The 53,705-nt window shown below is 69.7% G+C and carries 61 protein-coding genes (2 of these 61 cut by a window edge); 23 read left to right on the forward strand and 38 right to left on the reverse strand.

The window, feature by feature from the left end; genetic code table 11:
* A protein-coding gene (locus tag ACFYW8_RS29165; protein WP_389082925.1) for a BTAD domain-containing putative transcriptional regulator crosses the window boundary here: on the reverse strand, nt 1-28 show its 5' portion. 3,071 nt of this gene lie to the left of the window's left edge; the window shows 28 of its 3,099 coding nt (coding positions 1-28); its start codon is at nt 26-28; its stop codon lies off the left edge, out of view.
* A 423-nt stretch (nt 29-451) separates the two neighbouring features.
* On the opposite strand from ACFYW8_RS29165, the gene ACFYW8_RS29170 reads away from it, so the two are divergent.
* Nucleotides 452-943: a SitI3 family protein gene (locus tag ACFYW8_RS29170; protein ID WP_389082930.1), complete on the forward strand. Its 492-nt coding sequence runs from the start codon at nt 452-454 to the stop codon at nt 941-943.
* A gap of 4 nt (nt 944-947) precedes the next feature.
* Here ACFYW8_RS29170 and ACFYW8_RS29175 read toward each other — a convergent pair whose 3' ends face one another.
* Nucleotides 948-1,352 (reverse strand): ATP-binding protein, encoded by a 405-nt coding sequence (locus tag ACFYW8_RS29175; protein WP_389082935.1) that lies wholly within the window; start codon nt 1,350-1,352, stop codon nt 948-950.
* 231 nt (nt 1,353-1,583) lie between these two features.
* On the opposite strand from ACFYW8_RS29175, the gene ACFYW8_RS29180 reads away from it, so the two are divergent.
* The 7 genes from ACFYW8_RS29180 to ACFYW8_RS29210 all read left to right on the forward strand — a co-directional run bounded on the left by ACFYW8_RS29180 (nt 1,584) and on the right by ACFYW8_RS29210 (nt 5,771).
* Nucleotides 1,584-2,435 (forward strand): helix-turn-helix domain-containing protein, encoded by an 852-nt coding sequence (locus ACFYW8_RS29180; RefSeq protein WP_389082940.1) that lies wholly within the window; start codon nt 1,584-1,586, stop codon nt 2,433-2,435.
* Between the two features lie 9 nt (nt 2,436-2,444).
* Nucleotides 2,445-2,648 (forward strand): DUF397 domain-containing protein, encoded by a 204-nt coding sequence (locus tag ACFYW8_RS29185; protein WP_389082944.1) that lies wholly within the window; start codon nt 2,445-2,447, stop codon nt 2,646-2,648.
* A gap of 137 nt (nt 2,649-2,785) precedes the next feature.
* Nucleotides 2,786-3,145, forward strand: a complete 360-nt coding sequence (locus ACFYW8_RS29190; RefSeq protein ID WP_389082948.1) for a toxin-antitoxin system YwqK family antitoxin — start codon at nt 2,786-2,788, stop codon at nt 3,143-3,145.
* Between the two features lie 77 nt (nt 3,146-3,222).
* Nucleotides 3,223-3,921: a hypothetical protein gene (locus ACFYW8_RS29195; RefSeq protein ID WP_389082953.1), complete on the forward strand. Its 699-nt coding sequence runs from the start codon at nt 3,223-3,225 to the stop codon at nt 3,919-3,921.
* Between the two features lie 159 nt (nt 3,922-4,080).
* Nucleotides 4,081-4,422, forward strand: a complete 342-nt coding sequence (locus tag ACFYW8_RS29200; protein WP_365878114.1) for a hypothetical protein — start codon at nt 4,081-4,083, stop codon at nt 4,420-4,422.
* 54 nt (nt 4,423-4,476) lie between these two features.
* Nucleotides 4,477-4,893 carry a DUF4279 domain-containing protein gene (locus ACFYW8_RS29205; protein ID WP_389082960.1) on the forward strand — a complete coding sequence of 139 codons (417 nt, stop codon included), beginning with the start codon at nt 4,477-4,479 and terminating at the stop codon, nt 4,891-4,893.
* Nucleotides 4,894-5,375: 482 nt separating this feature from the next.
* Nucleotides 5,376-5,771 carry a hypothetical protein gene (locus tag ACFYW8_RS29210; RefSeq protein ID WP_365878120.1) on the forward strand — a complete coding sequence of 132 codons (396 nt, stop codon included), beginning with the start codon at nt 5,376-5,378 and terminating at the stop codon, nt 5,769-5,771.
* 162 nt (nt 5,772-5,933) lie between these two features.
* Here the strand turns inward: ACFYW8_RS29210 and ACFYW8_RS29215 are convergent, their stop codons facing one another.
* The 11 genes from ACFYW8_RS29215 to ACFYW8_RS29265 form a co-directional block, all read right to left on the reverse strand.
* Nucleotides 5,934-6,395, reverse strand: coding sequence for a TadE/TadG family type IV pilus assembly protein (locus tag ACFYW8_RS29215; RefSeq protein WP_389083389.1), 462 nt, complete (start codon nt 6,393-6,395; stop codon nt 5,934-5,936).
* Between the two features lie 2 nt (nt 6,396-6,397).
* Nucleotides 6,398-6,841, reverse strand: a complete 444-nt coding sequence (locus ACFYW8_RS29220; RefSeq protein WP_389082968.1) for a TadE/TadG family type IV pilus assembly protein — start codon at nt 6,839-6,841, stop codon at nt 6,398-6,400.
* Complete coding sequence (locus ACFYW8_RS29225) at nt 6,841-7,218, reverse strand: TadE family protein (protein WP_365878124.1); 378 nt, start codon at nt 7,216-7,218, stop codon at nt 6,841-6,843. Before ACFYW8_RS29225 ends, ACFYW8_RS29220 begins: the two co-directional genes overlap by 1 nt.
* A 93-nt stretch (nt 7,219-7,311) precedes the next feature.
* Nucleotides 7,312-7,563, reverse strand: a complete 252-nt coding sequence (locus ACFYW8_RS29230) for a hypothetical protein (protein WP_365878126.1) — start codon at nt 7,561-7,563, stop codon at nt 7,312-7,314.
* 63 nt (nt 7,564-7,626) lie between these two features.
* Nucleotides 7,627-8,550 carry a type II secretion system F family protein gene (locus ACFYW8_RS29235; protein WP_365878128.1) on the reverse strand — a complete coding sequence of 308 codons (924 nt, stop codon included), beginning with the start codon at nt 8,548-8,550 and terminating at the stop codon, nt 7,627-7,629.
* Nucleotides 8,547-9,476, reverse strand: a complete 930-nt coding sequence (locus ACFYW8_RS29240) for a type II secretion system F family protein (protein ID WP_365878265.1) — start codon at nt 9,474-9,476, stop codon at nt 8,547-8,549. Before ACFYW8_RS29240 ends, ACFYW8_RS29235 begins: the two co-directional genes overlap by 4 nt.
* Nucleotides 9,477-9,613: 137 nt before the next feature.
* Entirely contained in the window at nt 9,614-10,924 is a 1,311-nt protein-coding gene (locus tag ACFYW8_RS29245) for a CpaF family protein (RefSeq protein WP_389082979.1), read from the reverse strand.
* On the reverse strand, nt 10,921-11,781 hold the full coding sequence (locus ACFYW8_RS29250) for a hypothetical protein (protein WP_389082984.1): 861 nt from the start codon (nt 11,779-11,781) through the stop codon (nt 10,921-10,923). The genes ACFYW8_RS29245 and ACFYW8_RS29250 overlap by 4 nt, the downstream gene beginning before the upstream one ends.
* A gap of 20 nt (nt 11,782-11,801) precedes the next feature.
* Nucleotides 11,802-12,533: a hypothetical protein gene (locus ACFYW8_RS29255; protein WP_389082989.1), complete on the reverse strand. Its 732-nt coding sequence runs from the start codon at nt 12,531-12,533 to the stop codon at nt 11,802-11,804.
* Nucleotides 12,534-13,058: 525 nt separating this feature from the next.
* Nucleotides 13,059-13,799 carry a hypothetical protein gene (locus ACFYW8_RS29260; RefSeq protein ID WP_389082994.1) on the reverse strand — a complete coding sequence of 247 codons (741 nt, stop codon included), beginning with the start codon at nt 13,797-13,799 and terminating at the stop codon, nt 13,059-13,061.
* A gap of 64 nt (nt 13,800-13,863) precedes the next feature.
* On the reverse strand, nt 13,864-14,514 hold the full coding sequence (locus ACFYW8_RS29265; RefSeq protein ID WP_389082998.1) for a hypothetical protein: 651 nt from the start codon (nt 14,512-14,514) through the stop codon (nt 13,864-13,866).
* Between the two features lie 418 nt (nt 14,515-14,932).
* On the opposite strand from ACFYW8_RS29265, the gene ACFYW8_RS29270 reads away from it, so the two are divergent.
* The 3 genes from ACFYW8_RS29270 (at nt 14,933) to ACFYW8_RS29280 (ending at nt 17,715) form a co-directional block, all read left to right on the forward strand.
* A complete protein-coding gene (locus ACFYW8_RS29270; protein ID WP_389083003.1) occupies nt 14,933-15,583 on the forward strand; it encodes a hypothetical protein in 651 nt (216 codons plus the stop codon).
* A gap of 209 nt (nt 15,584-15,792) precedes the next feature.
* A complete protein-coding gene (locus ACFYW8_RS29275) occupies nt 15,793-16,614 on the forward strand; it encodes a hypothetical protein (protein ID WP_389083007.1) in 822 nt (273 codons plus the stop codon).
* A 204-nt stretch (nt 16,615-16,818) separates the two neighbouring features.
* A complete protein-coding gene (locus ACFYW8_RS29280) occupies nt 16,819-17,715 on the forward strand; it encodes a hypothetical protein (protein WP_389083012.1) in 897 nt (298 codons plus the stop codon).
* Between the two features lie 48 nt (nt 17,716-17,763).
* Here ACFYW8_RS29280 and ACFYW8_RS29285 read toward each other — a convergent pair whose 3' ends face one another.
* The 10 genes from ACFYW8_RS29285 to ACFYW8_RS29330 all read right to left on the reverse strand — a co-directional run bounded on the left by ACFYW8_RS29285 (nt 17,764) and on the right by ACFYW8_RS29330 (nt 25,334).
* Nucleotides 17,764-18,363: a hypothetical protein gene (locus tag ACFYW8_RS29285; RefSeq protein WP_389083017.1), complete on the reverse strand. Its 600-nt coding sequence runs from the start codon at nt 18,361-18,363 to the stop codon at nt 17,764-17,766.
* Nucleotides 18,363-19,043: a hypothetical protein gene (locus ACFYW8_RS29290; protein ID WP_389083021.1), complete on the reverse strand. Its 681-nt coding sequence runs from the start codon at nt 19,041-19,043 to the stop codon at nt 18,363-18,365. Before ACFYW8_RS29290 ends, ACFYW8_RS29285 begins: the two co-directional genes overlap by 1 nt.
* 5 nt (nt 19,044-19,048) lie before the next feature.
* The gene (locus tag ACFYW8_RS29295; RefSeq protein ID WP_389083026.1) at nt 19,049-19,867 is read right to left on the reverse strand and encodes a hypothetical protein; all 819 of its coding nucleotides are present in this window, start codon (nt 19,865-19,867) and stop codon (nt 19,049-19,051) included.
* A 69-nt stretch (nt 19,868-19,936) separates the two neighbouring features.
* Complete coding sequence (locus tag ACFYW8_RS29300) at nt 19,937-21,340, reverse strand: hypothetical protein (RefSeq protein WP_389083030.1); 1,404 nt, start codon at nt 21,338-21,340, stop codon at nt 19,937-19,939.
* Complete coding sequence (locus tag ACFYW8_RS29305; RefSeq protein ID WP_365878155.1) at nt 21,337-21,648, reverse strand: hypothetical protein; 312 nt, start codon at nt 21,646-21,648, stop codon at nt 21,337-21,339. Before ACFYW8_RS29305 ends, ACFYW8_RS29300 begins: the two co-directional genes overlap by 4 nt.
* Before the next feature lie 217 nt (nt 21,649-21,865).
* Nucleotides 21,866-22,429 (reverse strand): hypothetical protein, encoded by a 564-nt coding sequence (locus tag ACFYW8_RS29310; RefSeq protein WP_389083037.1) that lies wholly within the window; start codon nt 22,427-22,429, stop codon nt 21,866-21,868.
* On the reverse strand, nt 22,426-23,094 hold the full coding sequence (locus ACFYW8_RS29315; RefSeq protein WP_389083041.1) for a hypothetical protein: 669 nt from the start codon (nt 23,092-23,094) through the stop codon (nt 22,426-22,428). Before ACFYW8_RS29315 ends, ACFYW8_RS29310 begins: the two co-directional genes overlap by 4 nt.
* The gene (locus tag ACFYW8_RS29320; RefSeq protein ID WP_389083046.1) at nt 23,091-23,669 is read right to left on the reverse strand and encodes a hypothetical protein; all 579 of its coding nucleotides are present in this window, start codon (nt 23,667-23,669) and stop codon (nt 23,091-23,093) included. Before ACFYW8_RS29320 ends, ACFYW8_RS29315 begins: the two co-directional genes overlap by 4 nt.
* Before the next feature lie 79 nt (nt 23,670-23,748).
* A complete protein-coding gene (locus ACFYW8_RS29325) occupies nt 23,749-25,032 on the reverse strand; it encodes a putative T7SS-secreted protein (protein WP_389083051.1) in 1,284 nt (427 codons plus the stop codon).
* Nucleotides 25,029-25,334: a WXG100 family type VII secretion target gene (locus tag ACFYW8_RS29330; protein ID WP_389083056.1), complete on the reverse strand. Its 306-nt coding sequence runs from the start codon at nt 25,332-25,334 to the stop codon at nt 25,029-25,031. The genes ACFYW8_RS29325 and ACFYW8_RS29330 overlap by 4 nt, the downstream gene beginning before the upstream one ends.
* A 206-nt stretch (nt 25,335-25,540) precedes the next feature.
* On the opposite strand from ACFYW8_RS29330, the gene ACFYW8_RS29335 reads away from it, so the two are divergent.
* Entirely contained in the window at nt 25,541-26,104 is a 564-nt protein-coding gene (locus ACFYW8_RS29335) for a hypothetical protein (protein ID WP_389083061.1), read from the forward strand.
* A gap of 68 nt (nt 26,105-26,172) precedes the next feature.
* Here the strand turns inward: ACFYW8_RS29335 and ACFYW8_RS29340 are convergent, their stop codons facing one another.
* Entirely contained in the window at nt 26,173-26,478 is a 306-nt protein-coding gene (locus ACFYW8_RS29340; protein WP_365878159.1) for a WXG100 family type VII secretion target, read from the reverse strand.
* A 277-nt stretch (nt 26,479-26,755) separates the two neighbouring features.
* Between ACFYW8_RS29340 and ACFYW8_RS29345 the strand changes: the two genes are divergently transcribed.
* The 4 genes from ACFYW8_RS29345 (at nt 26,756) to ACFYW8_RS29360 (ending at nt 33,911) form a co-directional block, all read left to right on the forward strand.
* Complete coding sequence (locus ACFYW8_RS29345) at nt 26,756-31,354, forward strand: FtsK/SpoIIIE domain-containing protein (RefSeq protein WP_389083068.1); 4,599 nt, start codon at nt 26,756-26,758, stop codon at nt 31,352-31,354.
* Between the two features lie 64 nt (nt 31,355-31,418).
* Entirely contained in the window at nt 31,419-32,018 is a 600-nt protein-coding gene (locus tag ACFYW8_RS29350; protein WP_389083074.1) for a hypothetical protein, read from the forward strand.
* Nucleotides 32,019-32,118: 100 nt separating this feature from the next.
* Nucleotides 32,119-32,817: an RNA polymerase sigma factor gene (locus tag ACFYW8_RS29355; RefSeq protein ID WP_389083079.1), complete on the forward strand. Its 699-nt coding sequence runs from the start codon at nt 32,119-32,121 to the stop codon at nt 32,815-32,817.
* Nucleotides 32,814-33,911 carry a CU044_5270 family protein gene (locus ACFYW8_RS29360; protein WP_389083085.1) on the forward strand — a complete coding sequence of 366 codons (1,098 nt, stop codon included), beginning with the start codon at nt 32,814-32,816 and terminating at the stop codon, nt 33,909-33,911. The genes ACFYW8_RS29355 and ACFYW8_RS29360 overlap by 4 nt, the downstream gene beginning before the upstream one ends.
* Nucleotides 33,912-34,022: 111 nt before the next feature.
* On the opposite strand, the gene ACFYW8_RS29365 is transcribed toward ACFYW8_RS29360, so the two are convergent.
* Both ACFYW8_RS29365 and ACFYW8_RS29370 read right to left on the reverse strand, forming a co-directional pair.
* Entirely contained in the window at nt 34,023-35,969 is a 1,947-nt protein-coding gene (locus ACFYW8_RS29365; protein WP_389083395.1) for a protein kinase, read from the reverse strand.
* 128 nt (nt 35,970-36,097) lie between these two features.
* A complete protein-coding gene (locus tag ACFYW8_RS29370) occupies nt 36,098-36,946 on the reverse strand; it encodes a menaquinone biosynthesis protein (RefSeq protein WP_365878169.1) in 849 nt (282 codons plus the stop codon).
* Between the two features lie 343 nt (nt 36,947-37,289).
* Here ACFYW8_RS29370 and ACFYW8_RS29375 point away from each other — a divergent pair, with 343 nt between their 5' ends.
* Nucleotides 37,290-37,493: a cold-shock protein gene (locus ACFYW8_RS29375; protein WP_037627265.1), complete on the forward strand. Its 204-nt coding sequence runs from the start codon at nt 37,290-37,292 to the stop codon at nt 37,491-37,493.
* A gap of 150 nt (nt 37,494-37,643) precedes the next feature.
* Here ACFYW8_RS29375 and ACFYW8_RS29380 read toward each other — a convergent pair whose 3' ends face one another.
* Complete coding sequence (locus ACFYW8_RS29380; protein ID WP_389083091.1) at nt 37,644-38,222, reverse strand: helix-turn-helix domain-containing protein; 579 nt, start codon at nt 38,220-38,222, stop codon at nt 37,644-37,646.
* Nucleotides 38,223-38,290: 68 nt separating this feature from the next.
* On the opposite strand from ACFYW8_RS29380, the gene ACFYW8_RS29385 reads away from it, so the two are divergent.
* Both ACFYW8_RS29385 and ACFYW8_RS29390 read left to right on the forward strand, forming a co-directional pair.
* Entirely contained in the window at nt 38,291-39,007 is a 717-nt protein-coding gene (locus ACFYW8_RS29385; RefSeq protein ID WP_365878173.1) for an AzlC family ABC transporter permease, read from the forward strand.
* Nucleotides 39,004-39,327: an AzlD domain-containing protein gene (locus tag ACFYW8_RS29390; RefSeq protein WP_365878175.1), complete on the forward strand. Its 324-nt coding sequence runs from the start codon at nt 39,004-39,006 to the stop codon at nt 39,325-39,327. Before ACFYW8_RS29385 ends, ACFYW8_RS29390 begins: the two co-directional genes overlap by 4 nt.
* A gap of 100 nt (nt 39,328-39,427) precedes the next feature.
* Here ACFYW8_RS29390 and ACFYW8_RS29395 read toward each other — a convergent pair whose 3' ends face one another.
* Nucleotides 39,428-41,332, reverse strand: a complete 1,905-nt coding sequence (locus ACFYW8_RS29395; protein WP_365878177.1) for a long-chain fatty acid--CoA ligase — start codon at nt 41,330-41,332, stop codon at nt 39,428-39,430.
* Between the two features lie 542 nt (nt 41,333-41,874).
* On the opposite strand from ACFYW8_RS29395, the gene ACFYW8_RS29400 reads away from it, so the two are divergent.
* On the forward strand, nt 41,875-42,852 hold the full coding sequence (locus ACFYW8_RS29400) for a MaoC family dehydratase (RefSeq protein WP_389083103.1): 978 nt from the start codon (nt 41,875-41,877) through the stop codon (nt 42,850-42,852).
* Between the two features lie 212 nt (nt 42,853-43,064).
* Here ACFYW8_RS29400 and ACFYW8_RS29405 read toward each other — a convergent pair whose 3' ends face one another.
* The 8 genes from ACFYW8_RS29405 to ACFYW8_RS29440 all read right to left on the reverse strand — a co-directional run bounded on the left by ACFYW8_RS29405 (nt 43,065) and on the right by ACFYW8_RS29440 (nt 49,713).
* A complete protein-coding gene (locus ACFYW8_RS29405; protein ID WP_389083106.1) occupies nt 43,065-43,739 on the reverse strand; it encodes a TetR/AcrR family transcriptional regulator in 675 nt (224 codons plus the stop codon).
* Nucleotides 43,740-43,786: 47 nt separating this feature from the next.
* Nucleotides 43,787-44,092, reverse strand: coding sequence for a DUF4229 domain-containing protein (locus tag ACFYW8_RS29410; RefSeq protein WP_389083109.1), 306 nt, complete (start codon nt 44,090-44,092; stop codon nt 43,787-43,789).
* A gap of 157 nt (nt 44,093-44,249) precedes the next feature.
* Entirely contained in the window at nt 44,250-44,783 is a 534-nt protein-coding gene (locus tag ACFYW8_RS29415; protein ID WP_389083115.1) for a GNAT family N-acetyltransferase, read from the reverse strand.
* A gap of 1 nt (nt 44,784) precedes the next feature.
* Nucleotides 44,785-45,948, reverse strand: coding sequence for an aminofutalosine synthase MqnE (gene mqnE / locus ACFYW8_RS29420; protein ID WP_389083118.1), 1,164 nt, complete (start codon nt 45,946-45,948; stop codon nt 44,785-44,787).
* Nucleotides 45,949-46,042: 94 nt separating this feature from the next.
* Nucleotides 46,043-46,498, reverse strand: a complete 456-nt coding sequence (locus ACFYW8_RS29425) for an Lrp/AsnC family transcriptional regulator (protein WP_266761447.1) — start codon at nt 46,496-46,498, stop codon at nt 46,043-46,045.
* A gap of 143 nt (nt 46,499-46,641) precedes the next feature.
* Nucleotides 46,642-47,331, reverse strand: coding sequence for a UbiX family flavin prenyltransferase (locus ACFYW8_RS29430; RefSeq protein WP_389083125.1), 690 nt, complete (start codon nt 47,329-47,331; stop codon nt 46,642-46,644).
* 31 nt (nt 47,332-47,362) lie between these two features.
* A complete protein-coding gene (gene mqnP / locus ACFYW8_RS29435) occupies nt 47,363-48,265 on the reverse strand; it encodes a menaquinone biosynthesis prenyltransferase MqnP (RefSeq protein ID WP_365878189.1) in 903 nt (300 codons plus the stop codon).
* Nucleotides 48,262-49,713: a menaquinone biosynthesis decarboxylase gene (locus ACFYW8_RS29440; protein WP_389083133.1), complete on the reverse strand. Its 1,452-nt coding sequence runs from the start codon at nt 49,711-49,713 to the stop codon at nt 48,262-48,264. The genes mqnP and ACFYW8_RS29440 overlap by 4 nt, the downstream gene beginning before the upstream one ends.
* An 89-nt stretch (nt 49,714-49,802) precedes the next feature.
* Here ACFYW8_RS29440 and ACFYW8_RS29445 point away from each other — a divergent pair, with 89 nt between their 5' ends.
* Entirely contained in the window at nt 49,803-50,201 is a 399-nt protein-coding gene (locus tag ACFYW8_RS29445) for a PLD nuclease N-terminal domain-containing protein (RefSeq protein ID WP_389083138.1), read from the forward strand.
* Nucleotides 50,202-50,211: 10 nt separating this feature from the next.
* Nucleotides 50,212-51,117, forward strand: a complete 906-nt coding sequence (locus tag ACFYW8_RS29450; RefSeq protein ID WP_389083142.1) for a LysR family transcriptional regulator — start codon at nt 50,212-50,214, stop codon at nt 51,115-51,117.
* Here the strand turns inward: ACFYW8_RS29450 and ACFYW8_RS29455 are convergent.
* Complete coding sequence (locus ACFYW8_RS29455) at nt 51,002-52,051, reverse strand: DMT family transporter (protein WP_389083146.1); 1,050 nt, start codon at nt 52,049-52,051, stop codon at nt 51,002-51,004. The genes ACFYW8_RS29450 and ACFYW8_RS29455 overlap by 116 nt on opposite strands.
* Nucleotides 52,052-52,151: 100 nt before the next feature.
* On the reverse strand, nt 52,152-52,796 hold the full coding sequence (locus tag ACFYW8_RS29460) for a TetR/AcrR family transcriptional regulator (RefSeq protein ID WP_389083400.1): 645 nt from the start codon (nt 52,794-52,796) through the stop codon (nt 52,152-52,154).
* Nucleotides 52,797-52,993: 197 nt separating this feature from the next.
* Between ACFYW8_RS29460 and ACFYW8_RS29465 the strand changes: the two genes are divergently transcribed.
* Nucleotides 52,994-53,705, forward strand: partial view of an MFS transporter gene (locus ACFYW8_RS29465; protein WP_365878199.1) — the beginning only. Its footprint extends 746 nt past the window's final position; 712 of the gene's 1,458 nt are visible here — the first part of the coding sequence; it begins with the start codon at nt 52,994-52,996; its stop codon lies off the right edge, out of view.

A 53,705-nucleotide genomic window follows, 5' to 3' on the forward strand; every position in this document is an offset into this window, starting at 1 on the left:
TCGAACTGGAAGTGGTGCGTCGCGCCATGGCGGATGTCCTGGGGTCGTGGGTCGATTGGGGAGAGCGTGAGTTCGGGGGTGGACCGAGCCTACTGAGAGTTTAAGGAGGGTGTCGAAGGACGGGCAGGGGGCAAGGCCCACACTCCGCCCGTTTCATCACCATCCGCCCGGCACACCCGAGTTGCAGCCGCGCTTCGAGGCCCTCTCACCCCCGTTCGGGCCCTCACCCCTTCACGACACCCACAAGACGCCCCCTACGGACCCCGCGTCATCGGCCTGTTGACGGCGTGACGGCCTCCGACAGGCGACTGCCGCCTTTTACCCACCGTTGAATTCGGCTGTACGCAGACCGAACCGGGCTCCCATAGAGTCGAAAGACTGGCATGGACACGGAGCGGCGCAGGGGCGGAGACGCCCGTCGAACCACGGGGCATCAAGGGATTCCTTCCGCATGGCAATCGAATACGACCTCGACATCGCGACGCGGTCGCCCGCATCCGAGGTCGCGTCCCGGCTCGCCGAGATCGGCAGGGACTCCGGCGTGTTCGACGAATCGATCACGGGTGCGCCGCTGACGGAGAAGGGCGTGTTCGCGTACACCCGTCGAGGGACCTGCGTCACCGTGATCCAGCAGCGACAGCCCCGGCCGTGGGACCCCATCGTCACGAAATTCGGGTTCACTCCCACGGTCGGCGTCGGGTTCCGCATGGGCAGGGGAACGGACACTTCGAACCAGCAGGACGACATGATCCGCTTGATGACGCCCCTGCTGGATCGTGTCGAGGGCGACGCCGTGCTGCACTACCAGTTCGAGGTCATCTGGCTGCTCCGGAAGAACGGCGACCTGAGCCTCGACGAGCGGGACGATCTCTGGCGGCCGGAACGGCTGGCCCTCGTGACCCGGCCCTGTCGCCGGGAGACCCACACCATGGATACGGATTGAGTCCTCACGCCACGGCCAGGTCGCACCAGACGTACTTGCCGATGTCGCCGCCCCGCCGCAGCGGATGCCGGCCCCAGTCGTCGGCACAGGCCCGGACCAGGAAGAGACCCCGGCCCGCCTCCTCCGTGTCGGGAACCACCTCCGAGACGTACGACGGCGGCAGCGGGCTCGCGCCCCAGGCGCCGATCCGCAGCACCCCGTCCCGCCGGTTCAGGCGCATGGCCGCGGGCCCCTTCGCATGCCGTACGGCATTGGAGACCAGCTCCGCCGCCAGCAGCTCGGCGACGTCCGCGAGACGGATCAGGCCGTGCAGGGTGAGGATCAGGCGGACGGTCCGACGACAGACGGTGACCGCCCGGGTGTCCTGCGGGATGTGCAGGGTGCAGTTCCAGGGCTCGGTTTCAGGCATGCGTGAACTCCGTTCATGGCATGAGGAGTTGATCGAGTCCGACGAAACCGGGCGGTGGCATTGTCACAGCCGTCACGGCAGGACGGAGTGGTGCGCTTCCGGGGCCCCGGCATGTCACATAGTGACGTTCGCGTCACCGACGGTAGACCTATTTATTTAGATTTCACAAGACGGTCGCGTAATCTGCCCCCGAACGAGTCACGTTCACGGGCACGCCGAGAGGGGAAGCCGATGGCATTGAGGCGTGACGCAACGGCACGTCAGATGCGCCTGGCGGCCGAGCTGCGCCGACTCCGCGAAGCGGCCGGGCTCGCATCGCGCGAAGCGGCCACACTGCTCGGAGTAAGTCCCGCGCAGATCAGCCAGATCGAAGCCGGCCTCGCGGGCGTGAGCGAGAAACGGCTACGCCGACTTGCGGCACAGTACGTCTGCACGAACGAAGCGTTCGTGGAAGCCTTGGTCGCCATGGCCACCGACCGGACACGTGGGTGGTGGGAGCCGTACCGCGGCTTGCTGCCCACACCGTTTCTCGACCTCGCCGAACTGGAGCACCACGCGGCATTCCTGCGGGACGTTCAGTTCCTCTACATCCCCGGCCTTCTCCAGACGGAACAGTACGCCCGCGCGGTCTTCTCGTATCGCGTGCCTGAACTCCCCCCAGAAGAGGTCCAGTTGCGTGTGGGGCACCGCATGCAGCGCAAAGCGCTGCTCGAAGGCCCCACGCCCAAGAAGTACGACGGCGTCGTCCACGAGGCGGCACTGCGCATCATGGTCGGCGACCGTGCCACCTCGAAGGCCCAACTCGCTCACGTGCTGGGCCTCTCCGAAGCCGAGCACATCACCGTGCGCGTCATCCCCTTCGACCTGGAAGGGTTCGGTGGCGCCACGAGCGCCATGACCTACGCGGGAGGACCGGTGCCCAAGCTGGACACCGTCGTGCGCGACGCCCCCCAGGGCGCCGCATTCATCGACTCCGAAGCCCAGCTCAACGCCTACCGCACGCTCTTCCATAAGGTCGAGGAAGTGTCGCTGGACGCCGACCGGTCTCGCGACTTCATCCACAGGTTGACGAAGGAGCTGTGAGAGGTACCCATGAGCACCCCTGACAACTGGCAGAAGTCGTCCTACTCGGGGCCGGGCGACGGCGACTCCTGCGTCGAGCTCGCCTCCACCCCCGCCACCCTCCACCTCCGCGAATCCGACGCTCCCGGAACCGTCCTCACCACCACCCCCGCCCCCGTCAGTCACCTGCTCCGAGCCATACGCACCGGAACGGTCACCGCGCCTCGCGCGTAACAACCCTTCTACGCAGCCCGGTTCGGTGTCCACGGCCAGGACCGCGCTCTCGGGTCCAGCGGCGTGGACAACGCCGCGGGCAGGTTTCCCGGCCGGGCGCCGGGCGACGAAGTTCCCACACCTGGAGTCACCCACTGATGCGCGTCGACGTCGACGACCCCGAACTGGACATGGGAATCGACCGGTCGCTGACCTATCGGGGCCAGCTGTTCACCGGAGAGACCATCGAGAGGGATCCCCGGACGGGACAGGTGGTCGCCATGACCACCTGTGCCGAAGGCCTGGAGGACGGCCCCGTCCGCGAGTGGTACGCGGACGGAGCGGACAGATCGGAAGGTCAGTGCCGACGAGGAATTCCGTACGGCCGCTGGCGGAACTGGCACCAGAACGGTCGGCCGGCCCTCGAAAAGGAATATGGCCCACGCGGAACGGTGAGATCGATCAAGAAGTGGTCGGAGAGCGGCGAACTCACCGACGACCGGACCTTCGACGCCTGAGGCCGACCACGGCTTCGACTCCTCCCCTCCTCCTCCCCTCCTCGCTTCCCGCCGAGCCGGCCACCGTCAGGAGACCCATGGACGACATCAATCACTGCCGGATCTGCGGTGATCCGGCTCCTCCGATCGAGGGCTTCTGTGAAGAGATCATCGGATACCGACTGGTCCGGGACCTGTGGGCCGCCTCACCGTCCTTCCTCGACGCCAATCTCCACTTCTCGTGCCTTGAGCAATCGGACGAACGTGGCCGGTTCCACGCGGAGTTCGTGCACCTCGTTCAGGCCGGACACGAAGAGATCCCCGGACTGGAGGCATCGCACCCGCCGTTGACGAGGATGGGCCTGAGCATGCGCCCTGTCTTCTCGGGAGACGAGTGCGACATTTTCCAGAGCCGGATGTCCGATCGCTGGATGCTCGTGAAGAAGACCGGTCCATGGATCGGCTTCGGTCTCCCCCAGCTCCAGGCCATCCGCTCGGGCTCCGATCCGGTCTCGTCCTCCGACGTGACCCGTTATCGGCTTCCCGTCGATCTCGGGGACGAGGTCGGCGCGTACAACCTTTCCGAGCTGCTGGAGTCCCTCGGAGTCGCGCACAGGTACGGCGACGCGACCGAGCCGGCCCGAGTGGAATACCGCTTCGTCGACTACTACCCGCCGAAAAGGATCCTCGATTACGTGGCCGTGACGCGCCTTCCCCTGCCCGCGGAAGCCGTCGCTTTCCTCGCCGCCCACGCGAAGACGTACAAGCCCGTCACCTTCGACGAAGAGGACGTGTGATACGCCCCGGTCCCGGGAACCACCGACCAGGTCGTTCTCGTCTCCGGAGCCGGCCCGGTGCCTTACCAGGCCGAGGCATTCCATGACATCTTCGACGCGGTGAACGGCACGTTCCGGGTCGTCCGACCGGGACTTCAGGACTCAAGGAGGGGGAACGGCATGGGTGGTGGCGGCAAGAGCGACCTCGCGCTCCCGCTGAGCGAACTCGAGGACTACGGCGGGCGGCTGCGGGACATCAAGACCCGGCTGAACCACACCAAGAAGCTCTTCGAGTCGTACAAGGACGACCTCGGCGACCACACCGTCTACGACGCACTGGACGACTTCGAGTCCGGCTGGGAGGACGGCCGTGAGGACATCGGTCAGGCCCTCGACGCCCTCGCGGAGATGTCCGACGCCGTCGTCCGCGAGTTCAGGAAGCTCGATGACCAGCTGGCCCAGCAGGTGCGGGACGGAGTGAAACAGGAGGACGGCAACGGGAGCCAGGGCGGGCCGAAGTAGCCGGCCCACGCGAAGGCGTACGTTCCCCGTCAACATCGACGACGAGGATGAATGATGGAGTACACCCATAGTGAAGGCCCTTGGGCCGAGACCGCCGTGAGGCTGGTCGTCCGCAAGCCGGACCTGGACGCGGATTTCGTCTCCCGGGCGATCCCCCTGCCTCCGACGTCGGTTCGGCATCCGGGAAGCGACCACCGGAATCCGCCGACGTCTGAAGACGGCCTCTGGGTACTCCAGGTTCACGACCGGATGCCGGGAGGGATCAGCGATCAGCTCCGAACCCTCCTGGAGACGCTGGAACCCCACTCGTCCGCACTGACCCGGCTGGCCGACCAGGGATACGACGTCCACGTCGCCCTCTCCGGCTTCGTGGGCCGTGGTGCCACGTTCGTTCTGCCCCCCGAGCTCGTCCGAAGGGCGGCGGCGCTCGGCGTTCCCGTCACTGTCACAACCAGCGTCAGCGACCGGTGAGGACCCACTGTGGAACTGTCGAATTCGTGGGGCGCCCCCCGAGCGACCCTGCTCATCACCGGACGGAACCTGAACCCGCGGGAGGTCACGGATGAGCTGGGCGTCGTTCCCACCTTCTCCAGGGAGGCGACGGCCGTTTCGTCGTTTCGCCCCGGCGAGGGATGCTGGGCGGTCCAGGTGACCGGTGAACCTCACCGGGGCTTCGACGCACCGATCGACGAACTCGTCTCCCCTGTCCTGAAAGAGGTTCAGGACCTCCGCCGCCGGGGACACGCCGTTCGGCTGGACCTGAGCGGCCGTGTACGCAGTGGGTCCCGAACGGTCCTCTCCCCTCACGCACTCGCACGTGCCGCCCAGCTGGAGCTGCCCGTGTCCCTCACGACGGACGCCGATCCCCCCACGCGGTCCGAGGACGTCCTGGACTGGCTGCCGGCCGCGGACGGATCACACCGAGCCACCTCTGACACTCCCGAGGAGCTCGGATGATCCGAACCGTAGGGTTCTTCTCCGAACTCGACCCCGGGTGGGGCCTGCCCCTTCATGGATTCATGCGGGATTCCGTGAATCCGACCGGAGAACCGGACGAGGCGAAGATCATCGCCTATCTCGGGAACGGCGCGGCGATCTGGAGTGAAATGAGCGCGGGGCCCGACGTCCTGGACCCGGAAGCACCCGTCCGGACCGGCATCGGCTCGCTCTACACGGACGGAACCTGGCTGTGGCGCCAGGATCTCTCCCACTATCTCGGCAAGTACCACGTTTCCCTGCCTCAGGATTTCGTCTCGCACGTCCGGAGCGCCCGTCATCAGGTTCCGGAAGTGTCGGAAAGGCGATTGACGGAAATCCTGGAGCAGGATCTCGGGCTGGGCGCGGACTGACGATCCCAGGCGGGCCGAGGAAGCGAAGGACGGCGAGGAGCAGTGGCCCACAGGGGGCCGGGCGGGCGAGGCCAAGCAGCAACCGGCGCCGGGGCCATCACGTCGGTTTCGTCGGCGGGGCCGCTCCGGCGCTCCGGCGCTCCGGCGCTCCGGCGCTCCGGGTCAGCCCACCTCGTTCCGGGCCACCGCGCTGCCGTTAACGACCACGTCGCCGCCGTAGAACATGCCGGTGAAGACGGGGGAATACGTCAACTGGACCTCGACCTCGACCTGTTCGGCGTCGGCGGTCACACAGTGGGTGGCGGCGATGTCGGCACCGGACATGCCCATCTCGCGGGCGAACGCCTTCACGCGGGCGCCGCAGTTCTGGAAGTTGATGGGCGCCGGGCCGTTCTGGTTCTCGTAGAGGGACTCGAGGTCGATGTCCTGGGCGGCGTAGCGGGCCGCCTGTTCGGCGATGTCGGCGGCGCGTTCCCGCTTGGAGATGGACATGCCGCCGTCGATGACGAAGGCCGCGAGCGACAGGAAGACGAGCGCGAAGATGATGACCGCTCCGGCGCCCGAGCCCCGGTCGTCCAGGCGTGCGCGGCGCGCGGCGACCCAGCCGCGTACCGCGGAGGGCATCCTCATGCCGTCCTCCGGAACGGGTCGAGCGGCGAACTGAAGCTGGCCCGAAGGGTGGTGGGCACATCGAGGCCGATCGCCGCGAGGCCGCGCACCTCGCAGCTCACCTCGACGGTGAACAGCGTGTCCGGTACGAAGCCCGCGCTGGTCTGCGTCACGGTCACCGGGCCCGTGCAGATGTCTCCGAGGTCGGCCTCGGCGGCCCTCCTCGCCTCGGTGATGGCCGTCGCGTGGTCCTTCTGGATCGAGCCGGCCCGCGCGGCGTCCCGGGCGGCGCCGTCCAACGCTCCACGTCCGTCGACCAGTTGCCCGAAGGCCACCAGGACCAGAATGAAGAGGATCATCACCGGGGCGAGGATGACCACCTCGATGGTGGACAGCCCCCGGTCGCTCCGGCGGCCGGACACGCGATGCCGGAGGACGGTGAACAGGGTTTCCCCTCCCATCAGTTCTCCTCCTTCACGAACCGCTCCACCGGGCCCGAGGACCGCGCGTGCACCCGCAGGTCCAGGCCCGGGAAGACCGCGGGAACCTTCGCCGTGATCTCGACGCCCACCGTGTTCGGCTCCGGCTGGAGCATCTTCACGTCCGGGGACAGCACCAGCTTCGGGCCGAGCTGCCGGATGTAGCTGTCGACGACGTCGCCTGCCTCGCCGCGCCACGCGCCGGGCTGCGCGTCGGCGGTGGCGCGGGCCTTGCGGGCGCCCGCCTGGGCCGCCGCCTGGGCCACATGGTCCGCGAAGAAGTACAGCGCGAACTGCACCGTCGCGAAGATCATGAAGAAGAGCACCGGAGTGAGCAGCACGAACTCGATCGCGGTCATGCCGGAGTCACCGCGGGCGGAGGCTGCCTCCGTCCTGCGGCGCACCCAGCGACGTACCCCTCGATGTTCGCGCACCCGTATCTCCGAACGAACTCAGCAGGTCTTTTTGTCGGTGGTGCCCGTGATGCACGTGCCGACCTTCGTCGCACTGGTGTCCAGCGCCGCGCTGATGATCCCGGCGACCACGCCGACGATCGCGACGACGACGGCGGAGATGATGACCCACTCCACCGCGGAGGCACCCCGGTCGAGTTCGCCGGAGCGGGCGCGCTGCACCCGGCCCTGGAGGTAGGTGATCAAGAAGTCCACCCCCGGGATCCCGGTGCTGAAGTTCCGTCCGTTCATGGTGAGTTGTCCTCTCGAAGGATAGTGGCGGTCGATTGATGACGTTTCGGGCACCGGGGACGATCAGACCTGGAACACGCGCATCGCCGCCGGGAAGATCAGGAAGACCAGGAAGCCCGCGCACAGCAGCAGTTGGGCGACCAGCATCGACTGCGACTTCTCGCCCGCGCTGCCCTCGATCTCGGAGAGTTCCCGGTGGCGCATGGTCTCGGCGCGCGAGGCGAGCGACTCGCGCACCTTGGCGCCGTCGTCGGCGACCAGCGCCAGGGAGGCCGACAGGTCCTTGAGCTCCTCGACGCCGAGTTCCTCGCCGAGCGAGCCGAGCGCCTGCCACTGGCTGATGCCGGTGATACGGGCGTCGTTGAGCGCGTTGCGGATGCGCTGCGTGGCCCAGCCGTCGGAGATCTCGGCGGCGGCCATCAGCGCCTCGGGCAGACCGCGTCCGCCGGCCAGGCTCATCGACACCAGGTCCAGATAGGCGCCGATCACGCGCCGCAGGTCGCGCCGCTTGTCCACCGCGTCCCGGCGCACCTCCAGATCGGGGAGGAAGAAGAAGACGATCGCGAAGAACAGCGCGAGCCAGACCGGGATGATGGGGCTGCGGCCGACGCCGAGCGTCCAGACGACGGCGAAGAGGAGCGGGCCGAAGAAGACACCGGCCGCCGCCAGCAGCACCTTCGTCGCCAGGAATCTCTCCCAGCTCCGGTCCAGGACAGCCAGATCGGCGCGGAGCGAGCGCTGTTCCCAGCCCTGCTGGAGATAGAGCTCGGCGACACGGGAACCCACTTGGGCGCGCAGGCTGCCGAACCGCCCGGTGTCCTGCTGCCCGCGGTGCGCGGACTCGTACGCAGCCCCGCGCGCCCGCATCGCGTCGATGCGGGCGACCTGCGCGACCGCGCTGCGCTTCGACGGCATGAGCGCGCGGACGAACGCGTAGACACCCAGGCCCAGGACGGCGCCGATCAGGATCGGCATGGTCAGGTTCATCGCTGTACCGCCTCATCCCCGGGAACCGGTGTACGCGGGCGCACGAAACGCACGGACGACTCGTCCCGTACCAGGAACCGCTCCGGCGTCTCGATCGTGGACAGCTTGCGCAGCCACCAGAACCCGAGCCCGAACAGGCCGCAGACACCGGCGAGCACGAGCTGTCCGACCGCGGTTCCGTACGGCTCGACGAACTGACGGTTGAAGATCGACAGCCCGAGGACGAAGGCGATGGACACCGCGACGACGATCTGCACGGAGCGGCGGGTCGAGGCGCGCTGGGCCATCACGCGCTGCCGCATGTCGACCTCCTCGCGCGCCGACTTGGCCAGCGCGCCGAGCACTTGGCGCAGGCCGGGACCGCGCAGACGTGCGTTGAGGATGAGCGCGGCGACGATGATGTCCGCGGACGCGTCGTCGATCTCGTCGGCCAGCTGCTGCAGGGCGTCGGGCAGCGGTGTCCGGGAACGCAGCCGGTCCACCATCGCGTCGAGATGCGGCCGCAGTACGGGGGCGGAGGCGCGCGCCGCGGCGGGGATGGCCTGCTCCAGGCCGACCGCGCCCGCGATGGTGTCGCGCAGCGACTCGGTCCAGGACGCCAGTGCCTCCACCCGGCGCATCGCGGCCCGCTCCTCCGAGGCGCCGCCGAAGAGCTTGTCCCACAGGAAGACGAGGACGGCGGTCGCGATACCGGCGACCGCCCAGCGGGTGAGAAGGAGGACGACGAGACCGGCGATGGCGGCGATCGAGCCGCGCTGTCCGGCGAAGCGGACGAGCTCACTCGCCCGCCGGCTCGCCTTCTGCTTCTCGTGCTCGGGCTTGGCGGGCAGTCCGCGTACGGCGACGGCGAACAGCGCGAGGCCGCCGCCGACGGCGATCCCGCACACCAGCGCGTACAGCACGGGCAGGGAGAACAGGCCTCCCATGGAGCCGAGCGAGTCGAGCGCCGCGAGTGACGTCCTGCCCGGCGTCGTACCTGATGCCGTGTTCGGGATCAGGTACGACGCCGTCCCGGACGTCATGCCCGATGCCGTCCCGGATGTCATGTGCTGGGTCATCGTCATCACCAATTCCCGCTGCCGGGCAGCCGGTAGCCCTGCGCGACGAGTTCGTCGAGGCAGGCGATGGGCGCGTGCGGGACGATCCGGCCGTCCGGGGTCTCGGCGAACACCTCGCTGGACAGCACCCGTCCGTCGACGCCGTTGACCTCGCGCACGGAGGTCACCATGCGCTGGAGGCGACCGCCGGACTCGTAGTCGTTGCGCCGCTGGATGAAGACCACGAAGTTCACCGCGCCCGCGATGAGCATCTGACTGGCCTCGATGGGCAGTCGCTCGGTCGCCTGGAGCGCGTACGTGGAAATACGGTTGAAGACCTCGCTGGAACTGTTCGCGTGGATCGTGGAGAGCGAGCCGTCGTTGCCCTGCGACATCGCGTTGAGCATCGTCACGATCTCGTCGCCGAGGACCTCGCCGACGATGACACGGGAGGGGTTCATACGCAGCGAGCGGCGGACCAACTCGGCCATGGTGATGGCACCTTGGTCCTCCGAGTTGGGCAGGCGCTCCTCGAAGGCCACCACGTTCGGGTGCAGATCGGCGAAGGCGTCGAGGCCGAGTTCCAGGGCGCGTTCGACGGTGATGAGCCGCTCGTACGGCGGGATCTCGTTGGCCAGCGCGCGCAGCAGCGTCGTCTTGCCCGCGTTGGTGGCCCCCGCGATCATGATGTTCTTGCGGGCCCGGACGGCGCAGGCGAGGAAGTGGGCGACCTCTGGGGTCAGCGTGCCGTTGCCGACCAGGTCGGACATGAAGACCTTGCCCATGCGCGCGCGGCGGATCGACAGGGCCGGCCGGCGGGTCACGTCCATGACGGCGGAGAGCCGGGAGCCGTCCGGCAGCCGGAGGTCGAGCTGCGGGTTGGCGGAGTCGAAGGGCCGGGACGACAGACCCGAGTACGCGCCGAGGACCTGGATCAGCTCGATGAGTTCCTCGTCGGTCTCGGCGACGGAGTCCCCCTTCGTCTCCCGGCCGTCGGCGTAGCCGATGAAGACCTGGTCGTACCCGTTGATGTCGATGTTCTCGACTTCCGGGTCGTCCAGCAGCGGCTGGAGCCGGCCGACGCCGAAGAGCGCGGCGTGCACGGCGGCCGCGTACTGCTCCTCGGTCTCCGCGTCGAGCGGGGTCCGGCCGAGGTTGATCTCGGTGCGGGCGTGGTCCTCGAGTATCTGGGCGATGACGGCGCGGGCGTAGTGCCGCTCGTCCTCGCTGGACATCGGGGTGACGCCACGGACCTGGTCCTCACGGCGCTGCTCGGAGATGCGGTCACCGGCGTCCTGCCGGAACCGCTTGACCAACTGGTGGTCGACGGCGGTCATCGGCCGACCCCGGCAGCGGGCTGCCCGGGCGCCCCTTGGGGTCCGTCGGCGGGTACGGACCAGGTGGCGCCGTACTGCTGGTACAGGTCCGCGGTCACCTTGCGGGCCGAACGGATGAGCAGCGACTTGTCGAGGCGTCCGCGTCTGCGTCCGGCCAGCTGGTCGGCGCCCGCGGGGTCGTCGGCGAGCGTGCCCACCACGCGGGCACCGGTCTGGGCCGCCACCAGCATGTCGTTGACCTGGTGGACGAGTTTGGCGGAGTCACCCGGGTCGGCGACGAGGACGACGCCGATGAACGGGGTGGCGAGTCCGGCGGCGCCGCGCGGGCCGCCGTGCAGCTTGGCGGAGAGGGCGGCCGCACGGTCCCGGACCCGCGCGATGGCCTCGGGCTCGGTGCGGGAGAGCAGGAGCACCAGGGCGGCGTGCGGGAAGAGTTCGAGTGCCGGGGTGTCTCCGCTGATCCGTCCGCAGTCGGCGATGACGTCGGCGGGCGCGTTCGGGGAGTCGGCGAGCTGCGCGAACGCCCGGCCCAGGGTGGGCCAGAGTCCGGCGAGACCGGCGGCCTGCTCGGCGATCCCGAGCCCGACGAGGACTTCGAGTCCGCCGCTCAACGGCTGTACGTGATCCCAGAGTTGGTCGGGCACGAGACCGCGCCGGGCGGTCGCCGCGATCGACAGCATGCCGGTGTTGGGGTTCAGCGGGCCGCCGTGGGCCGCCGCGCTGCGGTACACGAGGTCGCCGCCGGCCGGGTCGGTCTCGGCGAGCAGGACCCTGCGGGGCCAGACCGCCGAGAGCGCCACCGCGGCGGTGGTGACTCCGGGGGAACCCTTGTCTGCGGCGAGGGCGATGAGCGCCATGTCCGTCTACTCACTCGCCTCTAGTTGCCGGGGACGATGACGAGGGCGACCTGACCGGCCGACGCGGCATCGGTGACGGACGCGGCCTGACCGCTGTCCACCATGAGGGTGACCGGCAGGTTGGTGCTGCTGATCGTGCTGTCCGTCTGGTCCCGGACGTAACTGACCTTCGCCCGCTCGACGAGGGGAGCGCTGCCCGCGCTGGACGAGCTCGAATTCGAGGAACTCGAACTCGACGACCCGTGGCTGCCGCTGGATCCGCTGTCGCCGACGCGGTAGACGGCCACCGTGTCACCGGACTTGATGCCCGCGGGGTACTGGCCCTCCTTGAGGGACACGCCCACGGAGGCCTTGCCGGCCGGAACGGTGGCGCCTTCGGCGAACATCTCGCCGATGACGATGGTCCCCTTGTAGATCGGGGACCTGGCCTTGAGCTTCTTGAGTTCCTCGATCTGGCTCGACTTGACGTAGTGGATGGAGGGGTCGGCCGCCACCAGCACGGAGGTCGTGTGATCGCCCACGGAGTCACCGGCCTGGATGTCACTGGTGACCTTCACGACCTCGACACGGTCCCCGGCACGAAGCACCAGCATGGTGGCGCCGAGCGCGCCGACGAGGATGAGGAGCACGGCGAGAGCGGCCAGCGCGGGTTTGCGCTCGCGAGGCGGCATGGGGAGACGCTCACCCATCACCGGGTGAGCCGAGGTGGCGGGACGGTTGTTTCCCGCCCCCGTACGCTCTTGGATCCTCACGCGACCGCTCCCCGTACACCCAAGAAAATGTCTGTCAATTCACGCGCCAAGTAGGACACTTCACCCCCGCGCCCCCTTACGGGACGTACCGTGCGACCTGGCCGGACGGCCGGCGCTGGAGCGAGCGTCAAGCCATGGCACCGTATCAGCCGCGCATAAGCCCCTCAAGGCGCGTCAAGGCCCCTGAAGCGCACCCGACTCGACGTTATCGACGCGCAACGGAAGGCGTCCGGTTCCCTGTTGGGCCCGGCAATCAGCCGACCCGCCGGACTGTGCGGCAGCGAATCCCTGACGTGCCCATTACGTACGGTCCGTCACCGCTTGCGCACGATGCCTGCACGAGGTGCTTACGGGTGGGACGGGAGGGGCGTGATCTTTCAGCCACACGGGGGACCCCTAACGACGAGGACGAGCCGAGCAGTACGGGTACCCCGAGTTCACCACCGCCGCGTTCCCCCGGAAGGGACACTTCGGTCCGGTGGTGCGCATCGGTTCCCGATTCCGTCCGTGCCCCGGAGCCTCGCATCAGGCGTTCAGGACCTCTGCCGCGAAGTCCAGCAGGCCGTCGAGACCGATGCGGCGGGCGTCAGCCCCTCCGCCGGAAAGGATCCAATCCCCGTCCCACTCCACCCGGAACGTCTGTCCTCGGAAGTTCTCGAACTCGACAAAACTTCCGGGAGCACCGTTGAGCAGCCCGAGTTCACGGTACAGAGTTCCCGGTACGACCAGAACACCGTCCGGTCCGTCGGTCCCGCCCCTGGTCACCGTGTTGTCGAACCGCACTCGGAGGAACGGGGCCGGCGAGCGCCGAAGGTCGGCCGGCGCGAGGAACCGAACGAAGCTCTCCCGGGCGTCTTCCAACGAATAGCTGCCGGGCGGCGCAAATTCGCATTGATATCCCGGAAATATCGCCCAGGTCATTTCCTGCAGCCCCGGTTGCCGCACTTCATGATATCGATGCACCCCGGGGCGCGCGACACCAAAGACGTCGAACCCGGTGCCCGGATGGCGAAATCCGGGAACAGCGACAAGAAAAGCGTCTTCCGAGGCGATTTGAAATTCTGACGCCCGCGCCGCCACGAGGAGAGATCTGACCAACCCCTCCTCATAGGAATCACGCGCGTTCACCTGGAACAGAAGCCGGCGGTCCTCACTGAGCGCCGCGGCGAAGTCGAGCCCCGGCGCGGGCGACCAATGCCAGGCGTCCGACAATCCAGGAAACTCCTCGACACCTGGAAAACCTGAAACGATGACAGCCGGATCCATTGAGCTCTCCCCGTGGTCAAGGGCTTCGGAAGGGGGTGGGTCCGCGCCACCCTGACGCGGGCGGCTACTGGTCCGCGAAGCGGAACGTCGACGTGACGGCGTCGAAGATGTCGAAGAAGGAGTCGGCGAGGTCGAGGACCTGGCTGCTGCCGGCGACGAGGGCGACCTTGCCCTCCTGGCCGGGCACGGGGATGAACGTCTGCATGAGGACGGCTCGGATCGTGCGCTGGAGGCTGTCGCCGGGGACGACGATGTCCTCGACGCCGTACGTCCGCGCGGCGGGACCGACGCCGGGTATCTCGACGGTGGTCACCTTGCGCCAGGCGTCGCCCTCCTTCTTCGCCTCCCGCACGGCGAGTTGGCCCGCGATGACCTGAGGATCGGTGGAGAGGGGCTCACCGGTCCCCGAGCGACCGCCGACGATCGAGACGGTGACCGAGCCGGTGATCGGGGTGTCACCGCCGAAGGACTCCGCCATGCAGCCGCAGTACAGGGCACCGGACTTCCAGGCGTCGGCCGCGGCCTTGCGCAGGAAGCCGGTGTAGGTGTCGCGGTACTGGGCCAACTCCGGTCGCCGGTCGATCCGTTCGCTCACCATGCGCCGGATCGAGTCGTCCCGCGACTCCGGCCGCACGTCGAACTCCCACCACGACTCCGGCACCTTGATGCGAAATCCGCCGCGCTCGACGGTGAGCGTTTCCATGTAGCGGGCCATGGCTCGTCCCCCGGGTTCGTATCTCATCCATCCGTTCGACCGAACCGGTCTGTTCGACCTGCTCGGCCCGGGTCAGCCTACGAGGTCGGTGCACACCGGGGATGCGTGGCGTGGCGGCACGGGAGCCGTGGGATGACTTGCCGTAGCTCGCGCGAAGGCGCACAGGCGTGGTCCGTACGGAAGTTGTCTGCGTTGGCCGCCCGCCGCACGGCGAACGGCGCGGAGAGAAGGGCCCGTTGATGTGATCGACGGCATGCCCGGAACGGATCTGAACAGAGAAGGATCTGCTTTGATCCGCCTTCCTCCCAGAACATCCACATTTCCAGCGAGGTCCCTCCTGGCGAAACCAAGAGCCCCACGGATACCGTCATTGCCCTTGACCGACCTCGCTCAACCGATGTCTCACGGGGAGTCCACTGTGAAGCGCCGCTCTTTGCCCGTTGCTGCCGCGTTCGCCGCGACAACAGCCCTGCTGCTGACTGCTTGCGGCGGCGGGGGCGACAGCCCGAAGGGGAACGACAAGATCGCGGGGGCCGACACCGGAGACACGAAGACGTCGGCTTCGCCGAGTGCGACAGGTCCGGCCAATCGCCCCAGGATCACCCTTCCGAGTGATCTGAGCGACAGGTTCGAGAACTGGCGGACCGGCGACGCCGCGAAGGACGCGGTCCTCGCCGACGTCGAGCGGAGGGTCGATGCGACCAACTACGCCATCGCTGAAGGCAACGCCGACCTGCCCGCCCTCGGCTTCTACTACAGCGACAACGCCCTGGCCGATGCCCGGGACTGGGTCACGTCCATCGTGAAGGACGGCTACTCGATCACCGGCGTCAACCGCTACTACAACGCGAAGGTCGATGTCTTCGACTCCGCCTCGGCGGGCGTCGTGTACTGCGAGGACCAGTCCAAGGCCTTCGCGAAGGACCGGAAGTCGAGCAAGATCCTCAAGACAGGCGTGACCGACAAGTCGTACGTCCTCTACGCGACGCGACTCGAGAAGGACAAGCAAGGCGTCTGGCAGACGACGAAACTCACGTCACAGAGGGGGCACAAGTCGTGCACGCCGTAGCAACCTGCGGGCGATTTCTCGCGATCGGCGCTGTCGCGGGGGTGATCGCGCTGGCACCGGGAACCGCCTCGGCCGACTGGCCCCCGAGTGCGGGCACTCAGGGTGACACCAAACAGAGCGGCCATTCCGACGCCGGAACCCTTATCTCGAAAGTGACGTACTCCGGCTCCGTTCGCCCTCGGGGCAGCAAGAACGGCACCGTTCAGCCCGTGGGCAACTGGACCCCGCCGGCCTGCTGGTACGAGCCTCGCTCTGTCGCCGAGTTCAAGAAGTACGTCGAGACGATGTACGAGGAGACGATCAATGCCCCCGGCCAGGCCAACTACGCGAAAACCGCGGTCGGGCAGTTCCGGGACATCTACACGGACGGTAAGTACAAGGACTACAACGGGGACAAGGCCGACGAGGGGAATTGGTGGGTCGCCGTCCAGAATCCCGACCGCCTCGACGATCCCGCGAGCATGGAATGCGGCGAACTGCCCTTCTGGGTCGCGAACAACGACGATCCCGGCGTCCCCCAGGCCGTCACGCCTAGGATCCTCGCCGAAGCCGCGTACAACGCGATTCGGCTCCCCGACACCAAAGTCACCCTCGCCCCCGAAAACATCACCAAGGTCAACCTCCCCACCTGGGCCTGGCTCGACAAGGCCACGTTCAAGGACGTGTCCGTCACCGCGGCGCTCGACGTCGCCGGGCTCGACATCTCGGCGACGACCACCGCGAAGCCCGTCTCGCTCAAGCTGGAGCCGGGGACGAGCGACGCCGAGACCTATCCGGCCTCGGGCGAATGCCGGTTGAACGACGACGACTCGATCGGTGCGCCGTACGCCAAGGGCAAGGCCGGCCAGACACCACCGTGCGGGATCAAGTACCTGCGCTCGTCGGGTGATGGGATGTACAGACTCAGGGCGACCATCACCTGGGCCGTCAACTGGACCGGCACCGGAGGAGCGGGCGGCGGCCTTCCCGACGGCACCTTCGGAACGACCCAGGACATCACCGTCCAGGAGATCCAGTCCGTCAACCGATGACAACGTCCGCCTGAGGCGCGCGCCCGGTGGGCCGAGCGGCTCGGCCGGGGAACCGGTGTCGCAGGCAAGGTGCTCCGCAAGGGAATCAGCGTCGGGCTCCGACGCGGCGCTCCACAGCGGCGGGTCCACGGGTCCGGCGACCGTCTCCACCAATCCGCCACCGCGCGCCGCACACCGCACACCGCACACCGAGGTTCGACACTGATGACGATCTGGCAACCCGACCCGAACGAGACCCTGATCGCACGGTCCGCGGTGAGCTTCGCCACGGGCGCCGCCACTCCCGTGGCGGGCATGCGCTGGTTCCGGGACACCGGACGGACGGACATCCAGGACGAGCTGCCCGGCTGGCCCGAAGGCCCCCGCTTCACCGTCCGCGGCAAGACCGAACGCCGGTTGCGCTCCGGAGCGAAGTTCGGAGCGAGCGTGCTGCTCGTGGCGACGCTGGGCGTCCTCGAATCCCTGGCCGGCTCGGGCAGCACGGGTACCGTCGCGACACTCGGGGCTCCGGAGGATCCGGAGAACGAGGTCGAGGACTTCCCGGTCATGTGGGCGGCGCCCGGTGCCCTCGCCCGTTCACTCCCCTGGCAGCTCGATCCGGCGCGCCGGCCCGAGACGGACCGGACGCATCTGGCCGTCACGGACCGGCGCGTCCTCGTCCTGGGGCTGCTGAACGACGTGGACAACCCCTTCGACGAGGTCCTCTGGGAGACCGAACGGTCGCACGTCGCGGCCGCCACCCGCAAAGAGTTCAGCCGGTACGACACGGACTTCACGATCACCTTCACCGACGGATCCTGGTGCCGGCTGGCGGGGCGGGACACCAACTGCCGCGACGACATCACCCGCGCGCTGGAGAACCCCCTTCCGTTGATGGACCCGGACGACCTCACACCGGGCCAGCACCAAGCCGTACGGGAGCTCCTCGAAGGCAAGGAGCCCGGCGGAACCCTGCTGATCCACCGGCGCCCGAGCGGCAGCGTCTACGTCACCTACCGGCTCCACGACCGCGTCGATCCCACGTACGGAATCGGCAGTGCCGCCTTCAAGTTGATGGACGCGGACGGGCAGAACGCCCGGTTCCGAAAGGGCGATATCTGACCCGAAGTCGCGGCGGCACAGGAAACGCGGTGACGGTCGGCGGCCGGCTCAGCGGGCCGACGTCACCGTGATCGTCTCCGCGAGGCTGTCCGTCAGGGCGCACAGGGTGTCGGTGTGCGCGAGGGCGCGCCAGGAGGTGAGCAGGACGAGGCCCCATTTCTTGTCCGGGCAGATGCCGTAGGCGCAGGTCTCCAGGATGGTGCCCGTTCCGTCCCGGTCGGGTTCCTGGACGTACGCGTGCCGGACGCGGACCGCCGGACCGGCCGGCAGGGTGCGCCGCTCCGCCTCGGGCGGACGGAACGAGAGGTCCGTAGGCATCGCGAGATAGCGGTGGAGCAGGTCGACGGTGACGGCCGGGTACGTCTCGTCGGCGACGAGCGGGGACAGCTCGATGCGGGCCAGCTCCCCCAGCCGGGGTTCGGGGACGTACGAGAGCGCGACGATCGGCACACGGCCGCGCGCGTCGGCCGCCGCCTCGCCCAGTTCGACGGCGAGCGCCTCGATCAGCCTCGCGTCGTCGTCCCGGCCCGCGCGGAGACGGGCCGCGTCCACGGCCCAGGCGTCCAGGTCGACCGGGCCGTGCACGGGGAGGGGGACGGCGGCCTCGGGCGCCTGCATGTGGACGGTGGACTCGGAGTACTCGGGCATCAGGCCATCCACTGGAGTGTGCGGGCGATCGAATCGAAGAGTGTCACCAGCGCGTCCGCCAACGGCTCCACCGGGGTGGAGAAGGAGAGCAGCAGACGCTGGTCGCTGTTCGGTACGGCGAGGTGGACATCCAGGTGGGTGACGGTCAGCCTGTTGCCGTCCGGGTCGTCGGGTGCGGGACGGCGACGGTAGAAGTGGCGTACGGCCGGGCCCGCGGGCAGGTCGATCGTGGTGACGTCGGCGCCGCGGGCCGCCAGCGACACGGCCGTGTCGGACAGGTCCCCGTGGGCGGCGCCGGGCGGGGGCCGAAGGAGGGTCACGACCAGTCCGGCGGACACCGGGACCTGACCGACGACCTGGTTGACGAGGTACATCTCCACCCCGCCGTTCGCGTGCGCGGCCTCGGCCTGTTCCCGGATCCGTTCCGCCAGCGCCGCTTTGAGCTGCGGGGTCGCCCGCGTCCTGCGCAGACCGCGGTTGACGAGTTTGTCGATGCGGTGGGGCCAGCGGCCGGGGTCGAGGACGACGCGCTCCCAGCCCTCGGGGACGGCCAGACGGTAGTCGGAGGGAGGTGGCGGCGCTGGTGCCGGTGCATGAGCCGGAGCATGAACCGGTGCATGAGCCGGTGCCGGGCCCGGCTCCGCTTCGGGGGCCGCGCTGTTGTCCGATGGTCCGCTCATCCCGCTCATCCCGCTCCCCCATCCGTCCGCTCCCCGCGGGGCCGGTCGGTCCGCGGCCTCCGCCCCAGGGCCACGGCGCCCGCCGGAGCCAGAATCAGAACGGCGGTCGCGCCGAGGGCGACGAATCCGCCGAGCGTGCCCCCGATGTCGGCCTTCGTGCCGAGGAAGGGCCGGTAGTGGCCCGCCGTGTCGACGACGGCCGTGTCCTTCAGGCCGACCCGGTCGGCACAGTTCTCCCGGTTGCCGAGCACCTGGCGGACGGAACCGTCCCGCAGCCGGACCCGGCAGTACGTCTCCCTGGTCCCATGGGTCCACTGATGGAGCGGTTCGGCGATCGTCACCGGCTGCTCGGCCCCGCGGAGCCTCAAGTACCACTGCTGAGTGCCGAAGGAGCCGGCGAGCACCAGGACGACGTACGCCGTCACCGTGATCCACCGCAGCGCGAGCCCGCCGCGGGACTCACGGGTCCTGAAGGCCGCGAACAGGACGCCCGCCCCGCAGACCGCTCCCACCAGCAGCGCCGTCTCGTGCAGTGCGAGGGTGGAGAGTTCGGTCAGGACCACGCCGGTGACGGCCGCCACGAACAGCAGCGCCCACGGCCGTACGGCGACGCGCTCCGCCGGTCCCTCGTCGTCGCCGGGACGGCGTGGGTCCGGCTCGGTGGTGAACTCGGAGAGGACACCGCGCACTTGCCGCATCCCACCGTCGCGGGCGGCCATCCGGCGCAGTTCCGGCAGGCCCATGCCGATCTGTTCCAGCGTCCGCCGCCCGTCCTCGGGCAGCCGCGCGAACAGGTCGTCGACGGACGCCTCTTCCTCGTTCACCACTTGGTCCTCTGTTCCGCGGAGCGGCCCGCGTTGCCCGTTCCTCGAGAGTTTTCGCCGCCGTCCGACTCAGCCACCCGCGTGCCACGTCCAGTTGTAGAACGGGATGCCACCGGCACCGACGCCGGGAATCTCCTTCAGTCCGCTCAGGAGGTTCGGTCCCGTGGCCTTCGACTCCCCAGCGCCGACCGGGGCCAGGTTGGACCAGCCGAGCCCGAGCGGCAGGGTCTGGCTGCCGATGTAGAGGGCCTTGCCCAATCCCGCCATGGTCTTGAACGAAGACCCCGAGATCTGCGCCAGCTTGGGCGCGCCCTCCGCGAGAAGGCTCTCCTCGCCGGGCAGTTGACCGGCGGCCACCCGAATGTCGTCCACGTACGCCTTGACGTCCAGCGACTCCTTGACCACCGACCGCATGCGCGGCAGGAGTTCGGCCGGCCCCTCGGCCAGCGCCTTGCCGATCTGGCCCGGCTTGACCCCGTTGAGCGCTTCGGCGAGGCCGCGGGCCGCCGCGGGGTTCAGCCCCGCCTCCCGCGCCAGGCCCACGTCCTTGAGAGCGGAGGCCCCGCGCGCGGCGACCGCCGCCTCCTTGGCCGTGGTGCCGAGCAGGCGTCCGGCGCCGAACGACAGTACGCCGATCGCGTCGATGGCGACGTCCAGCCAGGTGCCCTTGCCGTCGAGGGCGGAGATCGTGTCGCAGACCAGGGCCACGACCGAGGCGATCAGGGCCAGCGCGGCGAGCACTTCGCCGAGCACCGGCACCCAGCTCAGGACCAGGGCCAGCACACCGAGGACGGCCGCCGCGACTCCGGCCCAGTGCCCGATGTCCGCGACCCAGTCCTTCCAGTTGTCCCACCAGTGGTGCTGGGGATCCTTCAACCCGTCGTGCTCCACGGCGTCATGGATGGCCGCCTTGGCGTACCCGGACTGGGTGTCCCGGTACGCCAGCGCCTTGCGGAGGTCCTTCTTGGCATCCTCCAGGTCCGTGTCGGCGCACTCCTTCTGCTTGTCCAGCCGCTGCTTGTCCGGGTGGTCGTCGGGGCCCGGATGCTGCTCCATCTGCTTCTGGCAGTGGCTGCGGTCCGCGTCAGCGGCCTTCGCCTTGATCAGGGCGGCCCGTACGAGGTTCTGCGCGTGGTCGAGCGCGGTGGCCCAGTCCGTGTGCTGGTGCTCGTCGGCGGGGGCGGCGCCCACTTGGGAGCCCAGGGCTTCGGCGGCGGCCGCGTAGCGCTGGTGCGACTTGGTGAGGAGTCCGACCGTGTCCTCGGTCTTCTTCTGGAACTCACGGCCCGCGTCGGAGTCCCAGCCGTTGCCGTCGACCAGGTTGTGCAGCTTGGCGGCCTGCTCCTGGATCAGCTCGGCGGTATCGGCGATGCGCTTGCCGAGCCGGGCGACCTCGTAGGGGTCACCCGGGGTCAGTTCCCTGTCGTCGTAGCGGGCGGTCTGCCAGTCGACGCCGGAGAAGTCGTCGCTCACTTGCCGCCGCCTTTGGCTTCCTGGGACTTGAGGAGCGCGTCGGCGAGATGCTGGTCCAGGCCGTCGTAGGCCTTGGCGGCCTCGCCCGCTGTCCTGCCGAGGAACTCCAGGCCGTCGCAGAGCTGCTTGCGCTTCTTCTTCCAGTCGTCCGCGAAGGCGTCGAGCGCTTCGGCCACCTCACCCGAGCCGATCTCGGGATCGTAGGAGTCGACCAGGTCCTTGGCCTGCTCGAAATGCGTCCTCAGCTTCGCGACGGAGCGGCTGATGTCCCGCAGTTCCGTCGTGGACACCGCGATGTGATCCGCCACTGCCACCCCCATGCGCCCGCTGCCCTACAACCACACCGCGGCCGCCCCGTCCGGCACACGCGCCTCTCGGCCACCCTCCACCCTCTTTCAAGGGTTTTCGAACGAGCAACCAATGGAGAGCAAAGGGACCATACAGAACGCCTTATCGGGATCGCCCGCATCAGTTCTGGTCACCCACGGTTCCCGCCCGGTCCCCGGAGACCGCCGCTGACGTGGATCACATGATCCAGCGCAGTGATCCCGCGATCGAGGTGCACAGCCGCTCCATGGGACCGACGACGCCGGTGAGGGGTACGACGAACCCGAGGACCAGATAACCCGCCGCTCCCGGCATCCGGATGTACAGGTCCAGGGTGGTCCGTGTGCGGATCCGGACGGTTTCACCGGCCGGGAGAGCGACGATCGAGACCTCGGCACCGCGCCCCTTCCGGTGCTCCATCTCCTCGAACGAGGCCAGGAGATCCTCGGGCGCCGGGGAACCGGGACGCGGAATCAGCGACACGACGAGCGATACGGGCAGGATGCCGCCGTCGTCCAACTCCGGCCGCAGAAAGAACTCCAGGGCGCCGTTCGCCACCGCGGATTCAGCGGTGTTGCGCAGGCCCGCCCAGGCCTCCTGCTTGGCCTGGGCCGGTACGTTCTTGCCCGCTGCCTGCAGGTCCACGAAGGTCTTCAGCTGTCCGCGCCAGCGACCTTGGCCCAGATCGACCCTGAACCACTCGCGCGGAACGAGCAGTCGGTAGTCCTTGGGCGGAGCCGCCGCGTCCGGTCCGGTCGTCATCCCGGCATCACGACCGGCTCGCCCTCGGTGTCGAACAACCGCACGCTCTTCACGACCCCGGCGAACATGGACGAGAACACCTCCCACCCGTCGGGAGTGGGCGTACCCATCTCGAACACCACCGCGGTCCCGTTCGTCAGCGGCACCTGGACCTGGATGAAGGACGTCCGGACCGGCTCGTCCTCGCCCGACGCGGTCAGACTGCCGTCAAGGCTTCCCTTCCGGTCTCCGATGCAGCAGACAGCCGGGCCGCACGGCAGCTCGATCTCACTGACCTGCCCGATGCCGAGGTGCCGCAGCGAAGACCCCATGAATCCAACAGGGTCGGGCCCTGCCTGGGCATCGAGATCGATCATGCTGACGGTCACCGTCGCCGTACAGCGTGCGCCCTCCACCTCGGTGAGAACGAACCCCGCGTACTGAACTCCGGCTTCCACGAAGGAGTCGTAGTGGGCGGCGCACATGACGGCCCATTGCAGTTGCACGTCGAAGTCGGCTTCCGGCATCGCGCCGCGCGCGAGTTCCACCAACTGCTCGGCGGTCTCGTCCAGATCCTCCGCGTCCAGCGGAATCTCGAAGAAGCCGTCCGGCATGATCCACCGGACGTCCACGCCGTTCCCGTCGGCCGGACTCCGGAGTTCGCCCTCAACTGATATCGCGGTCATGACCGTTCTTCTCCATCGGGAAATCTCGCTTCGCCCGCGTCGGGACGGTACGTGGCGGCAAAGGGATACGGGCCGTAGTGCGGATAGTGCACCGGAATGTCCGCTCCCCCTCTGCGGGCAGCATGTGCCACGTCACGGTACTTCCGAGCCCTCGCCCGCAGATTCTGCCGGGCGGGGTCCCCCCAATGAGCCACCGCGGCTCGAATCCACAGACCCGACAGAACCATCACGGCCGTTCCGGTCACCGCGAGATAGATCAGCTGACCTCTGCCCGACTCCCAGTACTGGGCCACTCCGCCCCAGTACACGGCGGCGCCGAAACCGACGAGGGCGAGCGGAACCCCGGTCCGGAAACCGGCGTCGAACATCTCCTGCTCGTCCTGATGCCGAAGCCGCAGCATCCGAAGAACAGCCCCGTCGTCCAGAAAGTCGAAGCCGACTTCCCGGCCCGCGTCCTCCGCCAGCCGCCGCGCGTCGGGAACCGCGGCGATCACCTCGCCGGGCACCAGCCGAGCCGGCTCCCCGCCTCTGCGACCGATGAAGTCCCACTCCCCCAGGTCGCTCGACTCACTCATGTGCGCCCTCCTCCTCTCGTACGGGCTCACTCATGTGCGCCCTGCTCCTCTCGTACGGTGTCCACCGCGGGATGCCGGGCTATGCGGCCAGCGCGGCATGGAAGGGCTTCGGCGAGGCGCCGGGGGAAGGGCTCGGTGTGGGCATCGGCGTCGGTGAGGGCTTCTGGGCGGGCGGCTGATATCCGGTCGTCCCTCCGTTCTCCCCGCTGAACATCCGGTGCAGGGCGCTCGCGAGGCCCGTTCCCTTGATGGCGGCCGTGATCTCCTTGCCGCCCATGGGGACGAATTTCTCCGGAAGCCCCGAAATGCCCAGCTTCTGGCCCAGTTTGAGCCCACTGGCCAAGGTCTTGTTCGTCAGCGTCACGCTCAGGCCGTTGAGGAAGTTGTGGCCGATCCCGTCGACAGCGGCGATGCCTCTGAACGATCCGAAGGTGCCGAGCTTCCCGAACGCCCGCAATTTCGCGGCGCCCTTGAGGCCCACCAGGGCCCGGAAGCCCTTGAGGGACCCCAGCCCAGGAAGGATGCCCAGAGCGTCGGTGCCCAACTTCAGCCAGTTGACCTTCCCGCCCCGCACCGACATGTCATATGCGTGACCGGCCAGAGCCGCGGCACTGGAGAGGACCGCGAGAGTCGCGAAGATGGGTACCAGGAACTCCAGGGGCGGGACGAACGCGCAGACGACCGCAAGCACCGAGAAGATCGCCGAGAGGTTGGAGAACGTATCCGCCCAGTCGGCAAGCCAGTTCATGAATCCGCCCGGATCCCGCACGGCGTCGTGGTGGACAACGTCCCTGATGTGCCGCGCCGCACGGTCTCCGGCGTCGTCGAAGATGTCCCGGGCGTCCTTCACCTCCTTGCGCGCCTGGCCGATCCTGCCCAGCGCCTCGTTCTGCTTCTTCTTCCAGCGTTCGTATTCGGGCCTGTCCGCCTCCGGGATGTCCGTGACAAGGTGCTTCTCCGTGAACTTCTTCACCTCCCGCTCCGCCAGATCGTGGTCGTCCTTGGCCTCCCGGTAGTCCGCCAACGCCTTGTCGGCCTTCTGCTGCGCTCGGTGCAGCTCTCCGGCGAACTCCGTCGACTCCCCGTCGACGACCTTTTCGCCGAGCGCGTTCGCCGCCTCGTCGTACCGCTCGAACGCCTTCTTCAGCCGGTCACCCGCGCCGTCGGCCACTTCGTTGAAGGCGCGCCCGGCATCGCTGTCCCACCCGTCCACGGAGGACAACGCCTTGATGACTCTGGCCTGTTCGTCGATCATCTCGGCCGTCTCGCGCAACTTGCGCCCGAGCGCCGCCACTTCGTGGGGGTCACCCGGTGTCGGGTCCTCGTCCCACAGGGGCGGCCAGTCGCTGGATCGCCTGCTCACCGCTTGCCCTTGCCCTTCGCTCCCGAAATGGCCTTCGCCAGTTCGTGGTCGATCTCCTCATACTTCTGAGCCGCGACCGATGTGGCTTCGGCGAGCTTCTTTATTTCCTTCATCAGTTTCTTGCGTGTCTTCTTCCATGTGCCGCCGAAATCATCGAAGGCATCCTTCAAACCACCGTGTCCGAGTGCGTCGTTGTAACCGTCCGCCGGATTTCCGTGCTGCTCGAACTCGCGGTGGATCCTGCCCAGCGAACGCGAGCAGTCCTTGATCAGGTCCAGGTCGTAAGCGGTCCTGTCACCCATTGACGAATTCCCCCATCGTGAACATGAGACACTGCTGCGATACTTCGCCCCGCAGTCAGCGAGGAAGGTGGGACGCGTTGTCCAGGAGCAGCGACCGCACAGCACGCAACCGCCTCGGCGTGACTCCGGACGCCGGTGCGTGGTGCACGATAGGCCGGATTCCGGAGCCTCCCCGGAGCGTTCACCTGGCCGCCGGAGAAGGCCCCTTGCGGCCGGCCTTCCTGCCACCGCTCGGCATGCTCGGCGCTGTTCTCGCCGCGCCGCTCATGCCCGTCGCCATGCTGCTCAGCCTTCTCGCCTCCGGCGAGGAGGCGCTCAAACGCCTCCTGTCGACGAAGGAGGAGCGCGACCGTGCCCGTGCCGGGGACCTGGACATCGACAGTCGGGACAAGGCCATCGCCGAGCAGGGGCTCGACGCGGCCTTCGACGGCGACTGGAACAAGGCCGCGGGCCAGTTCCTGTTGCGCTGGTACGGCCATTCCTCCCACCATCAACGCTTCGTCCTGCTGACGGAGGGCCGCATCGTGCTGGCGGCCCCGCCCAAGCGCGTATCCGTCCGCAGGGAGGACCGGATGCGCGTCGTCGCCGAGATCCCCGCGGGTACGGCGGTCGTCGAGGACCCTCTGCCCGCGTACGACAACCGGAAGTTGCGTGTTCGCTTCACGGACGGCTCCTGGCTGATGCTGACCACCGAAGAGCAGCGCAGCGAACTCCACACGCACCTGATGCGGCAATCACGAGCCGAGGGCTCCGGCGTCCTCGACGTCTGAAACGGCGGTGCGATGGGACACGGCAGGTGCCCCATCGCACTCAAACGTCACGCTGACCGCGAACTGCCCTAACCCTTGACACCCTTGGCCAGCTGGTCGTCGAGGTCCTCGTACGCCTTCGCGGCGTCGTCGAGGAACTTGGCCATGCCCTTGAGGCCCTCAAGGGTTTCCTTCATGCCCTTGGTGAACTCTTTGAAGGAGTCGTCGAAGGCCTGGGAGCCCTTGGACGTCGTGTAGCCGTCGGCGACGAGGCCGTCGATGTAACTGTCGAGGCCATGGAGCTTGTCCTCCATCTTCTCCTTCTCGTGGCCCAGTCGCTTAGCAGCGCCCCGCATCTTCTCGTATGTGATGTCTGCGTCTTTGCCGCCGGCCATGTGGCGTCCTCCATGCTTCAACTCGCCGCAGGGCCAACCCCCGTGGCTCCTGATGCGGATGGTGCGACCGTCCGCGTTGAGCAAGCAGCTTACTTACGGCGCTTGCAGGAGCACACCCCGGTTCTGTCACGAGCCCGCACCAAGGATGGTGCACGGCACCGGCCTTCGTGGTTCCCTCACACGGGCCGTTGCCTGTGGGAAGCGGCGAGCGGCTATCGTCGAGAGCACTGTGGCCGGTGTTCCGGAAGCGGCCTTCGGTACCTGGGGGAGGACGAGCGTGCGGTTGACTCTGACCGTCGTCGACCCGCTCGGCGGCGCCACCGCCGACGTGGTTCTCGACGCGGATCCCGAGTCCTCGGTGGGGGACATCGCCAAGGAGCTCGCGGAGCACGTCGGTTACGGCGGCGGCGCGCAGATCATTCCCCTCGGGCACCACCAGGGGGCCGCGGGCGGCGGCGCGCCCGTCGCGTACGTCGACGGGTATCCCGTCGATCCGGCCGCGACCATCGGCACCTCGCCGCTGCGCGAAGGTGCCGTCGTCAGCCTGCACGACCCCGCCGGATGCCTGCCCGGCGAACCGACCGGACTGGTCGAACTGCGGGTGGCCGGCGGCCCCGCGGCCGGTGCCGTGCACCGGCTCGGGATCGGCCGGTACGACATCGGCGCCGGGGCGTCGTCCTACGTCCGCGTCGACGATCCCGAACTTCCGCAGAGGGCACTGACGTTGTCAGTTGCAACGGACGGAACGTGCCGTGTCACCGCGGTCGGGAAGAAGGACGGGGAGAAGGAAGGGGAGAAGGGCGGGAAGGACGGCGTCACCCTCGACGGCGCGCCCTTCGAGGAACGCGAGGACGACGAGTGGCCGCTCGGCAGCCAGGTCGCCATCGGCAACACCCTTCTCCAGCTGGACCGTTACACACCGCCCGACGCCGCGCTCAAGTGGTCGGACGACGGCGCCGGGCTCGACTACAACCGGCCGCCGCGACTGCATCCGCCGGAACGCGAGACGAAGTTCCGGCTGCCGAACCCCGTACGGGACTACGAAGCCCGGCCGCTGCCCTGGCTGATGGCGCTGACGCCGCTGGTCAGCGCGATCGTCATGGTGCTGGTCTTCGGCCGCTGGTACTACATGATCATGGCTCTGATGAGCCCGCTGATCATGCTGGGCAACTACCTGATGGACAAGAAGCAGGGGCGCAAGTCCCATGCCAAGCAGGTGAAGGACTACAACGAGCACAAGGCGCGCATCGAGAAGGACGCCCAGGAGGCACTGCTCGCCGAGCGGCTCGACCGGCGTCGCGCGGTCCCCGATCCGGCGACCGTGCTGTCGCTGGGCACCGGACCGCGCACCCGGCTGTGGGAGCGGCGGCGCACCGACGCGGACCATCTGCTGCTGCGGGTCGGCACGGGCCGGCTGCCCTCCGAGGTGGTCCTCGACGACCCGGAGCAGGACGACCACAAGCGCCAGGTCACCTGGACCATCGAGGACGCGCCGGTCGCACTCCCGCTGGGCGAGCGCGGTGTCGTCGGCATCGCGGGGCCCGGTGACTCCGCCCAGGCCCTCGGCCGCTGGGCCGTCGCGCAGACCGCGGTGCTGCACAGCCCGCTGGACGTCCAGTTCTACGTCCTGACGGACAACAGCGGCGAGGACGGCTGGGACTGGGTGCGCTGGCTGCCGCACAGCAGGCCCGCCGGCGCCCAGGACGCCAACGTCCTCATCGGCACCGACGCCGAGACCGTCGGCGCCCGTATCGGTGAGCTGACCCAGCTCCTGGACGCCCGGCAGAAGGCCGCCAAGCAGAACGGCAACAAGGCCTCCTTCAGCGACCCGGACATCGTCGTCGTCTGGGACGGTTCCCGCCGCCTGCGGTCCATGCCCGGCGTGGTGCGACTGCTGCGCGAGGGCCCGGCCATGTCCATGTACGCGATCTGTCTGGACGCCGAGGAACGGTTCCTGCCCGGCGAATGCCAGGCCATCGTGATCGCGGAGCCCAGGCCCGAGGAACACGCGACCGAGCGGCGGCCCGCCACCACCGCGCCCACCGCCCCCGGCGGCTTCCCCTCCTTCCACGCCTGGCACGCCACCGAGGCCGACGACTCCGCCACCGGTACGCACAAGGCCCTCGAACTGCGGGTGCGCGTCCAGCAGACGGGCATCGCCCGGGTACGGGACGTACGGCCGGACTTCGTGTCGGCGGCCTGGTGCTCCCGGCTCGCGCGCGCCCTGTCCGCGCTGCGCGACATCAGCGGCGAGACCGAGGACTCGGCCCTCCCGGGCGCCAGCCGGCTGCTCGACGTACTGCAACTGGAGCCGCCGACCGGCGACGCGATCAGCGCGCGCTGGCGGCTGGGCGGGCAGTCCACGACGGCCGTCATCGGTGAGTCGTACGACGGTCCGTTCGGCATCGACATGCGGCGCGACGGCCCGCACGGTCTGATCGCCGGTACGACGGGTTCCGGCAAGTCGGAGCTGCTCCAGACGATCGTGGCTTCGCTGGCCGTGGCCAACACCCCCGAGAACATGACGTTCGTCCTCGTCGACTACAAGGGCGGCTCGGCGTTCAAGGACTGCGTCAAACTCCCGCACACCGTCGGCATGGTGACCGATCTCGACGCCCATCTCGTCGAGCGCGCCCTGGAGTCGCTCGGCGCGGAGCTCAAACGGCGCGAACACATCCTCGCCGCCGCCGACGCCAAGGACATCGAGGACTACCAGGACCTCGTACGCCGCGATCCCTCGCACGCGTCCGTGCCCCGACTGCTCATCGTCATCGACGAGTTCGCCTCCATGGTGCGCGACCTGCCCGACTTCGTCACGGGCCTGGTCAACATCGCCCAGCGGGGCCGTTCGCTCGGCATCCATCTGCTGCTCGCCACCCAGCGCCCCAGCGGTGTCGTCTCTCCCGAGATCCGCGCCAACACCAACCTCCGCATAGCGCTGCGGGTGACCGACGGCGGCGAGTCGAGCGATGTCATCGACTCCCCCGAGGCCGGGCACATCTCCAAGAACACGCCGGGCCGGGCGTACGTCCGTCTCGGGCACGCCTCGCTCGTGCCCTTCCAGTCGGGCCGCGTCGGTGGCCGCCGGCCCGGAGCCGCCGATCCGACGGCGCTCGCGCCCTGGGCCGGGCCGCTCGGCTGGGCGGACCTGGGGCGGGCCGCGCTGGTCAAGCCGAAGGCCGAGCAGCGCGAGGAGGAGGAGATCACCGACCTCAAGGTGCTGGTCGACGCGGTGCGCGAGGCCAACCAGGCCCTCGGTATCCCGCCCCAGCACAGTCCCTGGCTGCCCGCCCTCTCCGAGACACTGCTGCTCGACGAGATCCGGGTTCCCGCGTTCACGGGCGGCCCCGGCAAGCTGCCGCCCGCCCCGTACGGGGTCGAGGACCTGCCCGCCGACCAGGCCCGCCGGCCCGTCGTCGTGGACTTCGCGTCCTTCGGGCATCTGCTCGTCGGCGGCGCTCCGCGCAGCGGCCGCTCACAGATCCTGCGGACGATCGCGGGCTCGCTGGCCCGCACCCACTCGGCGGCCGACGTCCATCTGTACGGCATCGACTGCGGCAACGGCGCGCTCAACGCACTGACCCGGCTGCCGCACTGCGGCGCCGTCGTCGGACGCAACCAGACCGAGCGCGTGGTCCGCCTCATCGCCCGCCTCAAGGGTGAACTGACACGCAGACAGGACCTGTTGGCCGACAAGGGCTTCGCGGACATCGGCGAGCAGCGGGCCGCGGAGCCGGAGAGCGAGCGGCTCCCGCACATCGTGGTGCTGCTCGACCGGTGGGAGGGCTGGCTGCCGACGCTCGGCGAGTACGACCACGGCGATCTGACCGACCAGCTCACCGCGATGATGCGGGAGGGCGCGAGCGTCGGTCTGCACCTGGTGATGACGGGTGACCGGCAGATCCTCTCCACCCGGATCGGCTCGCTCACCGAGGACAAGTACGCGCTGCGGCTCGCGGACCGTTCCGACTTCTCGCTGATCGGCGTCAACGCCCGCAAGATCCCCGAGGAGATCCCGTCCGGCCGCGGCTACCGCAACGAACACGGCACCGAGACCCAGTTCGCCCTGCTCACCGAGGACTCCACCGGCCAGGGCCAGGCCGCAGCGCTCGCGGCGATCGGCGAGGCGGCCGCGCTCCGCGACGCCGAACTCCCGCGTGCCCGGCGCCCGTTCCGGGTCGACGTGCTGCCCACCCGGATCGGCTTCACCGACGCCTGGGAGATGCGCGACCCGGACGCCTCCCGCTCCAGGCTGTGGAGCCTGGTGGGCATCGGCGGCGACGACATCATGGGCTTCGGCCCGGACCTCTCGAAGGGCGTGCCGACGTTCGTCGTCGCGGGCCCGGCCAAGTCCGGCCGCAGTACGACGCTGATGAACATGGCCCGGTCGTACCTGGCCCAGGGCGTACGCCTGGTCGTCGCCGCGCCCCGTCCGTCGCCGCTGCGCGAACTGGACGGCCAGGAAGGCGTGTTGAAGGTCTTCGACGAGGACGACATCGAGAGCGACGACCTGCGCGAGGCCATCGACTCGGCGACACCGGAGGAGCCGATCGTGGTGCTGGTCGACGACGGTGAGGTCCTGGAGGACTGCGACGCCGAGACGGTCTTCAAGCGGATCGTGCAGCGCGGCGCCGAACGCGGTCTCGGACTGGTCATCGCCGGCGACGAGGAGGACGTGTGCAGCGGGTTCTCCGGCTGGCAGGTCGAGATGAAGAAGGGCCGCCGCGGCATCCTGCTCTCCCCGCAGGACTCCTCCGCCGGCGAGCTGATCGGCATCCGTACGAACCGGAGCATGGTCGGTGGGCCGATCGCCCCCGGCAAGGGCCTGCTGCACCTCGGCGACGGGGAGCCGCTGACGGTGACGACACCTGTGTGACCCGAAGGGTCGGGCAGCCGCGAGAAGGACAGGGAAGAGAAGGAAGAGGGGGCGGACGGTTCCGATGAGCGGATCGGCGAAACCGAAGAGGCAGAGGGCCGCGGGGGCGGCGCTGCGATACGAGCATGTGCGGCAGCGGCCGTCGGGGGAGGGGGAGAAGAAGAAGGCGCCCCGAGGGGAGACGTTCCTCAGCTGCCTGTTCCTACTGGCGGCCATGGCGGCGTTCGTCGGTTTCGCGCTCCTGGTCATGGCCTGGGGGTCCGAGCTCTGGGGCCATGTCGCCCCCGCCTCGCCCGGAACCGGATACGGTTTCGCCGCCGGCGTCGGCGCCCTCCTGCCACTCGGGGTGGCCGCCATGATCGCGACCCTGTCGCGGATGAACTGGAAGAGGAGCCCACTCCGCTCGCTCGGCTGGGCCGCCGCCTCCCTGCCCGGAGTCGCCGCCTTCTTCGTGTGGGCGGTGGTCTTTTTCGCGACCTTCCGCCCCAAGCATCGACGCGACTGGGACTCCCGGTGCTACTCCCAAGGCGGTCCCTGCTGGTTGCACGAGGAGTACCCCTGGGTCTGGGCCGTCGGCTTCCTCTCGACGGTGCTCGTCGCCGCCGCGCTGATCACCGTGGCCATCAAGGTCGCGAACGCCCGCGAAAAGACCCGGTCCGCCTGAGCCCCGGTCCTGTGGCTGGACGGGCCTCCGCCGCCCAGTGTGACGCGGATCACGGGAACCCGGGGTGCGCGGATCGGCAGTCAATAAGGTGAGCACTGACATGCGTACCCGGATACGTGCCGGGGATCCGAGCGCGTTCGCCGAGCTGTACGACAGCTACGCCCGCGCCGTGTACAACCACGCCTTCCGCCTCACCGCCGACTGGTCCGCGGCGGAGGACGTGATGGCCGAGACCTTCATGGAAGCGTGGCGGCTGCGTGACCGGGTCGACGCCGAGGGGGGCAGTCTGCGGCCGTGGCTGCTGGGCGTGGCGATCAACATCGCCCGTGGCCACCATCGCAGCAACCGGCGCTACCGGGCGGCGGCGAACGCCGCGGCGGAGGCCGAGACGGCGCTGCCCGACCACGCCGACGAGGTGGCGGGCCGACTCGACGACCGACGGCGTATCGCCGCCGCCCTGCGCGCGCTCGGCGCCCTGCGCAGACCGGAGCGCGAGGTCCTGACGCTGTGCCTCTGGGAGGGGCTGGAGTACACGGCCGCGGCCGAGGCGCTCGGCATCGCCGTCGGAACGGTGCGCTCACGTCTCTCCCGGGCCCGCGCCAAGCTGCGCAAACTCACCGAGGCCGAACTCGGCGGCCGACCCGCCGCCCGAGCTGCGCCGGTCCCGTACACGGACCGCCGCACCGAAGAACGCGCGGGAAAACCCGTACGAGGAAATCGGGAACTCGGCCCGCCGGATCGACAGACAAGAGGAGAACACATCAACTCGATCCGGCCCGTATCGGAAGGAAAACGATGAAAGCGACCCAGTCCCGGCAGAGTCCGGCCGAGTGGGACGAGAGCGCGCCTCTCCTCCCGCAGACTGCGCGCGATCTCCCGGCGGGCCGTCACCAGTTCCACAAGGAGCGTTTGATGGCCCACATCCAGCAGGACACCCAGCGGGACGCGAAGACCACGAAGGCCGCCCCCGCCCTGCCGAAGCCCCGGGGCATCCGTCTGCTGCGCCCGGCGTTCGTGCTGCCCGCGATGGCGCTGGCCTGCGCGGCCGTCGCCGGGGCGCTGCTGATCGACAGCGGCGTGCACAGCGGTGGTCTCGCCACCGGACCCGCGGCGATCGTCCCCGTCGGCGCCACGACCACCAAGGGCCTGCCGCAGCTGCTCGACCAGGTCTCACTGGCGGCGGCCGAGGAGACCCACCCCACGGTCGGACCCGGTCAGTACGTCTACATCGAGTCCCAGACGGCCGACACCTTCGTGAAGACGGCCGGCGACGACAGCAGCCTCGCCAGCTACGCCCTGCACCGGCGCCAGGTCTGGCGGTCCGCCGACGGCACCAAGGGCTGGCTGATCGACGCGGCCGTCAACGACAGCTCCGAGGGCGAGACGCTGAGCCTGCCCGACGAGCGGGGCAACACCCCCGAGGCCGGCCTGAACCACCCGTCGTACGACTTCCTGGCCCGGCTGACCACCGACCCCGACGAGCTGCTGAAGCTGATCTACAAGGAGACCTCGACGCAGGGCAACACCCCTGACCAGGAGGCGTTCACCACGATCGGTGACCTGCTCGTCGAGAGCTACCCGCCCGCGAAGCTCTACTCGGCCCTGTTCAAGGCCGCCGCGAAGATCCCGGGCGTGGTCGTGGTGAACGACGCCAAGGACGCGCTCGGCCGCTCGGGCGTCGCGGTGGCGCGGCTGGACGAGACCAGCGGCGAACGCGAGGAGTGGATCTTCGACAAGAAGACCCACGTCTTCCTCGGCGAGCGGACCGTGCAGGTCAAGTCGGTCACCCAGGACGGGGTCGTCGTCAAGCCCGGCACCGTCCGCGGCATCAGCGCCATCACCGGGCGCGCGATCGTCGACGGCATGAAGCAGACGCCCGCGCGGAAGGGCTGAGGTCCCACCGCCACGGGCTGAGGCCCACCATCGCCCACCGCCCCTGTGGCCGTCGTCCCAGGACGACGGCCACAGGGCTGCGCGGGCCTCGGCAGCCGCGCGGGACAGCCCTCAGCCGACCTTCGCCATCCGGGCCACCGGGTCCCCCGCCTCGGCGTTGTCCGTGGCGTAGGTGAGGTCGCCGCCGACGGGAGTCAGCCGGACCTCGTGGCGGCCCTTGGTGCAGACGTCGCGGTTGGACTCCGCGGCCACGCTCGTGGCGACGAGCTGCTTCTTCGTCACCTTCTTGAGGATGAGTACGTCGTCGCAGATGCCGCCGATCTGGTCGGTCTGCCTGAAGGTCCCCAACTCCTGTCCCACGGCGGCCTGGTGGACGGTGACGTGGAAGGTGCCCATGGGAAGGGTGCCGTTGAGGCCGAGGCCGTCGCCCTCCCAGGTGCCGAGGTAGGCGGCCGGGATCAACGGCTGCCCCGCCTTGTCGGGGGCGCTCTCGGTCGGGCCGGGTCCGGGGGCGCTCGCCGTGGAACCCGGTTCCGGGGTGCTCGCGCTCACCGACGGCCCCGTGGCGGGGGCGCTCCGGCTCCCCCGGGCCGACGGAGGCGCGCCCACCGCGCCGCTCTCGTCGGTCGTGCCGCCGCCCGGCAGCAGGTCGAAGAGGAACGCCGAGCCCACGGTCGCCGCCGCCAGCGCTCCGGCGACCGCCAGCGCGACCGTGCAACTCATCCTGCGGCCACGCCCGTCGGCCCCGGGCGCGGAGGTCGCCGCCACGCTGACGGAGACCTTGCCGGGACGGTCGTGAGGCCGCTGTTCCAGCACCCCTTCACGGTGTACGACGTCCTGCGGCTCGACGGCGGCCCTGCTCTCGCGTTGCCCGGGTACGTACGTGGGCATCGGGGGCGGCGGCCCGAAGCCCTGCGGAGGCGGCCCGAAGCCCCGGCGCGACCCCGCCGTTCCGCCCGACCCCGCCGTTCCGCCCGTTCCGCCCGACCCGGCCGTTCCTGCCACCTCGCCGGACGGCACCCCACCCGGGGCCACCCCACCGGACGCCGCCTCGCCGGACCGCATCGCACCGGACCCGGCACCGCTTCCGACGGCCCGACCGGTCTCCACCGAGGGGCTGCTGAACCCCACCGGCCCGGAGGGCGCCGCCTCCACGGCCCCCGTCGCCTCAAGATTCAGCAGCTGTACGGCACTTCGGCTCACCCGCTCGACCAGGGAGCCCGGCAGCCAGCCCGCCGACACCAGCCGGGCGGCGCCCTGCGGTGCGAGCCGGACGGCCACCTCGCCCGGAGTGGGCCGCGCCGCCGGCGACTTGGCCAGGCAGGCCGCCACCAGCTCGCGCAACTCGCCCTCCAGGGAGTCGAGTCGCGGCTCCTCGTGCACCACCTTGTAGAGGAGGGAGGCGGAGGAGTCGCCGGGGAAGGGGGGCTCCCCGGTGGCGGCGTAGGCGATGACCGCGCCGAGCGAGAAGACGTCGGCGGCTCCCGTGACGCCCTTGCCGAGGATCTGCTCGGGCGACATGTAGCCGGGGGAGCCGACCGAGACCCCCGTGGAGGTCAGGGAGGCGGTGCCGTCCGTGGCCCGCGCGATGCCGAAGTCGATGAGCAGCGGTCCGTCGAGGGTGAGCAGCACGTTGGAGGGTTTGACGTCGCGGTGGACGAGGTCCAGCGCGTGGACCGCCGTGAGCGCCTCGGCCAGACCGGCCCCGAGGACACGCGCGGAGTGGACCGGAAGCGGTCCGCCGTCCGCCACGGCGGCCGTCAGCGAGGGACCGGCCGCGTAGCCGGTGGCGACCCAGGGAACCGGCGCCTCCGGGTCCGCGTCCAGGACGGGGGCCGTCCAGGCGCCGCCCACCCGCCGCGCGGCCTCGACCTCGCGGCGGAACCGGGCGCGGAACTCCTCGTCGAGCGCGAAGTGCGGATGCACGATCTTGACCGCGACCGTACGCCCGCCCGCGCTGCGTCCCAGATAGACGCGCCCCATGCCGCCGGACCCCAGCCGGCCGAGCAGCCGGTAGGGCCCCACGACCGTGGGTTCGTCGACTCCGAGCGGCTGCATGGCACTCAAGGCTCACCCCTCCCCCGTACACACTGCCCAGCAGCGTAGTGCCGTGCGCGCCCGGAACCGCGTGGCTGTCGCCCCGTATCTGCCGGCTCGTACCCGTCAGATACGTGACGACCGGCGCCTCACGGCTGGAGGAGCCGTACGTTCACGTCCGCGGGGAACCCGGTGGTCGAGCCGACGCGGCGCGCGAACTCCCGTACGGCCTCCAGCTGCGGGCCACCGAAGCGGAAGTCGAGCGTCGTGAAGTACCGCTCCAGGACGGACTCGTCGAAGGCCTCCCACCGGGCCGCCTGCTCGGCGACCTTGGAGACCTCGTCGAGGGAGAGGTCCCTGGAGGCGAGGAAGGCCTGGTGGACCTTGCGGGTGACGAGCGGCTCGCGCTCCAGGTAGTCGCGCCGGGCCGCCCACACGGCGAAGACGAACGGCAGGCCCGTCCACTCCTTCCACAGCGCCCCGAGGTCGTGCACCTGGAGACCGAACTTCGGCCCGTCGAGCAGGTTGGCGCGCAGCGCCGCGTCGCCGATGAGGACGGCGGCGTCGGCCTCCTGCATCATCAGGCTCAGATCGGGCGGGCACGTGTAGTACGAGGGCTGGACCCCGACCTTCTCGGCCAGCAGCAGCTGCGCGAGCCGCACCGAGGTGCGCGAGGTCGAACCGAGGGCGACGCGGGCGCCGTCCAGCCGGTCGAGGGGAACCTGCGAGACGATCACGCAGGACATCACGGGCCCGTCGCAGCCGACCGCGATGTCCGGGAAGGCCACGAGGTCGTCGGCGTGCTTGAGGAACTCGACGAGCGTGATGGGCCCGATGTCGAGATCCCCCCGCACCAGCTGCTCGCTGAGCTTCTCCGGGGTGTCCTTGGTGAGCTCGAAGTCGAGGAGCGTGCCCGTTCTCGCGAGCCCCCAGTACAGGGGCAGGCAGTTCAGGAACTGGATGTGGCCGACGCGCGGCCGGGTGCGAGAATTGTCCACATCGCGAGGCTAGACCCCGGGCGATACCGTACGGGCTTCAGGGTCGGCGTGTGCTGGTGGAAACCATCCGGACCCCTCGTGTCAACTGCTGTGACACCACGAAGTCAACGCACGTCAGAGCCCTCGCCCGCTCGGGCCACCCATCCGGATGACGTGATCTTTGCCTCTATTGCTTTCGGCTGCCTGCGTGCTAGGCTCGCCGCAAGTTGCAGTTTGGTTTCCCTTGCAGTACAGAGCCTGCGGAGCATGTGACCGCGGGCTCTCGTCGTTTTCAGACGTATGCAGTTGTTTACACAATCGCAGGTTCTGGAGCAGGGCAACCCTTTGGGCCCAAGGAGGGCTTATGGCTACCGGAACCGTGAAGTGGTTCAACGCCGAAAAGGGCTTTGGTTTCATTGCCCAGGAAGGCGGCGGCCCGGACGTCTTCGTCCACTACTCCGCGATCAACGCGAACGGTTTCCGTTCGCTCGAAGAGAACCAGTCGGTTTCCTTCGACGTCACGCAGGGTCCGAAGGGCCCGCAGGCGGAGAACGTCACTCCGCTCTAAGCCTTCGGCTCCATGAGCCCAAAGCTTTGATCCGGAACGGATAGCAGTACCCAAGGAGCCCCGCGCCAGCCGGTCGCGGGGCTCCTGCCTTCCCCGGCTCCCCGCCCGCCTTCGCGCCTCCCGTCCCGTCGCCCGCGCGTCACGGGTGCTTCACACGTGTTGCATCACGAGGACGAACGTCGTCCCTGGTTCCAGCGCCTCGTACGCGTGCGGCACATCGCCCCGGTACGCCATGTAGTCACCGGGGCCGAGTTCGACCGCCTCACCGCGCGGGCCCGCCTTCAGCCGCCCCGCGCCCACGATCAGATGCTCCACGCTCCCGGGAACGTGCGCGTCGGATTCGCGCGCCGCGCCGGGCTCCACCCGCAGGTGGTAGATGTCGCGCCGGGCTCCCGGCGGACTCGCGGAGAGCAGCGTCGCCGCGTAGGCCGCCTGCTCGGAGTGGACCGTCGGCCCCTCCCCCGCGCGGATCACCTGGACGGCCGGGGTCGGCGGCTCGACCAGCGCGCTGAACGGTACGCCCAGCGCGACACCCAGAGCCCACAGCGTCTCCATGCTCGGATTGCCGCTCGCCGCCTCCAGCTGGGACAGCGTGGACTTCGCGATCCCGGCGCGTTTGGCCAGCTCGGACAGGGAGAGGCCGGCCCGCGCGCGCTCGCGGCGCAGGGAGGCGGCGATCCAGTCGAGGGGCAGGCGGGCCGGAGGGACACCGGTGCCGTCATCGGTCATGTCGTTCTCTCCATCGGTCCGAACGTTCGCCTTGACGAACAGAGTGCTTACTGTTCATTGTAGAAAACATGCGTTCGCCACTCCGAACACCGCCGCTCCGGACACCACCGCTCCGGACACCACGCCTGACGTATGACACGCGCCTGCTGCGGGACGTGGCCCTGGTCTGTCTCGCCGGCGGGGTCGTCGGTGTCTCCTTCGGGGCCATCGCCGTCGCGGGCGGGCTCCCGATCTGGCTGCCGGTGGTGATGTCGCTGCTGGTGTACGCGGGCTCCGCCCAGTTCAGCGCCGTCGGGATACTTCTCGCCGGGGGCGGACCGTTCGCCGCGGCGGCCACCGGACTGCTGCTCAACACCCGCACGGCGGCCTACAGTCTCGCGGTCGCCGACGTCATCGGCCGAGGCCGCGTGACCCGCTGGATCGGCGCCCACCTCGTGACCGACGAGACGGTCGCCTTCACTCTCGCCCAGCCGGACCCCGCCCGCCGCCGAACCGCCTTCTGGATCTCGGGGCTCGGCCTCTACGTGTCCTGGAACCTGTGCGTCCTGCTCGGCGCCCTCGCCGGGAGCGCGCTGGGCGACACCGGACGCTACGGACTCGACGCCGCGTTTCCCGCGGTGCTCGTGGCACTGGTCCTGCCCGCACTGCGCGGGGACACCGGTGTACGGCGCGCCGCGCTCGGGGGAGCCGCCGCGGCACTGGCCCTGACGCCCTTCGTCCCGGTGGGGGTGCCCGTGCTGATGGCCCTCACCGGACTGCTGCTCCTGGGCGGGAGGACGGCATGAGCGGCACGGCACCGTCCCTTGCCGCCGTCCTCGCCCTCGCCGTCGGGACGTACGTCTTCCGGCTGACCGGGCCGCTGCTGCACGGACGGGTCGAACTCTCCGCCCGGGTGCGGAGGCTGCTGTCCGCGGGAGCGGTGGTCCTCCTTGTCGCGCTGCTCGCCACCGGCGCGCTCACCGAGGCCCGGGGATTCGCGGGATGGGCCCGGCCCGCCGGGGTGCTGGCGGGCGCGGCACTGGCCTGGCGACGGGCCCCGTTCGCGCTGGTCGTGCTGGGAGCCGCGGCCACGACGGCGGCCCTGCGCATGGCCGGGGTCGGCTAGGACAGGAACGGGCTCGGCCCGGCCGGCACGCAGGAGGAAGAGGAGAGGAAGAGGAGAGGAGGGCCAAGGGGGGAGAGGCGCGGGGCGCCGTCTGTTCCGCCTACGTCGCGTACAGGGCCTCTATCTCCCTGCTGAAGTCCCTCTCGATCGCCGCGCGCCTCAGCTTCATCGACGGCGTCAGATGACCGGACTCCTCCGTGAGGTCGACGGGCAGGACGGTGAAGCGGCGGATGGATTCGGGGCGCGAGACGAGTTTGTTGGCCTCGTCGACGGCGCGCTGCAGGATGGCCAGCAACTCGGGGTCGTCCATGACGAGTTCGGCGGGAACCGGGTGCCTGCCGTTCATCCGGCGCCAGTGGGTGATGCCCTCGGGGTCGAGGGTGAAGAGGGCGGAGACGAAGGGGCGCCGGTCGCCCAGGACCATGCACTGGGCGATCAGCGGATGGGAGCGGAGCCAGTCCTGCAGGGGCGCCGGGGCGACGTTCTTGCCGCCCGCGGTGATCAGGATCTCCTTCTTGCGGCCCGTGATGGCGAGGTAGCCGCCGGAGTCCAGTTCGCCGATGTCGCCGGTCGCGAACCAGCCGTCGGGCGCCGCGTCGACGACCCCGCCCGCGTGCGGGTCCCAGTAGCCGCGGAAGACCTGACCGCCGCACACCAGCACCTCTCCGTCGGCGGCGATCCGCACCCGGGTGCCGGGCAGTGGCCGGCCCACCGTGCCGAGGCGCGGCTTCTGCGGGGGCGTGACGGTCGCGGCGGCCGTGGTCTCCGTGAGCCCGTACCCCTCGAAGATCTCGATTCCGGCTCCCGCGTAGAAGGCTGCGAGCCGGCGGCCGAGCGGTGAGCCGCCGCAGATGGCGTGCCGGACCCTGCCGCCGAGGGCGTTGCGGATGCGCCGGTAGACCAGGGGGTCGTAGAGGGCACGGGCCGCGCGCAGGCCGCGGCCCGGACCGGGACCGGTGCCGTGCTGCTTGGCCTCGATGGCCTCGCCGTACTTCTGGGCGATGCGCGCCGCCCGGTCGAAGGACGAACCGCGGCCCATCCGTTCGGCCGTGGCACGGCCGGTGTTGAAGACCTTCTCCAGGACGTACGGGATGGCGAGCAGGAAGGTCGGCCTGAACGAGGCCAGGTCCGCGAGGAGTTCGTCCGTCTGCAGGCTCGGGGCGTGGCCGAGTTTCACCCGGGCGCGCAGACAGGCGACGGCCACCATGCGGCCGAAGACGTGTGAGAGGGGGAGGAACAGAAGGGTGGAGGCGGGCTCCTGGGTGCGGGCCTTGAAGATCGGGTAGAGCAGTTCCACGGCGTTGTCGACCTCGGTGAAGAAGTTGCCGTGCGTCAGGACACAGCCCTTGGGGCGGCCTGTGGTGCCCGAGGTGTAGATGAGGGTGGCGAGCGTGTCCGGGCCCAGCACCCCGCGTCGTACGGCCACTTCCTGGTCCGGGACCTCGCGGCCGAGTTCCGCGAGGCGCTCCACATGGCCCTTCTCGAAGACCCACATGTGCCGCAGATCGGGGATGTGCTCTCGCTCGGGGCCGAGCGTCGCGGCCTGCGCCACGGTCTCCACGGCGAGTGCGACGGCTCCCGAGTCCTGGAGGATCCAGCGGGTCTGGAAGACGGAGGAGGTCGGGTAGACGGGCACGGTGACCAGGCCCGCGGCCCAGGCGGCGAAGTCGAGGAGGGTCCACTCGTATGTCGTCCGGGCCATGATGGCGATCCGGTCGCCCGGCACGAGGCCCTCCGCGATCAGCCCCTTGGCCACCGCCAGGACCTGGTCGGCGAACTCGGCGGCGGTCACGTCCGTCCAGCCGTCGCCGTCCGGGGTCTTCCGGCTGAGGACCGGCTCCAGCGGGGCGGCGGCCGCGTTGTCGAACGGGATGTCCGCGAGGGAGCCGTGTGTCACCTGGCCCACGATCGGCGGCACCGCGACCTCGCGCACGACACCGTCCAGCCGCCTGATCTCGGGCTCAGGGAGAGGGGGGACGGAGTCGGGGGAGTACGGGCTGGACACGGGGCGGCTCCTTGTCGGCCGGGTGCCGGGGCGGGTGCGAGGCGTGTACGGGCTCGGAGGAGCGCGGGGCGCGAATCCTCATACGGCCGTGGGGAATGGGGACTTAAGGGGGCTCGGCAACCCGGTGAGACCGGGATCCTACGGCGCCGAAGTGTGGGGTTTGTGGCGCTTTGCGGCAGGCAAGGTGCGGGTTACCCGGGGTAGCTGTGACCTCCTCGCTCCCCGGCCGACCCGGCACCCGCGGCCCCCGACGACTCCGACGCCTAACTCGCGACAAGCTCGAAGCCGAGCACCCGGCGCCGGAACGTCCGCGGCACCACACCCCCCTCACCGGGGCCCGCTTCCGGGAGATGGCCGTGACCCGCCTCGACCCACCCCTCACCCTGACGTAGCCTTACCCTGGGTAACTTACTTCGGAGTAAATTAACGTCCGCGCCGAGCGCCGGGCAATCCCTCGCCGCGAGCCACACCGTTCCACCCGCCGCGAGCCGCACCTTCCCACCGCCGAGAGCCGCACCTTCCCCACCCGCCTGGAGACCTCGATGCGCACTCAGCCTCCCGTCCGCCCCGAGCCCCGGACCCGTACCCTCGCCGCTCCCCCCTCCCTCGTTCCGCTGCTGGCCCGCGGCGCCCTGCTCTCCCCCCTCAAGCGCCCCCGGCCGGACGCGCCCGTCCCCGCCACCCGGCTCGTCCTCTCCGGCGTGCGGGTCGACCTCGCCCATCTCGCCGCGTACGAGCGGGTGTGCGGGTACGCGACCGGCGCGGACGCCCTGCCGGTCACGTATCCCCATGTGCTCGCCTTTCCGCTGGCCATGCGGATCATGGCGGGACGCGCGTTCCCGCTGCCGCTGCTCGGGCTGGTGCACACGTCGATCGAGATCACCCGGCACCAGGAGTCCGCCGCGACCGAGGAGTACGAACTCGGCGTCATGGTCGAGAAGTTGGCGCCCCACCGACGGGGCACGGAGGCGACCGTGCTGACCGAGGCGCGCGCCCACGGCAGCCTCGTCTGGGAGTCGAGGAGCACCTACCTCGCCCGGCACCGACCCCGGGACCAGGACCGGACCGCGCGCAACGCCGCGCGAGGGGCCCCGCCCGAGACCCCGCGCCGCGCTCCGCGGGGCCCCTCGCAAGGCGCCCCGCCGGAACCTCCTCGGGGCATCCCTCCGTTCGCCTCACCCGAGGGACCGAAGCCGCTGCCCGTCGTCGCCGAGTGGTGCCTCGCCCAGGACGTCGGCCGCCGCTACGGTGCCGTCTCCGGGGACCGCAATCCCATCCATCTGCACCCCCTCACCGCCCGCCTCTTCGGCTTCCCGCGTGCCATCGCGCACGGCATGTGGAGCGTCGCCCGCTGCCTGGCCGAGTACGGGCCGCGGCAAGCGGTGGGAGTGCGGGCCGAGTTCAGGGCGCCGGTGCTGCTGCCCGGGACGGTGACGTACGCCGCGCGGGGCGCGTCGTTCGAGCTCCGGTCGGGCGAACGGGTCCATCTGACCGGCGACGTACGGCCGCTCGGCGCGTGACGCGAGTGAACCGAGGAGGGGCTCGCGAACCGAGCCCCTCAGATGTGTCGCCGTACTCGCCGATTCCGGCACCCGACGGATGCGGCGCGCGTCGGTCACCGGGCGGATCCGGGCGGATCGCTCCCCGGGCACGCCCTCGCTGTCGGACCGGGTAGGTCGCAAGGGGTGTGTCGGACCGGGTGTGTCGGACCGGGTGTGTCAGACCCGTTGTGTCAGACCTCCGCGGCGGACTGGGGCGGGATCCCGGTGGCCGGCGGGGACCACGGGCGGCCCTGCATGAGGGTGCCGAGTCCCGCCCAGGCGAAGTTCATCAAGGTGGCGGCGGCCTGTCGGGCCGAGACGCCCGGGGTGGCGTTGGCCCACGCGGCCAGCGACTCGGCGGCGCCGACCAGTGCCTCCGCGAGCCCGGCGACCTCCCGCGCGGGCAGCGACGGGTCACGGTGCGCCTCCCGCGCGGCGACGACGATCAACTGCGTGACGAACTGGACCAGTCCCTCACGCATCGCGAAGACCTCGGCGGCGAAGGGCTCACCGTGGGTACGGGCCTGGAGGTGCAGCACCGCCCAGCCGTCCGGGTTCTCCGCGGTGTGGGTGAAGAACGCCCGCAGCCCTTCCCAGAGTTGGCGGTCGGCGGGCAGCCCGGGGCGGACGCCGGCACGGACGGCGGCGGTGAGTGCCTCGGCCTCACGCCGGATGCACGCGGTGAACAGGTCTTCCTTCGAGTTCAGGTACAGGTACACCAACGGCTTGGACACGCCCGCCAGTTCGGCGATCTCGTCCATCGACGCGGCCCGGTACCCACGCTGCCCGAAGGTCCGTACGGCCGCGTCCAGCATCTGCTGTTCGCGTACCGCGCGCGGCATCCGCTTGTTCTTCACAGCACCCATGCGCCAAGCCTACGATCGGCCGCCGCCCGGCCGGACGCGCAGGAGTGTCAGGGAGTCTGGTTCGGGGCGCCTTGGGCGGCCTCGTCCAGGACGGCGTCCTCCTGGCTGCGGTTGCGCTCCAGGTTGGCCTTGGCTCGGTCCACGCGGGCCACGACCTGGGCCGAGGCGCGGTCGCGCTCGCCGCGCAGGACGACGAAGCTGATCGGCGCGGAGATCACCAGTGCCAGCAGGACGACCCACATGTAGTTGGAGTCGCCGAGGCCGCGCGGGGCGATGCCCGAGTAGACGAGGCCCCAGACGACCACGAGGCAGCCCACGAAGATACCGAGGCGCATCAGTGTGTAGCGGAACATCTCAATCCACTCTTCCGTTCCGAACGCTCCCAAAGAACTCCGTCCAGTGAAGCACGCCAAGAGGGCGATCTTGCAGGGGGGCCTCGGTCGCGGAGTACAGGGGAGTGCGGCGGGGCACAGCGCAGTACAGGGGAGTACGGGGAAGTACAGGGGAAGCTCAGTCGCGGAGTGCGAGGGGCAGCAGCATCGTGATGTCGTCCCGTTCGTCACCGGGCGCCACGCGGATCGCGCCGGGCACCCGCCCGACCTCCTTGTAGCCGCAGGAGGTGTAGAAGCGCTCAAGACCCTCGCCGCCCCGGCAGGTCAGCCGGACGGCGTCGATGCCGTCGAGCCCACCCGCGGCGTCCTCGACGGCGCCGAGCAGGTCCCGGCCGTACCCCTTGCCCTGGTGCCGCGGGTGCACCATCACGGTGTACAGCCAGACCCAGTGCCGCATCAGCCGGTGGGTGTTGTACGTGAGGAAGGCGGTCGCGGCCACGCCACCCTCCTCGTCCCGGCCGACCAGGAGCCGGGTGCGGCCCTCCGCCATGGCGGCGAAGTGCTTCACGAGTTCGGGGCGGACGTCCCCGGCGGTCACCGGCGGCACGAAGCCGACGGAGCCGCCCGCGTTCGAGACGTCCACCCAGAGGGCGACCACCCCGTCCCGCAGGGCAGGGGTGACCGCCGGGTCCAGTTCGAAGACCAGCCCCACGTCAGACCCGCATCGGCTGCGGCGACTCGCGTCGCGCCGGGTCCGGTCCGTCGTACTCGCGGATGATCTCGTACCGCGTGTTGCGCTCGACGGGGCGGAAACCGGCGTCCCGGATCAGGTCGAGGAGGTCGTCGCGGGTCAGCTTGTTCGGGGTGCCGTAGTTGTCGGCGTCGTGCGTGATCTTGTACTCGACGACCGAGCCGTCCATGTCGTCGGCGCCGTGCTGGAGCGCGAGCTGGGCGGTCTGGACGCCGTGCATGACCCAGAAGACCTTGACGTGCGGGACGTTGTCGAAGAGCAGCCGGGAGACCGCGAAGGTCTTCAGGGCCTCGGCGCCGGTCGCCATCTGGGTCCGCGCCTGGAGGCGGTTCCTGACCTTGCCGTCCTTCATGTCCACGAAGTCGTGCTGGTAGCGCAGCGGGATGAAGACCTGGAAGCCGCCGGTCTCGTCCTGGAGTTCACGCAGCCGCAGCACGTGGTCGACGCGGTGGCGGGGCTCCTCGATGTGCCCGTACAGCATCGTGCACGGGGTCTTGAGACCCTTCTCGTGCGCGAGGCGGTGGATGCGCGACCAGTCCTCCCAGTGGGTGCGGTGGTCGACGATGTGCTGCCGGACCTCCCAGTCGAAGATCTCCGCGCCGCCGCCGGTCAGCGACTCCAGGCCGGCCTCGATCAGCTCGTCGAGGATCTCCGAGGCCGACAGTCCCGAGATGGTCTCGAAGTGATGGATCTCGGTGGCCGTGAACGCCTTGAGCGAGACCTCCGGGAGGGCCTTCTTCAGCTCGCTGAGGGAGCGCGGGTAGTAGCGCCACGGCAGGTTCGGGTGCAGGCCGTTGACGATGTGCAGCTCGGTGAGGTTCTCGCCCTCCATCGACTTGGCGAGGCGTACGGCCTCCTCGATGCGCATCGTGTACGCGTCCTTCTCGCCCGGCTTGCGCTGGAACGAGCAGTACGCGCAGGACGCGGTGCACACGTTCGTCATGTTGAGGTGACGGTTGACGTTGAAGTGGACGACGTCGCCGTTCTTCCGCGTGCGCACCTCGTGCGCGAGCCCGCCGAGCCACGCCAGGTCGTCCGACTCGTACAGCGCGATGCCGTCCTCGCGGCTGAGCCGCTCACCGGCCCGGACCTTGTCCTCCAGCTCGCGCTTGAGCCCGACATCCATGCGATTACCTCTCCCTGTGACGAACCCTGCCAACCGTACTCCCCCGCTTTTCCGGCAGAGGGCCCCCATCAGGGCCTTCGCGCCGGGGTGTTCCCTACTCCTCCTCGGGCAGCTCCCCGACCCGGTTCTCCCACTTCGTGGAGAGCACGATCGTCGTACGGGTACGGGAGACGCCCTTGGTCCCCGACAGACGCCGGATGGTCTTCTCCAGTCCGTCGACGTCGCTCGACCGCACCTTGAGCATGAACGAGTCGTCGCCCGCGATGAACCAGCAGTCCTCGATCTCGCTGAGGTCACGCAGCCGCCGGGCCACGTCCTCGTGGTCGGCGGCGTCGGAGAGCGAGATGCCGATCAGGGCGGTGACGCCGAGACCGAGCGAGGCCGAGTCGACCGTCGCGCGGTACCCGGTGATGACACCGGCCGCCTCCAGCCGGTTGATGCGGTCGGTGACACTGGGTCCCGACAGACCGACGAGGCGCCCCAGCTCCGCGTAGGAGGCCCGGCCGTTCTCCCTGAGGGCCTGGATGAGCTGCCTGTCCACCGCGTCCATGCGATCGAAGCCTTCCACTGAAAAGGGCTGAGAAGTCTTGAGGTGTTGCGAGGTCTTACGAGGTCTTGCGAGGTCCGAACGTTCCGAAAAGGTCTGAAAGGCCCTGAACCGGCTGGTGATGCCCGGTGCTTCGTGCGCGTCCCTCAGGTGGTGTCGCCCCGGGAACCACTCCCGAGTTCGCCCTTCCACCGGCGGTACAGGTCGTGTTCCACATCCGCCGCGTCGAGGACCCGCCCGGCGACGAAGTCGACCAGGTCCTGGATGTGCGTGGCTCCCGCGTAGAACGCCGGCGAGGCGGGCAGCACGGTCGCGCCCGCGTCGTCCAGGGAGACCAGGTGCCGCAGCGTCTGCCCGTTCAACGGGGTCTCCCGTACGGAGACGACCAGTCTCCGCCCCTCCTTGAGGGTGACGCTCGCGGCCCGTTGCAGCAGATCCTTGGAGAGGCCGAGGGCGACTCCGGCCACGCAGGCGGTGGACGCGGGCACGATCAGCATGCCCTTGGCCGGGTACGAGCCCGACGAGGGCCCCGCCGCCAGGTCGCCCGCGCTCCAGTGCCGTACGCCGTCGAGATGCTCCTCGAAGGCGTCGAAGGTGCCGGGCTTGCCGTCGGCGCCCCGCGCCAGCCACTCGCGCAGGTCGCCCTGCCAGTGGGCGTCGCGGAACGGAAGGCCGGTCTCGTCGAGCAGCGTGAGCCGTGAGGCCCTGCTGACGACCAGGTCGACGCTCTCCCCCGCTTCCAGCAGCGAACGCAGCACCGCGGCCGCGTACGGCGTACCGGACGCGCCGGACACCCCCACGATCCAAGGCCGGCGCTGCGTCTGTCCTGGCTTCATGATGTCGAGCCTATCCGGCCACCGCCCATGTTCAGACCGTGAGCCCGCGCACCAGCAGGTCGAGCAGGGCGCACACGAACAGCGCGATGCCGATGAAGCCGTTGACCTGGAAGAACGCCCGGTTCAGCCGGGTCAGGTCGTGCGGCTTCACGATGGAGTGCTCGTACAGGAACGCGCCAGAGACGATCACCAGGCCGAACCAGAAGAACGCGCCCGCGCCGGTGGCCACCCCGTACCAGACGAAGAGCGCCGTCGTCACCGCGTGGCAGGCCCGCGCGCCCCAGATCGCCGCGGGGATGCCGAAGCGCGCCGGAACCGACATCACACCGATCTCCCGGTCGGTCTCGACGTCCTGGCAGGCGTAGATCAGGTCGAAGCCGCCGATCCACACGCCGACCGCGAGACCGAGGACGACGGCGTCCCAGGACCAGGTGCCGGTGACGGCGATCCAGGCGCCGATCGGACCCATCGCCTGGGCGAGACCCAGGATGGCCTGCGGGAAGTTCGTGAACCGCTTGCCGTACGGGTAGACGACCATCGGGATGACCGCGATGGGCGCCAGCGCCAGGCACAGCGGGTTGAGCAGGGCGGCTGCGGCGAGGAACACGACCAGGGCGACCAGCGCGCCGGTCCAGGCGTGCTTCACGCTCATCGCGCCGGTGACCAGTTCGCGATGGGCCGTACGGGGGTTGCGGGCGTCGATCTCGCGGTCGATGATCCGGTTCGCCGCCATGGCGAAGGTGCGCAGACCGACCATCGCGACGGTGACGAGGAGCAGCTTTCCCCAGTGGATGTTCTTGTCGGCCTCGAACATCGCCGTCAGCGCGGCGATGTAGGCGAAGGGGAGCGCGAACACCGAGTGCTCGATCATGACGAGGCGCAGGAACGCCTTGGTGCGGCCCGGCTGCGGAAGCGCCGCGGAAGCTGAACTCACAGCCCGTACTCCTTCCAACGGCGGTCGACCATCGCCGCCGTCTGCGGGTCGGACAGCACCATCTCGGGCCAGCCGCCGTCCCGGGTGTAGCCCTCCTCGGGCCACTTCCTCGTCGCGTCGATGCCCGCCTTGCCGCCCCAGAACTGCTGGTAGGAGGCGTGGTCGAGGTGGTCGACCGGGCCTTCGACGACGGTGAGGTCACGCCCGTAGTCCGTGTTGCCGAGCGCGCGCCAGGCGACCTCGTGCAGATCGTGTACGTCGCAGTCCGCGTCGACGACCACGATGAGCTTCGTCAGGGACATCATGTGGGCGCCCCAGACGGCGTGCATCACCTTCTGGGCGTGCTTGGGGTACTTCTTGTCGATCGCGACGATCGCGCAGTTGTGGAAACCGCCCGCCTCCGGCAGGTGGTAGTCCACGATGTCCGGCACGATGATCTTCAGCAGGGGCAGGAAGAACCGCTCCGTCGCCCGGCCGAGCGGTCCGTCCTCCGTGGGGGGCCGGCCCACCACGATGGACTGGAGCAGGGGCCGCTTGCGCATCGTCACGCAGTCGATGGTCAGCGCCGGGAACGGCTCCTGCGGGGTGTAGAACCCGGTGTGGTCGCCGAACGGCCCCTCGGGCAGCATCTCGCCCGGCTCCAGCCAGCCTTCGAGGACGACCTCGGCGTTCGCGGGCACCTGGAGCGGCACGGTCTTGCAGTCGACCATCTCGATCCGCTTGCCCTGGAGGAACCCGGCGAAGAGGTATTCGTCGATGTCACCGGGCAGCGGGGCGGTGGAGGCGTACGTCACGGCGGGCGGACACCCGAAGGCGATCGCGACGGGCAGCCGCTCACCCCTGCGGGCGGCGACCTGGTAGTGGTTGCGGCTGTCCTTGTGGATCTGCCAGTGCATGCCGATGGTGCGCTTGTCGTGGCGCTGGAGCCGGTAGAGGCCGAGGTTGCGGATACCGGACTCGGGGTCCTTGGTGTGGGTGAGCCCGAGGTTGAAGAAGGAGCCACCGTCCTCGGGCCAGGTGAACAGCGCGGGCAGGGCGTCGAGGTCGACGTCGTCGCCCCGCAGCACGACCTCCTGCACCGGCGCGTCCTTGACCTTCTTCGGCGGCACGTGCGCCATCGCGCCGAGCTTCCCGAAGGCCTCGCGCACCCCGACGAAGCCGTGCGGCAGCTCCGGCCGGAGCAGTCCGCCGATCTTCTCGGAGATCTCGGCGTACGACTTCAGGCCGAGGGCCTTCAGCAGTCGCCGGTCGGTGCCGAAGACGTTCATCGCGAGCGGCATCGCCGACCCGCGCACGTTCTCGAAGAGCAGCGCGGGGCCGCCCGCCTTCTGCACCCGGTCGACGATCTCCCCGACCTCCAGGTACGGATCCACCTCGGCCTTGATGCGCTTGAGGTCGCCCTCGCGCTCCAGCGCCCTGAGCAGGGAGCGAAGATCGTCGTAAGCCATGTGTCCAAGTATCGGCCACCCGCTACCCTGTGCCCGTCACCGGGGGGCCTGTGCCGCCCCGCCACCGTTCACTGGGGGATCGTTCGGCCATGCTCAGGTATCTGCCCTTTCTGCTGGTCCTGGCGCTGTGGATCTATGCCTTCGTCGACTGCCTGAACACGCCGGAGGAGGAGGTCAGGGGCCTGCCCAAGGTGGTCTGGGTCATCATCATCCTGCTCTTCGGCGAAGTGCTGGTCGGTCCGGTCGCCTGGCTCGTCGCGGGCCGCAACCGCGGGGGTCCGGCGGGTGGCTCCACGCCCTCCGAGTGGCACCGCAACCACCGCACGGAGTTCGTCGCTCCCGACGACAACCCCGAGTTCCTCAACTCCCTCAAGGCGGAGAACCGCAAGGACGAGGCCCTCCTGAAGGACTGGGAGGCCGACCTGCGGCGCCGCGAGGAGGAACTGAAGCGGCGCGAGGAGCAGAGCAGGTCCGACGAGGAGTCGTGAGAGTACCGCCATGGAACTGCGCCTGCTGGTGACCTTCGAGAAGGTCGCGACCGTCCTGAGCTTCACGCGGGCCGCGGCCGAGCTGGCGTACGCGCAGTCCAGTGTGACCAGTCAGGTCCGCGCGCTGGAGACCTCCCTCGGTACCGAACTCTTCGACCGGCTGGGCGGCAGGATCCGGCTGACCGAGGCGGGCGAACGGCTGCTGCCCTACGCCCGGCAGATCATCGAACTGACCGAGGAGGCGCGGGCCGCCGTCGTCGGCGCCGAGGAACCCTCAGGCACGCTCACCGTCGGCACGATGGAGTCCCTCACGTCGTACCGGCTGCTGCCGCTCCTGGAGTTCTTCCACCACCGCCACCCCCGGGTGCGGCTGTCGCTGCGCACGACCATCGGCGACGAGACCCGTCAGGCGCTGCGCCAGGGCACGTACGACGTCGGTTTCCTGATGGAGGCGGAGACCGAGCACGCGGGTCTGGAGATCGCGGTGCTCTCGGTGGAGCCACTGGCGCTGGTCGTCGCACCCGGCGGTCCGCTCGTCGGCACGGCGCCGGACACGGCCGCTCTCGCAGGCTGCTCGCTGCTCGCCACGGAACCCGGCTGCGCCTACCGGGACTTGTTCGAACGGGAGCTCAACTCCTGCGTCCCGGACGGCTCCTCCGTGGACTTCTTGGAGTTCGGCACGATCGAGGCGACCAAACGGGCAGCGGCGGCCGGCCTCGGGATCGCGTTGCTGCCCGAGGTGACGGTCGCCGCTGAACTGGAGCGGGGCGAGCTCGTACGGCTGGACTGGGAACCGCCGTTCACGCTTTGGACGCAACTGGCCTGGCGAGCCGGGAAGCGGCTCCCGTCCCATGCGCGGCTGTTCGTGGAGCGGGCCCGGCAACTGGTGTCCGAGGAGTCCGTCCCGCAGGGGTGACCGAAGCGGCCTGGGCGATCCGGCGGGCCATGATGCTCCTGGCGCTCTCGGCGTTCCCGGGAAGCGTCACCTTCAGGCTGGCCGTCACGATCAGCGGGACGCCGAGGGCCTGGACGAGGTCGATGTGATGGCCGTACACCGCCCAGTCCATGACCATCGCGACGGCCGGGTAGGTGAAGGCGAGCACGGCGATCTTCGCGGTCGGGAGCTTGGCGTACGCGGCGTACATCAGGACGTACATCAGCCCCGTGTGGACCACTCCGAGACCGACCAGCCAGCCCCAGTCCGCGCCGGTCCCGCGCATCGCGCCGAAGTCGGCGAAGGGAAGCAGCAGCGGGATGCCGACGAGGACCTGGACGAGTGCGATGAGGTGCGGCCGGACGCCGGTGATGCGCTTGGTGACCAGGGTTGACAGCCCGTAGAGGAGCGCGGCGAGGAGGGCCTGTCCGACGCCGGTGAGATACGAGCCGCCGTTCGTGAAGTCGGCCGGGGAGACGCCCGAGACGAGGACCAGCCCGGCGAAGGCCAGCGCGATCCACCCGGCCTTGGCGGCCGTGAGCCGCTCACGGAAGAGCAGGGCGCCCAGAAGCACCACGTAGAACGGCTGCGTGTGGTAGACGACGGTGGCGACGGAGATCGAGGTGTTCTCGTACGACTGGAAGAGCAGGACCCAGTTGAAGACGATGAACACCCCGCCGAGCGCGGCGAGTCCGAGCGTGCGCGGGGTGAAGCCGTGGCCCCGGAAGTATCCCCGGGCCAGCGCGTAGCCGCCGAGGGCGAGCGCCCCGAACAGGACGCGGAAGAAGACGACGTCGAAAGGCGAGGCGCCGGACTCGACGACGAAGACGCCGAGGGTGCCGGAGAGCATCATCGCGGCGGTGAGCTGGACGGCGCCCTTGTTCTCGGCGTTCACGACTGCGGTGGTGGAGGTCATGTCCCGAAGGTAGGAGCGGGGACCACGTGCGGGCCACGGCCCACTGGGGCGTCCTGCCGATGCCCCCATCGGCACCGCCGATGGGTACCGGCGGGCGGCGTCAGACTCCGGCCTGGAGGCGGAGGCCCGCCAGAGTCAGGTCCAGCCCGGCGAGGAACTGTTCCTTGTCGTCGTGCCCGTCGAACTCGTCGACGATGTCGTGCACGAAGGGGAACTCCTCGGCGTCGAGCGCACGCCACGTCTCGGTGTAGCGACCGAGGAACCCGTCGCGGTCCACGAAGCCGTCGAGCACCTCCTGGGGCGGCTCCTGCCCCATGTCAGCGTTGCCGACCACGACGCCCACGATCGCCGACACGGCGTGGAACCGCTGCAGCGGCGTGAGGCCGAGTCGAAGGGTCTGCTGCCCCAGCTTCTCGAAAAGCCGCAACGAGTTGCCCTGGACGTCGGTGCGGCGCATGAAGTGCGCACCCAGCCACGGCCGGTCCACGATCGCGTCGAACAGCGTGACGGCCATCACGCGCAGGTCGTCGATCGGGTCGTCGCTGCCGGTCTGCCCTTCGACGGCGGTCAGCACCCCGCCGAGCACGTGGTCGATGGCGCGGTCGAGCAGGTCGTCCTTGCCCGAGACGTACCAGTAGATGCTGCCGACGCCGGTGCCGAGCCGGGTCGCGAGGGCGCGGAGGGTCAGCGCCGGCTCGCCCGCCTCGTCGAGCAGGGCCACGGCCGCGGTGAGAACGGCCTCGATGGAGTGCGAGGCCCGTTGCCGTCCCCGGGAAGGACGGTCGGCGGGTCGTGTTCGCGGGCCTGTCATGGCACCCATCCAATCACAGCTTGCACAATTATCGAACCTCGTTCTATTGTCGAACATCGTTCCATTCCCGAACGCCGTTCCATTGTCGAACATCGTTCGACAGTCGACGGCGTTCCGAGAGGAGGCCCGCCATGACCACGACCGCCATAGCGCCCGCCGCGTCGCGCACCTATCCGTCCCTGCGCGCGGCGTGGATTCCCCTGGCCGCGCTCTGCCTGGCCTTCTTCGTCGAGATGGTCGACAACACACTGCTCTCGATCGCGCTGCCCACGATCGGCCGGGACCTCGACAGCAGCACCACCGCGCTGCAGTGGGTCACCGGCGGGTACTCGCTGACGTTCGGCGGCCTGCTCCTGACAGCGGGATCGATGGCCGACCGGCTCGGGCGCCGGCGTGTGCTGCTGGCCGGCCTGGCGGTGTTCGGCCTGCTGAGCCTGGCCGTCGTCGCGGTCACCACCGCGGGGCAGCTCATCACCTTGCGGGCCGGCCTCGGCATCGCCGCGGCAGCGATGGCCCCCATCACCAACTCGCTGGTCTTCCGGCTGTTCGACGACAAGGCGCTGCGGATGCGCGCGATGACCCTGATGATCGTCGTCGGCATGTCCGGCTTCGTCCTCGGCCCGCTGCTGGGCGGCACCGCCCTGGCCCACTTCCAGTGGCAGTGGCTCCTGGTCGTCAACGCCCCGATCGCGCTGATCGCGGCCATCGGCGTCCGTCTCGGCGTCCCGGCCGACCGGCCGCAGGACCTGACCCAGGACAAGCTCGATCTGCCGGGCGCCGGCCTGAGCGTCACCACGATCGGCCTCGCCTGCTACTCGCTGACCAGCGGCGTCGAGCACGGCT

The sequence above is a fragment of the Streptomyces sp. NPDC002742 genome (genome assembly GCF_042888885.1).
GTDB lineage: Bacteria > Actinomycetota > Actinomycetes > Streptomycetales > Streptomycetaceae > Streptomyces.

Bases quoted from the DNA above. Each gene is read 5' to 3' on its own strand.
- ACFYW8_RS29170 (WP_389082930.1), top strand. From the start codon at position 452: ATGGCAATCGAATACGACCTCGACATCGCGACGCGGTCGCCCGCATCC.
- ACFYW8_RS29175 (WP_389082935.1), bottom strand. From the start codon at position 1,352: ATGCCTGAAACCGAGCCCTGGAACTGCACCCTGCACATCCCGCAGGAC.
- ACFYW8_RS29180 (WP_389082940.1), top strand. From the start codon at position 1,584: ATGGCATTGAGGCGTGACGCAACGGCACGTCAGATGCGCCTGGCGGCC.
- ACFYW8_RS29185 (WP_389082944.1), top strand. From the start codon at position 2,445: ATGAGCACCCCTGACAACTGGCAGAAGTCGTCCTACTCGGGGCCGGGC.
- ACFYW8_RS29190 (WP_389082948.1), top strand. From the start codon at position 2,786: ATGCGCGTCGACGTCGACGACCCCGAACTGGACATGGGAATCGACCGG.
- ACFYW8_RS29195 (WP_389082953.1), top strand. From the start codon at position 3,223: ATGGACGACATCAATCACTGCCGGATCTGCGGTGATCCGGCTCCTCCG.
- ACFYW8_RS29200 (WP_365878114.1), top strand. From the start codon at position 4,081: ATGGGTGGTGGCGGCAAGAGCGACCTCGCGCTCCCGCTGAGCGAACTC.
- ACFYW8_RS29205 (WP_389082960.1), top strand. From the start codon at position 4,477: ATGGAGTACACCCATAGTGAAGGCCCTTGGGCCGAGACCGCCGTGAGG.
- ACFYW8_RS29210 (WP_365878120.1), top strand. From the start codon at position 5,376: ATGATCCGAACCGTAGGGTTCTTCTCCGAACTCGACCCCGGGTGGGGC.
- ACFYW8_RS29215 (WP_389083389.1), bottom strand. From the start codon at position 6,395: ATGCCCTCCGCGGTACGCGGCTGGGTCGCCGCGCGCCGCGCACGCCTG.
- ACFYW8_RS29220 (WP_389082968.1), bottom strand. From the start codon at position 6,841: ATGGGAGGGGAAACCCTGTTCACCGTCCTCCGGCATCGCGTGTCCGGC.
- ACFYW8_RS29225 (WP_365878124.1), bottom strand. From the start codon at position 7,218: ATGACCGCGATCGAGTTCGTGCTGCTCACTCCGGTGCTCTTCTTCATG.
- ACFYW8_RS29230 (WP_365878126.1), bottom strand. From the start codon at position 7,563: ATGAACGGACGGAACTTCAGCACCGGGATCCCGGGGGTGGACTTCTTG.
- ACFYW8_RS29235 (WP_365878128.1), bottom strand. From the start codon at position 8,550: ATGAACCTGACCATGCCGATCCTGATCGGCGCCGTCCTGGGCCTGGGT.
- ACFYW8_RS29240 (WP_365878265.1), bottom strand. From the start codon at position 9,476: ATGGGAGGCCTGTTCTCCCTGCCCGTGCTGTACGCGCTGGTGTGCGGG.
- ACFYW8_RS29245 (WP_389082979.1), bottom strand. From the start codon at position 10,924: ATGACCGCCGTCGACCACCAGTTGGTCAAGCGGTTCCGGCAGGACGCC.
- ACFYW8_RS29250 (WP_389082984.1), bottom strand. From the start codon at position 11,781: ATGGCGCTCATCGCCCTCGCCGCAGACAAGGGTTCCCCCGGAGTCACC.
- ACFYW8_RS29260 (WP_389082994.1), bottom strand. From the start codon at position 13,799: ATGGATCCGGCTGTCATCGTTTCAGGTTTTCCAGGTGTCGAGGAGTTT.
- ACFYW8_RS29265 (WP_389082998.1), bottom strand. From the start codon at position 14,514: ATGGCCCGCTACATGGAAACGCTCACCGTCGAGCGCGGCGGATTTCGC.
- ACFYW8_RS29280 (WP_389083012.1), top strand. From the start codon at position 16,819: ATGACGATCTGGCAACCCGACCCGAACGAGACCCTGATCGCACGGTCC.
- ACFYW8_RS29285 (WP_389083017.1), bottom strand. From the start codon at position 18,363: ATGCCCGAGTACTCCGAGTCCACCGTCCACATGCAGGCGCCCGAGGCC.
- ACFYW8_RS29290 (WP_389083021.1), bottom strand. From the start codon at position 19,043: ATGAGCGGACCATCGGACAACAGCGCGGCCCCCGAAGCGGAGCCGGGC.
- ACFYW8_RS29310 (WP_389083037.1), bottom strand. From the start codon at position 22,429: ATGACGACCGGACCGGACGCGGCGGCTCCGCCCAAGGACTACCGACTG.
- ACFYW8_RS29315 (WP_389083041.1), bottom strand. From the start codon at position 23,094: ATGACCGCGATATCAGTTGAGGGCGAACTCCGGAGTCCGGCCGACGGG.
- ACFYW8_RS29320 (WP_389083046.1), bottom strand. From the start codon at position 23,669: ATGAGTGAGTCGAGCGACCTGGGGGAGTGGGACTTCATCGGTCGCAGA.
- ACFYW8_RS29330 (WP_389083056.1), bottom strand. From the start codon at position 25,334: ATGGGTGACAGGACCGCTTACGACCTGGACCTGATCAAGGACTGCTCG.
- ACFYW8_RS29340 (WP_365878159.1), bottom strand. From the start codon at position 26,478: ATGGCCGGCGGCAAAGACGCAGACATCACATACGAGAAGATGCGGGGC.
- ACFYW8_RS29350 (WP_389083074.1), top strand. From the start codon at position 31,419: ATGAGCGGATCGGCGAAACCGAAGAGGCAGAGGGCCGCGGGGGCGGCG.
- ACFYW8_RS29355 (WP_389083079.1), top strand. From the start codon at position 32,119: ATGCGTACCCGGATACGTGCCGGGGATCCGAGCGCGTTCGCCGAGCTG.
- ACFYW8_RS29360 (WP_389083085.1), top strand. From the start codon at position 32,814: ATGAAAGCGACCCAGTCCCGGCAGAGTCCGGCCGAGTGGGACGAGAGC.
- ACFYW8_RS29365 (WP_389083395.1), bottom strand. From the start codon at position 35,969: ATGCAGCCGCTCGGAGTCGACGAACCCACGGTCGTGGGGCCCTACCGG.
- ACFYW8_RS29375 (WP_037627265.1), top strand. From the start codon at position 37,290: ATGGCTACCGGAACCGTGAAGTGGTTCAACGCCGAAAAGGGCTTTGGT.
- ACFYW8_RS29380 (WP_389083091.1), bottom strand. From the start codon at position 38,222: ATGACCGATGACGGCACCGGTGTCCCTCCGGCCCGCCTGCCCCTCGAC.
- ACFYW8_RS29385 (WP_365878173.1), top strand. From the start codon at position 38,291: ATGCGTTCGCCACTCCGAACACCGCCGCTCCGGACACCACCGCTCCGG.
- ACFYW8_RS29390 (WP_365878175.1), top strand. From the start codon at position 39,004: ATGAGCGGCACGGCACCGTCCCTTGCCGCCGTCCTCGCCCTCGCCGTC.
- ACFYW8_RS29400 (WP_389083103.1), top strand. From the start codon at position 41,875: ATGCGCACTCAGCCTCCCGTCCGCCCCGAGCCCCGGACCCGTACCCTC.
- ACFYW8_RS29405 (WP_389083106.1), bottom strand. From the start codon at position 43,739: ATGGGTGCTGTGAAGAACAAGCGGATGCCGCGCGCGGTACGCGAACAG.
- ACFYW8_RS29410 (WP_389083109.1), bottom strand. From the start codon at position 44,092: ATGTTCCGCTACACACTGATGCGCCTCGGTATCTTCGTGGGCTGCCTC.
- mqnE (WP_389083118.1), bottom strand. From the start codon at position 45,948: ATGGATGTCGGGCTCAAGCGCGAGCTGGAGGACAAGGTCCGGGCCGGT.
- ACFYW8_RS29425 (WP_266761447.1), bottom strand. From the start codon at position 46,498: ATGGACGCGGTGGACAGGCAGCTCATCCAGGCCCTCAGGGAGAACGGC.
- ACFYW8_RS29430 (WP_389083125.1), bottom strand. From the start codon at position 47,331: ATGAAGCCAGGACAGACGCAGCGCCGGCCTTGGATCGTGGGGGTGTCC.
- ACFYW8_RS29440 (WP_389083133.1), bottom strand. From the start codon at position 49,713: ATGGCTTACGACGATCTTCGCTCCCTGCTCAGGGCGCTGGAGCGCGAG.
- ACFYW8_RS29445 (WP_389083138.1), top strand. From the start codon at position 49,803: ATGCTCAGGTATCTGCCCTTTCTGCTGGTCCTGGCGCTGTGGATCTAT.
- ACFYW8_RS29450 (WP_389083142.1), top strand. From the start codon at position 50,212: ATGGAACTGCGCCTGCTGGTGACCTTCGAGAAGGTCGCGACCGTCCTG.
- ACFYW8_RS29455 (WP_389083146.1), bottom strand. From the start codon at position 52,051: ATGACCTCCACCACCGCAGTCGTGAACGCCGAGAACAAGGGCGCCGTC.